The sequence below is a fragment of the Actinophytocola sp. genome (assembly GCF_035942955.1).
Taxonomy (GTDB): domain Bacteria; phylum Actinomycetota; class Actinomycetes; order Mycobacteriales; family Pseudonocardiaceae; genus DASYTH01.
In genome coordinates, this window is record NZ_DASZCQ010000221.1 from 1 (window position 1) to 55,868 (window position 55,868).

General features: G+C 71.3%; 56 protein-coding genes and 1 pseudogene (1 of these 57 running past the window's edge). 28 read left to right on the forward strand and 29 right to left on the reverse strand.

The features are described 5' to 3' along the window. Positions 1–283: 283 nt before the first annotated feature. From VGX25_RS22535 to VGX25_RS22545, 3 genes are all read right to left on the reverse strand, one after another. Positions 284–1,210, reverse strand: a complete 927-nt coding sequence (locus VGX25_RS22535) for an LLM class F420-dependent oxidoreductase (RefSeq protein ID WP_326919859.1) — start codon at positions 1,208–1,210, stop codon at positions 284–286. Between the two features lie 355 nt (positions 1,211–1,565). Then, the gene (locus tag VGX25_RS22540; RefSeq protein ID WP_326919860.1) at positions 1,566–3,659 is read right to left on the reverse strand and encodes a S9 family peptidase; all 2,094 of its coding nucleotides are present in this window, start codon (positions 3,657–3,659) and stop codon (positions 1,566–1,568) included. A 19-nt stretch (positions 3,660–3,678) separates the two neighbouring features. Beyond that, positions 3,679–4,140 (reverse strand): MarR family winged helix-turn-helix transcriptional regulator, encoded by a 462-nt coding sequence (locus VGX25_RS22545; RefSeq protein ID WP_326919861.1) that lies wholly within the window; start codon positions 4,138–4,140, stop codon positions 3,679–3,681. 57 nt (positions 4,141–4,197) lie between these two features. On the opposite strand from VGX25_RS22545, the gene VGX25_RS22550 reads away from it, so the two are divergent. Then, positions 4,198–4,569: a cupin domain-containing protein gene (locus tag VGX25_RS22550; RefSeq protein WP_326919862.1), complete on the forward strand. Its 372-nt coding sequence runs from the start codon at positions 4,198–4,200 to the stop codon at positions 4,567–4,569. A 69-nt stretch (positions 4,570–4,638) separates the two neighbouring features. Continuing rightward, on the forward strand, positions 4,639–5,568 hold the full coding sequence (locus tag VGX25_RS22555; protein WP_326919863.1) for a S1C family serine protease: 930 nt from the start codon (positions 4,639–4,641) through the stop codon (positions 5,566–5,568). A 40-nt stretch (positions 5,569–5,608) separates the two neighbouring features. Here VGX25_RS22555 and VGX25_RS22560 read toward each other — a convergent pair whose 3' ends face one another. Both VGX25_RS22560 and VGX25_RS22565 read right to left on the reverse strand, forming a co-directional pair. Next, positions 5,609–5,797: a hypothetical protein gene (locus VGX25_RS22560; protein ID WP_326919864.1), complete on the reverse strand. Its 189-nt coding sequence runs from the start codon at positions 5,795–5,797 to the stop codon at positions 5,609–5,611. Beyond that, complete coding sequence (locus VGX25_RS22565) at positions 5,787–6,203, reverse strand: hypothetical protein (RefSeq protein WP_326919865.1); 417 nt, start codon at positions 6,201–6,203, stop codon at positions 5,787–5,789. Before VGX25_RS22565 ends, VGX25_RS22560 begins: the two co-directional genes overlap by 11 nt. Here VGX25_RS22565 and VGX25_RS22570 point away from each other — a divergent pair. After that, positions 6,202–6,642 (forward strand): pyridoxamine 5'-phosphate oxidase family protein, encoded by a 441-nt coding sequence (locus VGX25_RS22570; protein WP_326919866.1) that lies wholly within the window; start codon positions 6,202–6,204, stop codon positions 6,640–6,642. The two genes, VGX25_RS22565 and VGX25_RS22570, sit on opposite strands and share 2 nt — an antisense overlap. A gap of 171 nt (positions 6,643–6,813) precedes the next feature. On the opposite strand, the pseudogene VGX25_RS22575 reads toward VGX25_RS22570, so the two are convergent. The 6 genes and pseudogenes from VGX25_RS22575 to VGX25_RS22600 form a co-directional block, all read right to left on the reverse strand. After that, positions 6,814–9,243: pseudogene (locus VGX25_RS22575) on the reverse strand (tetratricopeptide repeat protein); the annotation flags it as partial. 76 nt (positions 9,244–9,319) lie between these two features. After that, entirely contained in the window at positions 9,320–9,688 is a 369-nt protein-coding gene (locus VGX25_RS22580) for a hypothetical protein (RefSeq protein ID WP_326919867.1), read from the reverse strand. After that, positions 9,685–14,187, reverse strand: a complete 4,503-nt coding sequence (locus VGX25_RS22585; RefSeq protein ID WP_326919868.1) for a DUF6531 domain-containing protein — start codon at positions 14,185–14,187, stop codon at positions 9,685–9,687. The genes VGX25_RS22580 and VGX25_RS22585 overlap by 4 nt, the downstream gene beginning before the upstream one ends. Positions 14,188–14,313: 126 nt before the next feature. Continuing rightward, complete coding sequence (locus VGX25_RS22590) at positions 14,314–14,625, reverse strand: type VII secretion target (RefSeq protein ID WP_326919869.1); 312 nt, start codon at positions 14,623–14,625, stop codon at positions 14,314–14,316. 13 nt (positions 14,626–14,638) lie between these two features. Beyond that, complete coding sequence (locus tag VGX25_RS22595; RefSeq protein WP_326919870.1) at positions 14,639–15,163, reverse strand: YbaB/EbfC family nucleoid-associated protein; 525 nt, start codon at positions 15,161–15,163, stop codon at positions 14,639–14,641. 55 nt (positions 15,164–15,218) lie between these two features. After that, the gene (locus VGX25_RS22600) at positions 15,219–15,998 is read right to left on the reverse strand and encodes an ABC transporter permease (RefSeq protein WP_326919871.1); all 780 of its coding nucleotides are present in this window, start codon (positions 15,996–15,998) and stop codon (positions 15,219–15,221) included. Positions 15,999–16,029: 31 nt separating this feature from the next. Here VGX25_RS22600 and VGX25_RS22605 point away from each other — a divergent pair, with 31 nt between their 5' ends. After that, positions 16,030–16,470 carry a hypothetical protein gene (locus tag VGX25_RS22605; protein ID WP_326919872.1) on the forward strand — a complete coding sequence of 147 codons (441 nt, stop codon included), beginning with the start codon at positions 16,030–16,032 and terminating at the stop codon, positions 16,468–16,470. Here the strand turns inward: VGX25_RS22605 and VGX25_RS22610 are convergent. Then, positions 16,442–17,938, reverse strand: coding sequence for a CoA-acylating methylmalonate-semialdehyde dehydrogenase (locus VGX25_RS22610; RefSeq protein ID WP_326919873.1), 1,497 nt, complete (start codon positions 17,936–17,938; stop codon positions 16,442–16,444). The genes VGX25_RS22605 and VGX25_RS22610 overlap by 29 nt on opposite strands. 3 nt (positions 17,939–17,941) lie before the next feature. Beyond that, positions 17,942–19,237: an aspartate aminotransferase family protein gene (locus VGX25_RS22615; RefSeq protein WP_326919874.1), complete on the reverse strand. Its 1,296-nt coding sequence runs from the start codon at positions 19,235–19,237 to the stop codon at positions 17,942–17,944. A gap of 81 nt (positions 19,238–19,318) precedes the next feature. Between VGX25_RS22615 and VGX25_RS22620 the strand changes: the two genes are divergently transcribed. Together VGX25_RS22620 and VGX25_RS22625 are read left to right on the forward strand one after the other, a co-directional pair. Continuing rightward, on the forward strand, positions 19,319–20,968 hold the full coding sequence (locus VGX25_RS22620; RefSeq protein WP_326919875.1) for a PucR family transcriptional regulator: 1,650 nt from the start codon (positions 19,319–19,321) through the stop codon (positions 20,966–20,968). Between the two features lie 53 nt (positions 20,969–21,021). After that, positions 21,022–21,477, forward strand: coding sequence for an SSI family serine proteinase inhibitor (locus tag VGX25_RS22625; protein ID WP_326919876.1), 456 nt, complete (start codon positions 21,022–21,024; stop codon positions 21,475–21,477). On the opposite strand, the gene VGX25_RS22630 is transcribed toward VGX25_RS22625, so the two are convergent. Further along, positions 21,434–22,066, reverse strand: coding sequence for a hypothetical protein (locus VGX25_RS22630; RefSeq protein ID WP_326919877.1), 633 nt, complete (start codon positions 22,064–22,066; stop codon positions 21,434–21,436). The two genes, VGX25_RS22625 and VGX25_RS22630, sit on opposite strands and share 44 nt — an antisense overlap. Before the next feature lie 270 nt (positions 22,067–22,336). On the opposite strand from VGX25_RS22630, the gene VGX25_RS22635 reads away from it, so the two are divergent. Genes VGX25_RS22635 through VGX25_RS22650 form a run of 4 tightly spaced genes read left to right on the forward strand, consistent with a single transcriptional unit; the run spans position 22,337 to position 27,152 of the window. Then, positions 22,337–23,887: an NCS1 family nucleobase:cation symporter-1 gene (locus tag VGX25_RS22635; RefSeq protein WP_326919878.1), complete on the forward strand. Its 1,551-nt coding sequence runs from the start codon at positions 22,337–22,339 to the stop codon at positions 23,885–23,887. Between the two features lie 21 nt (positions 23,888–23,908). Then, on the forward strand, positions 23,909–24,751 hold the full coding sequence (locus tag VGX25_RS22640; RefSeq protein ID WP_326919879.1) for a nitrilase-related carbon-nitrogen hydrolase: 843 nt from the start codon (positions 23,909–23,911) through the stop codon (positions 24,749–24,751). Between the two features lie 4 nt (positions 24,752–24,755). After that, positions 24,756–26,141, forward strand: a complete 1,386-nt coding sequence (hydA, locus tag VGX25_RS22645; protein WP_326919880.1) for a dihydropyrimidinase — start codon at positions 24,756–24,758, stop codon at positions 26,139–26,141. A 15-nt stretch (positions 26,142–26,156) separates the two neighbouring features. After that, complete coding sequence (locus VGX25_RS22650; RefSeq protein WP_326919881.1) at positions 26,157–27,152, forward strand: TIGR03842 family LLM class F420-dependent oxidoreductase; 996 nt, start codon at positions 26,157–26,159, stop codon at positions 27,150–27,152. A 10-nt stretch (positions 27,153–27,162) separates the two neighbouring features. On the opposite strand, the gene VGX25_RS22655 is transcribed toward VGX25_RS22650, so the two are convergent. Further along, on the reverse strand, positions 27,163–27,981 hold the full coding sequence (locus tag VGX25_RS22655; protein WP_326919882.1) for a PPK2 family polyphosphate kinase: 819 nt from the start codon (positions 27,979–27,981) through the stop codon (positions 27,163–27,165). A 140-nt stretch (positions 27,982–28,121) separates the two neighbouring features. Here VGX25_RS22655 and rocD point away from each other — a divergent pair, with 140 nt between their 5' ends. Further along, positions 28,122–29,372, forward strand: coding sequence for an ornithine--oxo-acid transaminase (gene rocD, locus VGX25_RS22660; protein WP_326919883.1), 1,251 nt, complete (start codon positions 28,122–28,124; stop codon positions 29,370–29,372). Between the two features lie 108 nt (positions 29,373–29,480). After that, complete coding sequence (locus VGX25_RS22665) at positions 29,481–29,663, forward strand: antitoxin (protein ID WP_326919884.1); 183 nt, start codon at positions 29,481–29,483, stop codon at positions 29,661–29,663. 61 nt (positions 29,664–29,724) lie between these two features. Here the strand turns inward: VGX25_RS22665 and VGX25_RS22670 are convergent, their stop codons facing one another. Both VGX25_RS22670 and VGX25_RS22675 read right to left on the reverse strand, forming a co-directional pair. Continuing rightward, the gene (locus tag VGX25_RS22670) at positions 29,725–30,948 is read right to left on the reverse strand and encodes a cytochrome P450 (RefSeq protein WP_326919885.1); all 1,224 of its coding nucleotides are present in this window, start codon (positions 30,946–30,948) and stop codon (positions 29,725–29,727) included. 19 nt (positions 30,949–30,967) lie between these two features. Next, a complete protein-coding gene (locus tag VGX25_RS22675; RefSeq protein WP_326919886.1) occupies positions 30,968–31,363 on the reverse strand; it encodes a hypothetical protein in 396 nt (131 codons plus the stop codon). Positions 31,364–31,419: 56 nt separating this feature from the next. Between VGX25_RS22675 and VGX25_RS22680 the strand changes: the two genes are divergently transcribed. Beyond that, positions 31,420–32,031: a TetR/AcrR family transcriptional regulator gene (locus tag VGX25_RS22680; protein WP_326919887.1), complete on the forward strand. Its 612-nt coding sequence runs from the start codon at positions 31,420–31,422 to the stop codon at positions 32,029–32,031. Positions 32,032–32,197: 166 nt separating this feature from the next. Here VGX25_RS22680 and hemW read toward each other — a convergent pair whose 3' ends face one another. Further along, entirely contained in the window at positions 32,198–33,427 is a 1,230-nt protein-coding gene (gene hemW / locus VGX25_RS22685) for a radical SAM family heme chaperone HemW (protein ID WP_326919888.1), read from the reverse strand. A gap of 84 nt (positions 33,428–33,511) precedes the next feature. Between hemW and VGX25_RS22690 the strand changes: the two genes are divergently transcribed. From VGX25_RS22690 to VGX25_RS22745, 12 genes are all read left to right on the forward strand, one after another. Next, the gene (locus VGX25_RS22690) at positions 33,512–33,601 is read left to right on the forward strand and encodes a putative leader peptide (RefSeq protein ID WP_326919889.1); all 90 of its coding nucleotides are present in this window, start codon (positions 33,512–33,514) and stop codon (positions 33,599–33,601) included. A gap of 112 nt (positions 33,602–33,713) precedes the next feature. Beyond that, a complete protein-coding gene (locus tag VGX25_RS22695) occupies positions 33,714–35,420 on the forward strand; it encodes a nitrite/sulfite reductase (RefSeq protein ID WP_326919890.1) in 1,707 nt (568 codons plus the stop codon). Between the two features lie 157 nt (positions 35,421–35,577). After that, entirely contained in the window at positions 35,578–35,745 is a 168-nt protein-coding gene (locus VGX25_RS22700; protein ID WP_326919891.1) for an Insertion element protein, read from the forward strand. Continuing rightward, positions 35,742–36,443, forward strand: coding sequence for a phosphoadenylyl-sulfate reductase (locus VGX25_RS22705; protein ID WP_326919892.1), 702 nt, complete (start codon positions 35,742–35,744; stop codon positions 36,441–36,443). Before VGX25_RS22700 ends, VGX25_RS22705 begins: the two co-directional genes overlap by 4 nt. Continuing rightward, positions 36,440–37,342 carry a sulfate adenylyltransferase subunit CysD gene (cysD, locus tag VGX25_RS22710; RefSeq protein WP_326919893.1) on the forward strand — a complete coding sequence of 301 codons (903 nt, stop codon included), beginning with the start codon at positions 36,440–36,442 and terminating at the stop codon, positions 37,340–37,342. Before VGX25_RS22705 ends, cysD begins: the two co-directional genes overlap by 4 nt. After that, complete coding sequence (locus VGX25_RS22715; protein ID WP_326919894.1) at positions 37,342–38,625, forward strand: sulfate adenylyltransferase subunit 1; 1,284 nt, start codon at positions 37,342–37,344, stop codon at positions 38,623–38,625. The genes cysD and VGX25_RS22715 overlap by 1 nt, the downstream gene beginning before the upstream one ends. Positions 38,626–38,638: 13 nt before the next feature. Beyond that, complete coding sequence (locus VGX25_RS22720) at positions 38,639–39,700, forward strand: ABC transporter substrate-binding protein (protein ID WP_326919895.1); 1,062 nt, start codon at positions 38,639–38,641, stop codon at positions 39,698–39,700. A 20-nt stretch (positions 39,701–39,720) separates the two neighbouring features. After that, positions 39,721–40,518, forward strand: a complete 798-nt coding sequence (locus tag VGX25_RS22725; RefSeq protein ID WP_326919896.1) for an ABC transporter ATP-binding protein — start codon at positions 39,721–39,723, stop codon at positions 40,516–40,518. Further along, on the forward strand, positions 40,505–41,413 hold the full coding sequence (locus VGX25_RS22730) for an ABC transporter permease (RefSeq protein ID WP_326919897.1): 909 nt from the start codon (positions 40,505–40,507) through the stop codon (positions 41,411–41,413). The genes VGX25_RS22725 and VGX25_RS22730 overlap by 14 nt, the downstream gene beginning before the upstream one ends. Continuing rightward, positions 41,413–42,168, forward strand: a complete 756-nt coding sequence (locus tag VGX25_RS22735; RefSeq protein ID WP_326919898.1) for a sirohydrochlorin chelatase — start codon at positions 41,413–41,415, stop codon at positions 42,166–42,168. The genes VGX25_RS22730 and VGX25_RS22735 overlap by 1 nt, the downstream gene beginning before the upstream one ends. Before the next feature lie 162 nt (positions 42,169–42,330). Next, positions 42,331–42,783: a DUF4396 domain-containing protein gene (locus VGX25_RS22740; RefSeq protein ID WP_326919899.1), complete on the forward strand. Its 453-nt coding sequence runs from the start codon at positions 42,331–42,333 to the stop codon at positions 42,781–42,783. Between the two features lie 9 nt (positions 42,784–42,792). After that, positions 42,793–43,560: an enoyl-CoA hydratase family protein gene (locus VGX25_RS22745; RefSeq protein ID WP_326919900.1), complete on the forward strand. Its 768-nt coding sequence runs from the start codon at positions 42,793–42,795 to the stop codon at positions 43,558–43,560. Here VGX25_RS22745 and VGX25_RS22750 read toward each other — a convergent pair. Then, positions 43,557–43,994: a ribonuclease domain-containing protein gene (locus tag VGX25_RS22750; protein WP_326919901.1), complete on the reverse strand. Its 438-nt coding sequence runs from the start codon at positions 43,992–43,994 to the stop codon at positions 43,557–43,559. The two genes, VGX25_RS22745 and VGX25_RS22750, sit on opposite strands and share 4 nt — an antisense overlap. A gap of 6 nt (positions 43,995–44,000) precedes the next feature. Beyond that, positions 44,001–44,201, reverse strand: coding sequence for a hypothetical protein (locus tag VGX25_RS22755; RefSeq protein ID WP_326919902.1), 201 nt, complete (start codon positions 44,199–44,201; stop codon positions 44,001–44,003). Positions 44,202–44,267: 66 nt separating this feature from the next. Between VGX25_RS22755 and VGX25_RS22760 the strand changes: the two genes are divergently transcribed. After that, positions 44,268–45,245, forward strand: coding sequence for a zinc-binding dehydrogenase (locus VGX25_RS22760; RefSeq protein ID WP_326919903.1), 978 nt, complete (start codon positions 44,268–44,270; stop codon positions 45,243–45,245). On the opposite strand, the gene VGX25_RS22765 is transcribed toward VGX25_RS22760, so the two are convergent. The 5 genes from VGX25_RS22765 to VGX25_RS22785 form a co-directional block, all read right to left on the reverse strand. Beyond that, positions 45,242–45,607, reverse strand: a complete 366-nt coding sequence (locus VGX25_RS22765; protein ID WP_326919904.1) for an MmcQ/YjbR family DNA-binding protein — start codon at positions 45,605–45,607, stop codon at positions 45,242–45,244. The two genes, VGX25_RS22760 and VGX25_RS22765, sit on opposite strands and share 4 nt — an antisense overlap. Before the next feature lies 1 nt (position 45,608). Next, positions 45,609–46,175 (reverse strand): Uma2 family endonuclease, encoded by a 567-nt coding sequence (locus VGX25_RS22770; protein ID WP_326919905.1) that lies wholly within the window; start codon positions 46,173–46,175, stop codon positions 45,609–45,611. A gap of 85 nt (positions 46,176–46,260) precedes the next feature. Continuing rightward, positions 46,261–48,114: a translation elongation factor 4 gene (lepA, locus tag VGX25_RS22775; RefSeq protein WP_326919906.1), complete on the reverse strand. Its 1,854-nt coding sequence runs from the start codon at positions 48,112–48,114 to the stop codon at positions 46,261–46,263. 52 nt (positions 48,115–48,166) lie between these two features. After that, a complete protein-coding gene (locus VGX25_RS22780; protein ID WP_326919907.1) occupies positions 48,167–49,003 on the reverse strand; it encodes a cytochrome c biogenesis CcdA family protein in 837 nt (278 codons plus the stop codon). Then, positions 49,003–49,575, reverse strand: a complete 573-nt coding sequence (locus VGX25_RS22785; RefSeq protein WP_326919908.1) for a redoxin domain-containing protein — start codon at positions 49,573–49,575, stop codon at positions 49,003–49,005. The genes VGX25_RS22780 and VGX25_RS22785 overlap by 1 nt, the downstream gene beginning before the upstream one ends. 109 nt (positions 49,576–49,684) lie before the next feature. Here VGX25_RS22785 and VGX25_RS22790 point away from each other — a divergent pair, with 109 nt between their 5' ends. Further along, on the forward strand, positions 49,685–51,193 hold the full coding sequence (locus VGX25_RS22790) for an ATP-binding protein (RefSeq protein ID WP_326919909.1): 1,509 nt from the start codon (positions 49,685–49,687) through the stop codon (positions 51,191–51,193). On the opposite strand, the gene VGX25_RS35745 is transcribed toward VGX25_RS22790, so the two are convergent. Genes VGX25_RS35745 through VGX25_RS22815 form a run of 4 tightly spaced genes read right to left on the reverse strand, consistent with a single transcriptional unit; the run spans position 51,177 to position 55,583 of the window. Then, complete coding sequence (locus tag VGX25_RS35745) at positions 51,177–51,803, reverse strand: transglutaminase-like domain-containing protein (protein WP_414635920.1); 627 nt, start codon at positions 51,801–51,803, stop codon at positions 51,177–51,179. The genes VGX25_RS22790 and VGX25_RS35745 overlap by 17 nt on opposite strands. A gap of 11 nt (positions 51,804–51,814) precedes the next feature. After that, complete coding sequence (locus VGX25_RS22805; RefSeq protein WP_326919910.1) at positions 51,815–54,010, reverse strand: xanthine dehydrogenase family protein molybdopterin-binding subunit; 2,196 nt, start codon at positions 54,008–54,010, stop codon at positions 51,815–51,817. Beyond that, entirely contained in the window at positions 54,007–54,984 is a 978-nt protein-coding gene (locus VGX25_RS22810; protein ID WP_326919911.1) for a xanthine dehydrogenase family protein subunit M, read from the reverse strand. The genes VGX25_RS22805 and VGX25_RS22810 overlap by 4 nt, the downstream gene beginning before the upstream one ends. After that, entirely contained in the window at positions 54,984–55,583 is a 600-nt protein-coding gene (locus VGX25_RS22815) for a (2Fe-2S)-binding protein (RefSeq protein WP_326919912.1), read from the reverse strand. The genes VGX25_RS22810 and VGX25_RS22815 overlap by 1 nt, the downstream gene beginning before the upstream one ends. A 154-nt stretch (positions 55,584–55,737) precedes the next feature. On the opposite strand from VGX25_RS22815, the gene VGX25_RS22820 reads away from it, so the two are divergent. Continuing rightward, positions 55,738–55,868 carry the 5' end (the start) of a metalloregulator ArsR/SmtB family transcription factor gene (locus VGX25_RS22820; protein WP_326919913.1) on the forward strand. The gene runs 199 nt beyond the window's last position, so 131 of the gene's 330 nt are visible here — the first part of the coding sequence; the start codon lies at positions 55,738–55,740; its stop codon lies off the right edge, out of view.

A 55,868-nucleotide genomic window follows, 5' to 3' on the forward strand; every position in this document is an offset into this window, starting at 1 on the left:
GAGCGGGCCCGCTCCGGTCGACCGCGCCGTCGGCCAGCGCCCGCACGGCCACCTCGACGAGCTCGCGCACCTCGCGAGCGCCGGCCACCCCGCCGGCAAGCGGCGCGCGGGCCGCGGTGTCCGGGCGCACGTTCGCCGAGGTGTGCATGGTGTTTCCCTTCGCCAGAACCTCGCCCCCGGAGGCGGGCGGCCCCTCGATGTGCACAATACGGCGTTTCCGTCGCCCCGATCGGGTGACCCGACGGAAAGCAACGTGCCGTTCATGCGGGAGTAGGGAAGGCGTCTACCGGGTGGGAGCCAGCGCCCGGACCAGGTGCAGCGGGTCGTCCCCGGTGGGCAGCAGCGCGATCGCCGGGGTGTCCAGGCCGGCCTCGAGGTAGGCCGCCACCCGCTCCCGGCAGTACGCCACGCTGCCGTGCACGATCAGCTCGTCGACCACCTCGTCCGGGATGGCCGCGTTGGCGCCGGCCCGGTCGCCGGCCGCCCAGGCCTCGTGCATCGGCCGCAGCGCCTCGCCGCGGCCCAGCCATTCGTGGAACGCCGCGTACACCGGAACCGTGAGGTAGCTGGAGATCAGCAGCCGGCCAAGCCCGCGGGCGGCCTCGGCGTCCTCGGTCGGGCAGACGAAGATCCGCGCCGCCAGCTCGCGGTCCGGGCCCAGCTCGGCGCGGACCTTGGGCACGTCGCTCGGCGCCAGCCAGTTCGTGATCGCCCCGTCGGCCTCGCGCGCGGCCAGCCGGAGCATGCCGGGGCGCAGCGCGGCGATCATGATCTGCGGCGGCGGCTGCGGCGGGCGCTCGAGGCGGAACCGGCTGACCGAGAACGTCTCGTACTCGCGGGTGACCTTCTCCCCGGCCAGCGCGGACCGCAGGAACCGCACGGTGTCCCTGGTCCGGGCGTACGGCTGGCTGAACGGCACGCCGTTCCACCCCTGCACGATCGTCGGCGTCGAGGTGCCGACGCCGAGCACGAACCGGCCGGGCGCGATCTCGGCGATGGCGGCCGCGCTCATCGCCAGCAGCCCGGCGCCGCGGGTGTACACCGGCACGATCGCGGTGCCCAGCCGCAGCTCCGGCGCCCACTCGGCGACCAGGGCCAGCGGGGTGAACGCGTCGGTGCCGGCGGTCTCGGCCGACCACGCGTCGGTGTAGCCAAGCGACGGCAGCTCCCGCACCAGCTCGCGGTGCGCGGGCAGCGGAACCCCGGTCAACGGCAAGGTGATGCCCCACCGTGTTCGATCGCGCTCGCTCGCAAGCTCGCTCGCGCGGTGATCGGCCTCTGACCCGATGTCTTCCCTCCTGCGCTGCTCGGTCACTCGCTGGCGCTCGCTCCCTGCGCTGCTCGTCGGTCCAGACATCGGCGGCCGATCACGCTTGTGGACTTCGTTTGCAGGGCTGCTCATTGACCCACCCCCAGTCGGTCTTGTCCGCGGCTTTGCGCGCGCCGAAATCGCTCCGGCAGGGCTTCTTTCCGCCATGCCTCGCCAATTGCCGTCTGCAGCCCTGCCACCGCGATTCCGGGCCTCCGGCCCTGGCGCGCTCGGTGGTCGCCTTGCGTGCCGCGCGTCACGTTCCGGCCACCTTGAGTACCTCCTTGAGCCAGCGCAGCTGCATGAGCATGAAGTTCTCCGATACCTCGTCGTCGAGCGGGGTCATGTGGGTGACGCCGGGCAGTGGGACCAGCGCGTGCGGGCGGCCGGCGGCGACCAGCGCGGACGACAGCCGCAGCGAGTGGGCCACCACGACGTTGTCGTCGGCCAGCCCGTGGATGATCAGCAGCGGCCGGGTCAGGTTCGGCGCGTCGTCGATCAGCGAGTTGCGTCGGTACACCTCGGGTCGCTCGTCCGGGTGCCCCAGATACCGCTCCGTGTAATGGGTGTCGTAGAGCCGCCAGTCGGTGACCGGGGCGCCGGCGATCGCCGCGTGGAACACGTCCGGCCGGCGCAGCACGGCAAGCGCGGACAGGTAGCCGCCGTACGACCAGCCCCGAATGGCCACTTTGGACAGATCAAGCTCGGGATGCTCCGCGGCCACCGCGTGCAGCGCGTCCACCTGGTCGGCCAGCGTGACCCCGGCGAGGTCGAACGCGATCTCCCGGTCCCATGCCGGACCCCGGCCGGGCGTGCCCCGCCCGTCGGCGATCAGCACCGCGAAGCCCTGGTCGGCCAGCCACTGGCCCTGCACGAAGGCGCTGCGGCTGGCCAGCACCCGCTGCGCGTGCGGCCCGCCGTACGGGTCGAGCAGCACCGGCAGCGGGCCGTCGCCGGGCCGGTGGCCGGTGGGCAGCAGCAGCGCCGCCCGCAGCCGGCGCTCGCCGACGGTGAGCAGCCTCAAATTCGGCTCGATCGGCGGGTTCACGGCGTACGACGTCACCTCGGCCACCTGCTCGCCGCCGCGCAGCACGCGCACCTGCTGGCCGGCCCGGTCCAGCGTCCACGAGGTGAGCACCGTGACGTCCCCGCTCCTGGTCGCGCTGTGCACGCCGTCCTCTGTGGACAGACGAAGCGGCGTGTCGTCCCCGACCCGGTACACGTGCACCTGGGTCGGGTCCTGTTCGGACGCGGTGATGAGCACGTCCGCGCCCACGTGCGGCACCGACCGCACCTGCAGGCCCGGGTCGGTCAGCTCCTTGTCGTCCACCACCAACCGGTACGCACCGTCCCGATTGGACACCCGGACCAGCCGGCCGTCGGAGGTCCAGGCCGGGACCCCGGCGACGATGTCCACCCAGTGCTCGTCGGTCTCCTCGCACAGCAGCTCGGTGCCGCCGGTGTCCGGGTCGACCGAGCGGATCTGCATCCGGCGCTGGTCGCGGGACTGCAGCGCGATCAGCGGCGGGCCGCCGGCCGACCAGTGCACGGTGGCCAGGTAGGGCAGCTCCCGGCCGTCCCAGTCGACCTCGACCCTGGTCCCGTCAAGGCCGATGACGGCCAGCCCGACGATGACGTTGTCGGTCCCGGCCGCGGGGTAGGACACGGTGTTGGGCTCCGCGTCCGGGTTGGCCGGATCGGCGATGTGCCACTTCCGCACGCCACGCCGGTCGGTGTGCGCGACGAGCAGCCGGGTTCCGTCCGGCGACCACCAGTACCCGCGCGAGCGGCCCATCTCCTCGGCGGCGATGAACTCGGCGAGCCCACACGCCCGGTCCGGCCCGTCCGGCTCGGCCAGCGCGCGGTCGCCGCTGCCGTCCACCGCCACCACCCGCAACGCGTCCCCGGCCACATAGGCCACGTGGCTGCCGGTCGGGTCGGGCCGCGGGTCCACCACCGGGCCCGCGGCGTCCAGCTCGCGCACCTCGCCGGTCACCGCGTCGGCCACGAACAGGTGGCCGGACAGGGCGAACGCGGCGATCCGGACCTCCTCGTCGGTGGCGACGCCGAGCACTCCCCCGCCCTGCTCCCGCGCCCGCTCCCGCCGGGCCCGCTCCTCGGGCGGCAGCTCCTCGGCGCCGTGCAGCAGCTCGGCCGGGTCGGCCAGCCGGGTCTCCGCGCCGGTGTCGAGGTCGAGCCGCCACAGGATGTGCTGGCGATCCTCGCCCGAGCCCGAGCGAAGGAACAGCAGCCGGGACCCGTCCGGGGCAATCCGGAACTCGCGCGGCGACCCGAGCGTGAACCGCTGGGTTCGTGCCTGCAGCCGGAGAAAGGAGGTCTCGTTGTCCACGGATCGCCACCCTACGGCTTCACAGGTACAGCGCGCGGAACCGCGGGTCGGCGGCCTGGTCCTCCCCCACCATCGCCAGCAGCAGCGTCCGCAGGGTGGCCACGGCGTCGGGTCCGTGCTCGCGGATCATGCGGCGCTCGTACCGCTGGTGGAACCGGCGGGCCGCGGCCAGCGCCGCCCGGCCGCGCTCGGACAGGTGCAGCGTCCGGGCCCGGCCGTCCCGCGGGTCCGGCCTGCGCTCGACGTAGCCGCGGCGCTCCATGTCGTCGACGATCTGGCCGGCGCCCTGCTTGCTGATCTCCAACCGCTCGGCCAGCTCGCTGACCGTCAGCGGCGCGGCGTCCAGCGCCCGGAACACGTACCCGTCCGACCGGCCCTGGTCGGTGAAGCCCTGCTCGGCGAGCGTCGCCCGAAGCTGTCGCACGAACTCCTGGTAGGCCTGCGCCAGCAGGATGCCGAAGTCCAGCCTTGTCGCGGTCATACCGGACATGATAGACAAGCCGCGTTGAACAAGCCTACTTGTCTATCTGGAGGGATCATGACCGTCATCCGGGCCGCGGACGCGCCGCGCTTCTCCCTGCCGGGCGTGGAGTTCACCGGGCTGGCCGCGCCGAGCCGAGGCTCGGCCGACATCTGCACCTGGCGCCTCACCGTGGCGCCGAGCCGGGACCGGCCCGAGCCGCACACCCTCGACAAGGACGAGGTGTTCATGGTGATCTCCGGCTCGGTCCGGGTCACCCCGGACGGGCCCGAGCTCGGCACGGGCGATGCCATGGTCGTGCCGGCCGGCAGCCCCATCGCGCTGGTCAACACCGGCGACACCGCGGCCGAGCTGTACGTCGCCATCCGCGCCGGCTTCGTCGGCACCATGGCCGACGGCACCACGGTGCGCCCGCCCTGGGCGCAATGACAGGGACTTCTTGGCAAGGCCTATGCGGGCTCACAGGCTGCTCTCACCCGCGGGCGCGACCGTGAGGGCATGACCGAGACTCCACAACACCACAGCCAGCCTCAGCCGACCGGCGCCGTCCCGCCCTACCCGAGCTGGACGCCGCCACCGCCCCAGGTTCCCCCGCCGAAGGCGCCCAAGGCGGGACGCCGGATCAGCCGCGGCGTCCTCGTCGTCGCGGCGGCCGCCACGCTCGCGGCCGGCGGGCTCGGCGGCACCGTCGGGGCGCTGGTGGCCGGATCGGACACCCCCGCGGCATCCGCCCAGAACGGCGCCGGCGCGCAGCCGGTGTCGGCCACGACCCCGACCGATCTCAGCGGCGTCGTGGCGAAGGTGCTGCCGAGCGTGGTCCAGGTCAACGTGAGCTCCGGCAGCCAGGAGGGCATCGGCTCCGGCGTGATCATCAGCTCGGACGGCCGGATCCTGACCAACAACCACGTCGTGTCCGGCGCCGACCAGGTGACCGTCACGCTGTCCGACGGCCGGACCGTCGACGCCACCGTGGTCACCACCGACCCGAGCAGCGACCTGGCACTGCTGCAGGCACAGGGCGTCAGCGGCCTGACCGCCGCGACGCTCGGCGACTCGAGCACGGTGAAGGTCGGCGACGAGGTGATCGCGATCGGCTCGCCCGGCGGCCTGCGGGGCACCGTTACCACCGGGATCGTCAGCGCGCTCAACCGCGAGGTCACGGTGTCCGGCGAGCAGGGCGAGCGCAGCCCGCTCCCGTTCGGCAACAGCAGGAACGGCTCGGCCGTGACGTACCACGCGATCCAGACCGACGCCTCGATCAACCAGGGCAACTCGGGCGGCCCGCTGTTCGACGCCGCCGGCCGGGTGATCGGCATCAACTCCGCGATGTACTCCCCGGTCTCCGGCCCGGACGGGGCGGCCGGCAGCGTCGGGATCGGCTTCGCGATCCCGATCAACGACGCCAAGGAGGTGATCAACGCCCGGTGAGGGGCTGCTCGGTGTGAGGACCGTCCCGCCGGGGCGGTCCTCATGGCGTGTCGGCCAGCTCCGCCCGGATCCGGCCGGCGCGCTCCGCCTCGCCGATCGCCGCGGCCACCCGGGTGAGCAGCCAGGCGGTCCGCCGCACCCGCCGACGCAGCCTGATCGCCGCGGTCAGCAGCAACCCGGCGGCCAGCGTCAACACCAGGCCGGCGGCCAGCAGCGCGCTACCGGACACGGTGCAGCCGCACGTCGGCCTCGACCCCGGACGCGGCCAGGTTCTCCCGCACCCGGCCGACCACCGCGCGGTGGATGACGTCGCGCAGCAGCCGCGGGGTGAGCACCGACAGCGGCCGCGCCACCCAGGTCTCCCGGTGCGCCAGCTCGAACAGGTTCAGCAGCTCCACCGAGATGATGTGCCGATCATGGTTGCCGAACACCCGGGACAGGTCCGGCGGCAACGCCGCCACCCGCGCTGCCACCCGCTCGGCCCGTTCCGCCAGCCGCCCCATCTCGGCCCGCAGCCGCATGATCACGACCAACCCGACCCCGACCCCCAGCACCCCGACAACGACCAGCACCACCGCGAGGGTCTCCATGGGCAGCCATTGTCCCAGCGGGATGTCCGCTAGCGTGGACCGCATGTCGCTGGCGATGACGGTCGAGGAACGCCAGGCCTTCCTGGCCCAGGTGCACGTCGCGGTCCTGGCGGTCGCCGGGGCGGACGGCCGCGCCCCGCTGGCCGTCCCGATCTGGTACGACTACCAACCCGGCGGCGAGGTCACCCTGATCACCGAACGGGACAGCCGCAAGACCGAGCTGATCCGCCGCGCCGGTCGCATCACCCTCTGCGTCCAGGGCACCGCACTGCCCTACCAGTACGCCTCAGCCGAAGGCCCGATCACCACCATCGACGACACCGTCACCATCGACCAACGCTGGTCCCTCGCCAACCGCTACCTCGGCCCCGAAGGCGCCGACGCCTACATCGAGAACACGGCCGGCGCCACCGAACGCATGGTCCGCATCCACATGCGCCCCGAACACTGGCTCACCCGCGACTACACCAAGCTCTCCCCCTAACCGCGCCCGCACCTCCTCAGCACGCGGATCACCGAACCTATCAAAAATCTCTAGTGCCTTATGCCAGCACGTCATGGCACGTTCCATGTCCCCGACGTGTTGCAGTGATCTACCCAAGGTGTCCAGGGTTCCGGCTGTGCTCGGCGGATAGGCGTGGTCGGGCGCCATGCTCAGTGCTTGTTCGCAGAGGGCGATTGCCTCAGGGTGTGCGCCCATTGCCTGCCGAGCGCGCGCGATCTGTCCTAGCGCATATGGTTCGCCCGCCCAGTCACCGGCCTGCCGACGGATGTTCAGACTGCGTTCGAGGTGGTAGAGGGCCTGCTCGTAATGGCCCTGGCCAATATGCGCGCTGCCGAGGTTGCCCTCGATCACACCTTCGAAGCGTCCGCGCTGTGCGCCTGAGCTGAGCGGTAGAGCTGGTCGGAGATAGTCGATTGCTTCGGCATAACGCCCTCGCGCAATGCAACAACGACCGAGATCATTAAGCGCAAGGGCCTCAATGTACGGCTCGCCTAGAGCCTGGGCCAGCTCCAACGCTTCCTGGCCCGTAGCGACGGCGTCCGCCCACTGGCGAACCTCGTGCTGCACCTCGGCGACATTCACGAGGGCGCGGCACTCGCAGTAGCGGTTGCCGCTGCGACGGGCAACGGCCAATCCAAGCTCGCCGAGGTCAAGCGCAGCGTTCCACTCCCCTCGCCACTTCCGGACCATCGAACTGGTATGACATATGAGAATGGCGGGCTCGGGGAGTTGATGGTTGGCGGCGTGATGAGCGGCAGCGAGCAGGTTCTCTTGCTCGGTCTCCAGCCACGTCCAGGCATCCGCAATATCGGAAAAGGTGATCGGTGGATCTGCGTGAGTGTTGACGATGAGTAACAACTGATCGTCGGTATCCGCTGGGAAAAAGGCTCGATAGGCGGCCGCGCTATGGTGCGCGTACCACTCAAGCAAGGTTCGGCGGCCCCGGTCGCGGTCCTGGCTGGGGTCGTGGTGTTCGGCGCGGTCGGTGGCGTATGCGCGTAGCAGGTCGTGCAAGCGGTAGCGATTCCGGGCAATAGGCTCGAGGAGGTGGGCGTCGGTAAGCGCCTCGAGCAGCAGCCGCGTTTCGGGCAAATCGAGGTCGGCGACCGCAGCGGCGGCGTAAAGACTGATCTCGGGACCGGGATGGAGCCCCAGACGTCGGAACAGCCGCGCCTGGCTGGGATTCAGCCGCTGGTAGGACCAGTTGAACACGGCGCACACAGACGTTGGCTCATCTCCTGGTGTGCTCAACGCGTCGAGCCCGGCACCCAACTCGGCGACCACATCGGCAATTGAGTGCCGTAGCCGGCTGGCGGCGATGCGCAACGCCAAGGGGAGGCGGGCACAGATCCGGATCAGTTCCATGACCGCATGCGGCTCGGCGGCGACCTGATCGTCTCCCACGATCCCGCGCACCAGATCCAGCGCCTCGGCGGAGCTGAATAGGTCCAGGGCCAGGCGGGCGGCGGCTTCGCTGACCACGAGCCCGGTCAGGCTGGCGCGGCTGGTGATCAGCACAAGGCAGCCAGGGCTTCCGGGCAGCAGAGGCCGAACCGTCTGCGCGGCATTGGCGTTGTCCAGCACGATCAGCACCTGCCGCTCGGCCAGCAAAGACCGGTACAGCGCCGACTGCGCCTCGAGGCCGATGGGAATCTGTTGTGGTGGACAGCCCAATGTGCGCAGGAAGCTATCGAGAACCTCGGCCGGGGTGGCCGGTTGTCCTGGGCCGTAGCCGCGGAGGTTGACGTACAGGGTGCCGTCGGGGAATTGGTGCTGTACCCGATGTGCCCAGTGCACGGCCAAGGTTGTCTTGCCGACGCCGGCGGTGCCGTCGATGGCTGTGATCACTACGGCCTGGTTGGCATTGTCGTTGGTGAGCAAGGCATCCAGTGCGTCTAGGTGCTCGGTGCGGCTCGTGAAATCCCGGATGGCGAGGGGCAGTTGGCGGGGCACCGGCAGTTCGTCGAACCGGTGTGGAGTGGACGGCGGGTAGGGGTGGTCGGGCAGGGTGATCCAAGCCATTGTGGACGTTTCCTTCACGGTGACGCGCACGGGCCGGTAGGTGGCGGCGTCGCCGGCGGGGCTGTGGCGGACCACTTCGTCGAAGAACCAGCCGGAGGTGATCATTGCGAGCACACCTGGGGATTCGGCCAGCGCGGATTTCAGCGGGGCGGCGTCGAGTAGGCGGAAGGCCAGGTTGACCGCCGTGGCGGTGACGCCGTACGCGTCGTAGGTGACTTCGCCGGCGTGCAGGGCCATCCGCAGCCGGATCCGCGCCGCGTCGGCATGGGTGGTGTTGTGCTCGCGCAACGCCTTCACCAGAGCGAGCGGCACCTCGTCCACGAACGGCGCCTTGGGCGTCTCGGCGGGGGCCAGGACGAAGACGCCGTCGCCCCGGTCCTCATGATCGCAGGCATCCCAGGACACCCCGGCGTGCTCGAAGGCCTGTCGGAGCACCCGGTACAGGCCGGCCCGTACCGCGACCTGGTGCGCGCTGGTCCGGCGGTCGTCACCGAACCCTTCGACGTCGACGACGACGATCGTGCGATGCACCGCCGGGCCCGGCCACTCCCTCCACATGCAACCCAATGTCACACCGTTCGCGGGTGAACGACCGCCCTACATACCAATCTGTCGACGATATGGCCGCGATCTGTCAGCCCTTGCGGACCCGGAACCATTGCGGCAGGCCGGGAGAACCCCACATGGCGTCCAGGTGGTCGAGCAGGCCGAAGAGGTTGTCGTCGCGGAGGCTCCGCAGCGTGGGCGACGCGTCGGCGGGGTCGTCGAAGTCGTAGTGATCCGATATGCCGATTCCGGTCGACGACGAGTACCGGTGGCAGTTGCCGCACCACACGTACGAGAAGCTGATCGGGCGACCGAGCCGGCTGCCCTCGTAGATGTACTTGCGCACGGCGGTCGCGCCGCACGCCGGGCAGGTCCGCTCGGCCGGGTCCGTGATCGGGGGGGCCGACGACGCGAGCGCGTCGACCTGCTCCCTGGAGTATTCCCGCCACCGGCTCATAGCCCCAGCGCCCTCGCTCTCCGGTTGAACTGCGCGAGCATGCGCTGACCGAACTCCTCGGCCTGCGCCTCCGTTCCGGGATGCCCCCAGACCTGCCGCGAGCGAATGTGGTAGATCTCGTGGTATATGGTCGAAACCGCCTGATCGCGCGAGGCCAGTCCGAGGTCGGAGATCTCGATGAGCGGCCGGCCGTTCGGCCCGAGGAACGGTGTTCCGTCGCCGTATGCCGGGGACCGGCCGTACGCCGGCAAACCGTTCGGCCCGATGATCTCAGGCACGTGGACGACGTCGTAGTCGCGAATGCTCATGTCCGCGTGGCCGAGATCGAACCGCAGTTGCCTGATCCGGCACGGGGTGAGCCCCAGCGGGTCCATCCAGGTCAGCGCGTTGACCACGTAGGCGTGCGGGTTGAACGAGCCGGCGAGGCCGAGCGGGTCGGTGCTCTCGTACCGGGACGACTCGGCGTCGTAGTAGCGGTGGACGTTGTAGTTGTCGCCGGTCTCGGGATCGCGGTACTGGCCGGGGAAGCGCAGCGGGCAGTACGGTCCGTCGCCGGCCGGGCCGAGCCCGACGCCCCACACCGTGGTCCGCGCGTGCCAGGCCAGATCCCCGTCCGGGTCGACCATCTCGACCGGCGTGCCGACGACGTCGGTGATCAGCGCGTAGAACTGGTGATCCACCCACTCCTGCGGAGCGTCGCGGAGTGGGACGCGCTCGGTCTGGGTGAGCGGGCGGAACCCGCCGGGCTCCCAGGTCCACGTGGTCGTCGTCCCAGCGGAATGGGTCTGCTCCGACAGGACCATGCCGTCCCAGCGGAAGTCGATCCGCTCCACCACCCCGTCGCCCGGCCCGGCGTGTCGCTCCTTGGCGATCCGGCGGCCGAGCGGGTCGTAGCGGTAGTGCCACCGGGCACCGTCGGGGGCGGTCACCTCGACCAGGCGGTCGTCGGCGCTCCACCGGTACCGCCAGGTCACCGTCTTGCCCGAGAGGGTCCTGCGCCACCGGCGGATCGTGCGGCCCTGCCCGTCGTGCTCGTAGTGGGTGGCACCGGCGCGGCGGATCAGGGTTCCGGTGTACTCGCGCTCGCCCTGCGCCGCCGCCTCCGATACCGCGGCGGGCAACGGCCAGGCGGCGCCGGTCACGTTGCCGGCCGGGTCGTAGGCGTACCGCTCGGTCCAGCCGGCGCCGTACACGCCGAGGATCCGCCCGGCCGGATCGAGCTCGAACCGGCGCGCGCCGGCCAGCGCGTCCTGGATGCCGACCAGATAACCGTCCCCGCGGTACCGGTAGGCGCGCTGCTGGACCGTGCGGGTCCGCCCGGCTTGCGGCGGGCCGTACAGGTCCGGAGCGGTGATCCGCTGGGTGATCAGCCGGTGGTTGGCGTCCCAACCCTGGGTCAGCACGGCGCCGGCGCCCAGGCCGCGCCGAACCTCCCGGCCGGCCGCGTCGTAGCCGAACCGCATGGTGTGGCCGGCGGTGTGCAGCGCGACCGGATGGTCGTCGGCGTCGTACTCCCAGCGCGACTCCGCGCCCGACGGCGTGGTGACCCGGGTCCGGCGGCCCGCCGCGTCGTAGGTCGACGACACCGTGTGCCCGTTGATCGACTCGGCGACGATCCGGCCGAGCGGGTCGCGCCGAATGATCACCTCGGCGTGCGGGTTGGTGGCGCGGACGAGCCGGCCCATCGGGTCGTGGGCGAAGGTGGTCACCGCGTCGTCCGACGTGTGCTGCTCGGTCACCTGACCCAGCGGGTCCCGGACGAACCGGATGCGCTCGCCTGCGCCGTTGACGCGCTGGAGCAGCCGGCCGGCGGGGTCGTGGGAGTAGGTGGTCGTGCGGCCGTTGAAGTCGGTCTCGGAGACCGGCCGGCCGGCGGGATCGTAGGCGTAGCGCCACACGAGACCCTGGGGGTTGGTGACGGAGACCAGCCGCAGCTGCGTGTCGTAGCCGAACTCGTAGCGGGCGCCGTCCGGGTGGACGCGCACGGCGGGCAGGTCGAAGCTGGTGTACTCGGTGCGCGTGACCTGACCGGTCGGATCCACGTGCTCGACCTGATTGCCCTCGCCGTCGTAGCGCCACCGGTCGGTGGAGCCGTCCGGCAGGCTACGGGAGATCAGCCTGCCCTCGACCGTCCACCCCAACCTGGTCACACCGCCGAGCGGGTCGACGATCTCGGCGACGCGTCCCATCACGTCGCGGACGTACCGCGTGGTGACGCCGCCGGGGTTGGTGACCGCCGTGGGGAGCCCGGCGGCGTCGGTGGTCACGCGGCGGGTCCTGCCGAGCGGATCGGTGATCGACGCCAGGTGCCCGTGGGGTGTGTAGGCGTAGAACGTGGTCGCGCCGGCCGGGTCGGTCTCCGAGATCACGTTGCCGCGCCCGTCGTACTCGCGCCGCCACACGCCGCCGTCCGGATCGGTGATCGTGACCGGCTGCCGGAGCTCGTTGTACGTCGCGGTGGCCCGGCCGCCGTCCGGTCGGACGAGCGTGATCAGGTTTCCGTCGTCGTCATAGGTGTAGCGGGTGGTGTGGCCGAGCGGGTCGGTGCGGGACAGCGGCCGGTCGTGGCGGTCCCACTCGATGGTCGTGGTGTTGCCGAGCGGGTCGACCTCGCGGATCACCTGGCCCGATTCGTTGAGGTGGAAGCGGGTTTGGTGGCCGAGGGAGTCGGTGAAGATCGTCAGCCGGTCCCGGTATTCGAACGCGCCGGCCAGGAACCCGCCCGAGCCGTCGTTGCGCACGCAGCGGCCGAGGTCGTCGTAGGTGTAGGAGTACCACTGGCCGTTGCGGTCCTCCCACCGGACGATGCGCCCCGCGGTGTCGTAGTCGAACCGCAGCGCCCGGCCGGAGGAGTTGATCATCTCGCGGAGCCGGCCGGCCTCGTCGTAGCGGTACCGCAGCAGGAGCACGTCGCCGGCGCCGCCGGAACCGAGCAGGCGCATGGCGGTCACCCGGCCGCCGGTGCTGTCGAATCCGATCCGGTAGCCGCCGGAGTGGCGCACCTCGGCCGGCACGCCGTCGGCGCCGCGCAGCACGTCGATCCGGTTGCCGTTGCGGTCGCTGATCGCGGCCAGCGGCGCCACCGGGGCGGCGTCGGTGAAGTGCAGCGTCTGGCCGGTCTCGGGCTTGGTGATCCGGTAGCCGCCGGAGGTGCGGCGCAGCGGCCACCTGGCGCCCTCCACCGGGAGCACGGCCTCGTCGCCGGTGGGACGCGGGTAGACCAGGATCATGCCCTCGTCGGCCACGAACACCACGCCGGCCGCGTCGAGCTCGAGCCGCTGGTCCACTGTGGACGCCCAGGAGCGGCCGAACGACCGGCCGGCGCGGTAGGAGGAGACATGGGTGCGGGTCAGCCGCAGCGGAAGCACGCCGTCCAGCTGCACGTCGGCCTGGTGCAGCACCATCTCGCCGGACGCCACGTCGATCGGGTCGTTCGTGCACCGCCGCCCGTCCACCGGCGCCGAGGTGTCCCGGGGATTGTCCGGGCGGCTGGACGACCTGGTCCCGCCCGGCGACGTCGACCCGTCGCCGGCTCGCGTGCCGTTCGGCGTCGTGCTGGCGTCGGGACTGGAAGTGGTGTCGGGGCTTCGGGTGCCGGCGGGGGCGTCGGGGGACGTCGTGCCGGACGGGCCGGTCGTGCCGGACGGCGAGGTGGTGCCGTCGGGGCCGCGGACGGTGGGGGCGTCGTCGGCGTGCCGCGCGGCCGAGGTCGGCGCGTCGGGTGCCGAGCCGTCGGCCCGGCGCATCAGCTTGGACAGCTTGCCGATGATCTCGTCCAGCTTGTCGATGATCTTCCGGATCCGCGGGCTCACGTTGCCGATCGTCTTGACCAGCTTGCGCACCACATCGGCAACCTTGTTGACCACCTTGGAGATCGCCGCCGTCGCCTGCGCCACCACCGCGGGCGTCGCAAGGCCGAACGACGCCGCCACCTCCAGCGCCCACGCGATCAACCGGCCGACCAGCTCGCCGACCATATCCCGGATGAACTCCCGGACGAACGCGACGACCTCGCCCATGATCATCACACCGACCGAGATCCCGTCGGCCAGCGTGCCCGCCCCGGCCAACGCGTCCGCGGCCTCGGCGGCGTGCCCGCGGTAGGCGTCCGCGGCGGTCCCGGTCCAGCCGGACGTGCCGCTGCCGGCCTCGGTCATGAACTCCTGCGCGACCCCGTTGACCTCGGCGGCGACGTTGCCCCACGTCTCGGAGAACGACCGGATCACCGGCGGGTCACCGGCGAACCAGTCCAACGCCTCCTTCAACGGTCGCACATGCTCGATCAACCACGACACCCCGTACGAGGCCAGCGTGCCCAACGGGTCGATCACCATCGACAGGACCTCGAGCCCGGCGCCGAGCACCCCGAGCCCGGCCTCCACCCAGTCCCCGTTGGACACGCCGTGTGCGAGGTCCACACAGGACTCGGCGATCCCGATCCCGGTGACCGCGGTCGTCGTCTCCCGCGGCGCCGCCACAAGCGGGTTGGCGTCAGGCATCTACGGCATCCCCTCGTTCATCACGACAACTTCGGGAGCACATCGCGGCAACATGGTGGGCAAGCTGGACCGCGGGTGCGACCGTCGCCGGGTTCGTGCGGCGGCCGCGCGGGATCCGCAGCGTGATCAGAGCTGCTCCGCGATCCCGCGGTACTGGCCGGCTTCCGCGGTGTCGGTGGTGGTGTAGCTCCGCGCGGTGTCCCGGACCTTGCGGGCGGTGTCGGCCAGCGCGTCGACGCCCTGCCGCAGGGTGCGCACCCCCAACTCCTCGAAGGGCTGCAGCAGCATGGCGAACGGCTGGCACACCACGCCGTAGGCGGAGTCGTTCATGGTCACCTGACGCGCCGCGTCCGCCGCGGTGCGCAACCGTTCGGTGTAGGAGTCGACCTTGCCGGCGTGGGCGTCCAGCTCGCCGGTGAGCACCTCGTAGCCGTCCATCTCGCGCGCCCCCTCACTTGTCGAAGATCGAGCCGTCGCCGAAGTCCTCGTCGCCGTTGTCCGGCGCCCGGGTGGTTCTGGGCGGCGCGGGACGCGGCGGCGGCAACCGGTCGTCGTCTTCGACGTCGCCGAACACCATCCGTTCCTTGCCCGGCGCCACTTCCTCATCCGGCGGCGGCGGAAAGCTCTCCTGCGCCTTGGCCAGAATGTGCTGCGCCGCCGGATCGTCCTCGCCCACCGTGTCGGCCAGAATCTCGGCCAGCCGCTCCGGATAGCGCGACTGGGCCTTTCGGATCGCCGCCATCACGTTGGCCGCGATCTGGGCCGGCTCCATCGACCGCACCCCGTCGGTCATCGCGATGTCGGTGGGCAACCCGTTGTGCCCCACCGTCACCCGCACCGCGCCGTCGGCCACCGACTCGGTGATGCTGACCAGCTCGACCTGCTCGGCCATCCGCTGAAAGCGCGCCGCCTTCTCGGTCGCGTTGCGCTCCCAATCGTCGATCATGCGCATGGCGTCGGGCACCGAATCGGTCATCTTGCTCCCCAAATAGCGCGGATCAGGACCCTGCACGGACAGACGATACGAGCAGTCACCGCCCGGCGCGGGCAATTCGGCCGACTTCGCCCCGATCCATCCGGCCAATCATTTCGGCCGCCACCAGCTCCACGGTCAGCAGCACCGCGACCGCCTCCGCCGCCAGCAACGCGATCAGCACCAGCAGCTGCGTGATCCCGGCCTGGATCGGATCCCCGCCGCCGAGCAGCACCCCCACGAACGCACCCGGCAGGGTCACCAAACCCACCGTCCTGGTCTGATCCAGCACCGGGATCAGCGCCTGCCCCGCCGACCCCCGGCAGATCTCCAACGCCGCCGCCCGCGGCATGAACCCCAGCGCCAGCGCCGCCTCGTACTCCCCGTGCCGCGCCCGCAACTCGTCCAGCGCCCGGACCCCGGCCAGCGACGTCGCGGTCATCGCCCCGCCGATCAGGATCCCGGCCACCGGAATCAGCACCACCGGCCGCGTCGCTACGGTTCCGGTGCTCAGCAACAACGCCAGCACGGGTGCCACCCCGCACCCGATCGGCGCCGCGGCCCGCCACGCCGACCGCAACCCGCCGATCCGCCGCGCCGAGGTGATCGCCGCGACCGTGAACATCATCAGCACGAACAGCCCGGTCCACCACGCCGACCGCAACACCGCCGCGATGAGCAGGGACACCGCCGCCAGCTGCACCGCGGCGCGCACCGCGGCCACCACCACCGACCGCCCGGCCCCCACCCGCCCCACCCACACGACCACCGCCCCGACCGCCGTGAGCAGCACCAGCACGGCGACCAGCACGGGCCCCACGGAGATCGGCTCGTCCATGCCCGCATCCTGCCGTGCTCCCCCGCCGGCCGTGCGGCGCCGACGCGCCGCGTTCGACGGAAACGCCGCGGCCGAGCCCGGCCGCATCCTTCCGCTCCTGGCCGCCGACGCCGGCCTGGCCGAGCGGGCCCGCAACGCCTCAGGAGTGCCCGAACCAGTCCACCTGGCCGTCGCGCTCGGCCGGGCCCGGGCCGTCGCGCTGCTGGCCTCGCTCGGCTTCCCGATCGACGAGGACCGGTGCGGGTGGGGGCCGCCGCCGCGCACCGCCGCCCTGACCGGCCAGCTCGACATCGTGCGGCTCCTCGTCGAGCTCGGCGCCGACCCCACCGCCGAGGCGCCCGACGGCGCCGACCCGCCCGCCGAGCCCGTCCCGCACGACCGCACACCCCTTGGCTGGGCCCGATATCACCACCACGAAGAGGTGATCGCCTACCTCGCCGGTCTCAGTCGTGGCGCGGGAAGCCCAGGTTGACGCCGCCGTGCGAGGGGTCGAGCCAGCGGCTGGTGACGACCTTGGTGCGGGTGAAGAAGTGGATGCCGTCCGGGCCGTAGGCGTGGGTGTCGCCGAACAGGGAGTCCTTCCAGCCGCCGAAGGAGTAGTAGCCGACCGGGACCGGGATGGGGACGTTGACGCCGACCATGCCGACCTCGATCTCGTTCTGGTACCTGCGGGCGGCGCCGCCGTCGTTGGTGAAGATGGCGGTGCCGTTGCCCCAGGGGTTGGCGTTGACCAGATCGACGGCGGCCTCGTAGGTGGGCACGCGGACCACGGACAGGACCGGGCCGAAGATCTCGTCGGTGTAGATGGACATCTCCGGGCGGACGTGGTCGAAGAGGGTGGGGCCGAGCCAGAAGCCGTCGGGTGAGCCGTCGATCGGAACGTCCCGGCCGTCCACCGCCAGGGTGGCGCCCGCGGCGAGCCCGGCGTCCACATAGGACGTGACGCGGTCGCGGTGGGCGGCGGTGACCAGCGGGCCCATGTCGCAGCCGCGGCGGCCGTCGCCGACGTGCAGGCGGGACATCCGCTCGCCGATCTTGTCGACCAGCGGGTCGCCGGCGTCGCCGACCGCGACGACGACGGAGATCGCCATGCAGCGTTCGCCCGCCGAGCCGAAGCCGGCGGACACGGCGGCGTCGGCGGCCAGATCGAGGTCGGCGTCGGGCAGCACGACCATGTGGTTCTTGGCGCCGCCGAGGGCCTGCACGCGCTTGCCGTTCCGGGTGCCGGTCTCGTAGACGTACCGGGCGATCGGGGTGGAGCCGACGAACGAGATCGCCCGCACGGTCGGGTGGGTGAGCAACCCGTCGACCGCGACCTTGTCGCCGTGCAGCACGTTGAGCACGCCGTCGGGCAGGCCGGCCTCGGCCCACAGCTCGGCCACCCAGTTCGACGCCGACGGGTCCTTTTCGGACGGTTTGAGCACGACGGAGTTGCCGCAGGCGATCGCGTTGGGCACGAACCACAACGGCACCATGGCCGGGAAGTTGAACGGGGAGATCACCCCGACCACGCCGAGCGGCTGCCGGATCGAGTAGACGTCCACCCGCCGGGACACGTTCTCGCTGAACCCGCCCTTGAGCAGGTGCGGGATGCCGCAGGCGAACTCGACGGCCTCCAGCGCCCGCTGGATCTCACCGGCGGCGTCGTCGAGCACCTTGCCGTGCTCGGCGGTGATGATCTCGGCCAGCTCCTTCTTGCGCGCGTTGAGCAGCTCCCGGAACGCGAACAGCACGTTCGCCCTGGCCGCCAGCGACGTGTCCCGCCAACCGGGGAACGCCCGCGCCGCGGCCGAAACCGCGAGGTCCACTTCGGACTGCGCGGCGAAGTCGACGCGGCCGGTGACCGCCCCGGTTGCCGGGTCGAACACGTCGCCGGACCGCTCGGTCACCCCCACCCACGGCTTGCCGTCGATCCAGTGACTGATCCGCTTGATCTCCACCGCCTACTGACCTTCCGCCGTCGCGATCGCTCCGCCGAGCGCACCCAGAGCCTCGTCCACCTCGTCCTCGGTCACCGTCATCGGCGGCGCCAGCCGGATCACGTTGTTGTGCAGCCCGCCCTTGCCGACCAGCAGGCCGCGTGCCCTGGTCTCCTCGAGCACCGCCGTGGCCAGCCGGACGCTCGGCGTGGTTCCGCCCGGCTCCACCAGCTCGATGCCCACCATGAGGCCCTTGCCGCGCAGATCCCCGACGATCGGGTGGCGCCCGGCGATCTCCCGCAGCCCGGCCATCAGCCGGGCGCCCTGCTTGGCGGCGTTGGCCTGCAGGTCGTGATCGAGCACGTAGTCGAGCACCGCGCGGGCGCCGACCGTCGCCACGGGATTGCCGCCGAACGTGGAGATCGAGTTGGCGCCGAGGGCGTCCATCACGTCGCCGCGGGCCACCACCCCGCCGATGGCCAGGCCGTTGCCGAGGCCCTTGGCGAACGTCATCATGTCCGGCACGACGCCGTGCGCGCCGATGCCCCAGAAATGCTCGCCGGTGCGCCCCCAGCCGGTCTGCACCTCGTCGGAGATGAACAGGATCCCGTACTCGGCAAGGACTTCCGCGAACGCGCCGTACAACCCGTCCGGCGGGACGCAGAACCCGCCCACCCCCTGGATCGGCTCGGCGATCAGGCACGCCACGTCCCCCGAGGTCGTGGTCTGGATGACCTCGCGCAGGTCCTCGGTGCACGCCTTGATGTAGTCCGCGTCGGACAGTCCGGAGAACGGGCTGCGGTACCGGTAGCCGCCGTGCACGTAGCTGACCTTCACCGGGGACAGCGAGCTGGCCGACCAGCCGCGGTTGCCGGTGATCCCCACGGTGGCGAACGCGCGGCCGTGGTACGAGTTGCGCATGGCCAGCACCTGGTTGCTGCGCCTCCACTGGGTGGCCAGCATCAGCGCGGTCTCGTTGGCCTCGGTGCCCGAGTTGCACAGAAAGACCTTGGCGTCCGGGATCCCGGACAGCTCGGCGATCCGCTCGGCCAGCTCGACCTGGCTGCGGATCAGGTACAGCGTCGAGGTGTGCAGGATGCCGGTGTCGAGCTGCTTGCGGACGGCGTCGCTGATCTCGGCGACGTCGTAGCCGATCGCGTTGGTCAGGATGCCGGCGAAGAAGTCGAGGTAGGTCCTGCCGTTGGAGTCGGTGACGCGCCGGCCGTGGCCGTGCACGATCTCGATCGGGTCGGCGTAGTAGAGCGCCAGCCAGCTCGGCATGACGGCGCGGTGACGGTCGATCAGTGCGCGTTCGCCCATACGCCGAGTCTGGCCGGACCGCGCCGGCGCCGCCATGGACAACCTGTATCGCGGTCGCCCGCCGCGCCTTACAGTGTGCCCGTGTACCCGACCGTGGCCGACGCCCTTGCGCTGCCGGTGATCCGGCAGGGCCGGCCGAAGGTGGTGGCCGGGTCGACCGGGCTGGACCGGCGGGTGCGCTGGGTGCACGTCGCCGAGGTGGCCGACATCGCCCACCTGCTTCGCGGCGGCGAGCTGGTGCTGACCACGGGCATCGCGCTGCCCGACGACCCCGACGCGCTGCGCAGGTACATCGACGAGCTGGCCGAGACCGGGGTGGCCGGGCTCGTCGTCGAGCTGGTCCGGCACTGGAGCGAGGCGCTGCCGGCCGCGCTGGTGGCGGCCGCCGAGCGGCAGGGTATGCCGTTGGTCACGCTGTCGCGGGAGACCCGGTTCGTCGCGGTGACCGAGGCGGTCGTCGGGCTGATCGTCGACGCCCAGGTGGCCGAGCTGCGCGCGGCCGAGCAGGTGCACGAGACGTTCACCGCGCTCACCGTGGCCGGCGCCGAGCCCGCCGAGGTGCTGCGCGAGGTCGCCCGCGCGTCCGGGCTGCCGGTCGTGCTGGAGACGCTGTCGCACGACGTGCTGGCCTACGACACCGCGGGCATGGATCCCAGCGAGCTGCTTGCCGACTGGGCGCGGCGCTCGAGGGCGGTGACGGTCAGCGAGCGGACCAGCTACCACGCCGACGCCGGGTGGCTGGTCACCGTGGTCGGCGCGCGCGGCAACGACTGGGGGCGGCTGGTGCTGCTGTGCCCGGAGCCGCCGCAGCACCGGCAGCTGGTGATCATCGAGCGGGCCGCGTCCGCGCTGGCCGTGCACCGGCTCGTGGCCAGGGACCGGGAGGGCCTCGAGCGGCACGCGCACCGCACCCTGCTCACCGAGCTGCTCTCCTCGCCGACCACGCCGAGCGACCTCACCGCGCGGGCCGGCGCGCTCGGAGTTCCCTTGGAGCGCAGGCAACTCGTCGGCATGTCGGTGCGGCCGAGCACGGCGGCGCTGATCAAGCCGACCCGGCCGGCGCTGTCCATGGCCACCCAGGAGGTGCTGCGCGACCTCGCCGAGGCCACCGCCCTCGCCGCGCGCCGCGCCCGGGTGGCCGCGCTGGTCGGCGTCGTCGACGACACCAGCGTGCGCGCGCTGCTGTCGCTGACCCCGCAGGCCGATCCGGACACCGTGCTGCGCCGGCTGACCAAGGAGATCCACCAGGCCGCGACCGCGGCGCCGCGGGCCATGCCGGTCGTGGTCGCGGTCGGCAGCAACGTCGGCACCGTCTCCGACGCCCGGCGCAGCCTGATCGAGGCCGCCCAGGTCGCCCAGGCCGCGCTGCGCTCCCCCGGCGGGCACGCCGCGGCCAGGGCCTACCACCGGCTCGACGACGTGCGGTTGCGCGGCCTGCTGCACCTGCTCGCCGAGGACGACCGGGTGGCCGCCTTCGCCGACCGCGAGCTCGGCCCGCTGATCGCCCGCGACGCCAGCCACGGCAGCCGCCTTGTCGATGCGCTGCGCCACTTCTGCGAGCACGGCGGCAACAAGTCCGCGGCCGCCACCGCCGCCCACATGTCCCGCACCGCCTACTACCAGCAGCTCGCCCGGATCGAGCAGGTGCTCGGGGTGTCGCTCGACGACCCCGAGTCGGTGCTGTCCCTGCACGTGGCGCTGATCGCGCTGAGCGTGCGAACGGGAACCTGAAGTCCACCCGATCCGGTGGCCAGCTCGCCGGCTCGGCGGCCGATAACCCCGGCATGCGTAGATCTCTGCGCGCGGCCGCCGCGGTGGCCGCTGCGATCGCGCTGTGCGGCCCGGTCGCGCCGGCCGCGCAGGCGCGGCTGCTGCCGTCGGAGTCGTCCCTGGTGATCACCGCCTACGACCCCACGGACGAGACCTGGCCGGTGGTGGCCGAGATGACGCTGAAGTGCGCGCCCGAGGGCGGCAGCCACCCCGACGCCCGGGAGGCGTGCGCCACCCTCGACTGGGTGGACGGCGACTTCACCGCGCTGGAGCCGCTCCCCGTCGCCTGCGTGCTGATCTACCAACCGGTGATCGTCGAGGTCGGCGGCAACTGGCGGGACCGCGTGGTGTCCTTCGAAGCGGAGTACCCGAACCTCTGCGTGGCCGGCGCGGAAAGCGAAGGGATCTTCACGTTCCCCGAACCACCTACTGGTTCATGTACACCTGAATGTGCTCACCCTGCTGAGTGATCTCGCACTGCCGGGACTGCACGGTGCTCTCGTCGAGCCAGACCCCGCCGAAGGTGTCGACGTACATCCAGAACGAGTAGCGCGAGTCGCCGGGGCCCACCGGGTCGCACCGGCCCTCCACGTAGACCGGCATCATCGGCTGGTCCGGGGAGTCGCCGGCGGTGACCTCCGCGTGCGGGTGGATCGAGCAGGTGATCAGGCCCTCGCCGAGGTCCTCCGAGGAGCCGGAGACGCCGAACTGGACGGTGAGCCACCGGTTGGCCGGCAGCGTCGGGTTCTCGCCCTCGAGGTAGCAGGCCGGCGGCTCGTTGGAGTTGCTGCAGTAGCCGGCCATCGAGACGTTGCAGTTGTTGTTCCAGACCCAGCCGTCCATCACGAACTTGATGACGTCCTTGTTGATCGGGCTGTGGTCGCCGACCCAGAGGTTCTCCGGCAGCTCCTTCGGGTACACGATGCTCGCCTCGGCGACGTGGAAGCCCTCGTCGCCCTCGGCCGCGGCGGCTCCCACCGTCATCGCGGTGCCCACGGTCGCGTTGGCCGCCTCGATGACCCCGAGGGCCAGCTCGGCTCCAGCCAGCGGTGCGCCCATGACCAGTTCCTCCTTGCATACGGGTGCTCATGCCGGTGATCACGCTGCCAGCCAGGGGTTTCTGCTCACACGGCCGAGCATGTGACCATTCGGGCAACCGGCCGCGCACCGAGGGGCAGCCGCGCGCCCTTGCACTCGCCCGGCCGCGGCGCAACAGGCACAGTGTCAACCGAGTAGATCAACGGTGAACACTGTGACACTGCCCCACGGGGAGACCGACGCCCACGATGCCGGGATGGACCTCCAGCCTCTGGCCCGAGCGGAGTAGAGATGACGACCATCCCCGCGACCACCACGCACCCCGACGGCCGGGTCGAGCTGACCGACAGCTCGGCGGTCGAGGACAGCCAGTACTACAACACCGAGCTCGCTCCGGTCCCCACCGAGAAGCGGACCTGGACCACGTACAACTACTGCGCCCTGTGGGTCGGCATGGCGCACAACATCCCCAGCTACACGCTCGCCGCGAGCCTGATCGCCCTGGGCATGGACTGGGTGCAGGCGTTCCTCACGATCACCCTTGGGAACCTGCTCGTGCTGATCCCGATGCTGCTCAACAGCCACGCCGGCACCAAGTACGGGATCCCCTTCCCGGTGTTCGCTCGGGCGTTCTACGGCATCCGGGGCGCCAACGTCCCCGCGCTGCTGCGCGCGCTGATCGCCTGCGGCTGGTTCGGCATCCAGACCTGGATCGGCGGCGCCGGGGTGCACGTGATCGCGAGCAAGATCTTCGGCGACTGGTGGGCCAACGCGTCGCAGATCGCCGGCAAGCCGTGGACGCTGTGGGCCTCGTTCTTCCTGTTCTGGGTGATCGAGATCTGGATCATCTGGCGGGGCATGGAGACGCTGCGGCGGTTCGAGAACTGGGCCGCCCCGTTCGTGATCGCGGTCGCGGTGGTCCTGCTGGTCTGGATCCTGATCAAGGCAGGCGGGTTCGGCCCGATCCTGTCCCAGCCGTCGAAGCTGGGCTGGGGCAGCGGGTTCTGGACGGTGTTCTTCCCGTCGCTGATGGCGATGATCGCGTTCTGGTCGACGCTGTCGCTGAACATGCCGGACTTCACCCGGTTCGGCGCCGGGCAGCGGCAGCAGATGCTCGGCCAGACGCTCGGGCTGCCGACCACGATGTCGTTCTTCGCGATCCTGTCGATCATCATCACCTCGGGCACCCAGGTGATCTACGGCGAGCCGATCTGGGACCCCATCGCGCTGTCGAACCGGTTCGACAACACCCTGGTCGTCGCGCTGGCGCTGTTCACCGTGCTGGTGGCGACGGTGTCGGTGAACGTGGCGGCCAACGTGGTCAGCCCGTCCTACGACTTCTCCAACGTGGCGCCGAAGCTGATCAGCCGGCGGGGCGGCGCGCTGATCACCGGCGTGCTCGGCGTCGTGATCATGCCGTGGTACCTGCTGGAGAGCCCCGAGGTCTACATCTTCGCCTGGCTGCAAACCTACGGCGGACTGCTGGGTAGCGTCGCCGGTGTGCTCATCGCCGGCTACTGGCTGGTGCACCGGACCCAGCTGAACCTCGTCGATCTGTACCGGCGCGACGGGCGGTACTGGTACCTGGCCGGCTTCAGCTGGCAGGGGTTGGTCGCCACGGGCGTCGGGATGCTGCTCGCGGTCGGTGGCGTGTACTCCAACCCGGGCGCCGGGCCGTTCCCGGAGGACGGGCTGATCCCGTTCCTCAAGCCGCTCTACGACTACAGCTGGGCCATCGGCCTGGTGGCCAGCCTGATCACGTTCCTGGTGCTGACCGGGCCGAACGGCAACCGGCGCGAGCCGGCCGACCGGTCGGCCGCGGCGCCGGTGGCGACCCCGTAACACCGATTGGAGACAGACAGCGTGGCAGAGATCGTCAGGGCAGGCCTCGTCCAGCAGCGGTGGACCGGCGACAAGGAGTCGATGATCGCCAACGCGGTCGACGCGATCGGCCGCGCGGCGTCGCAGGGCGCCCAGGTCGTGTGCCTGCAGGAACTGTTCTACGGCCCGTACTTCTGCCAGGTGCAGGACGCGGACTACTACTCCTACACCGAGCAGATCCCCGACGGGCCGACCACCCAGCTGATGTGCGAGGTGGCCGACCAGCACGGCGTGGTGCTGATCGTGCCGATGTACGAGCAGGAGCAGCCGGGCATCTACTACAACACCGCGGCCGTGATCGACGCCGACGGCACCTACCTCGGCAAGCACCGCAAGAACCACATCCCGCAGGTGAAGGGCTTCTGGGAGAAGTTCTACTTCCGGCCCGGCAACCTCGGCTATCCGGTGTTCGACACCGCGGTCGGCCGCATCGGCGTGTACATCTGCTACGAGCGGCACTTCCCGGAGGGCTGGCGGGCGCTTGGCCTTGCCGGCGCCCGGATCGTGTTCAACCCGTCGGCCACCAGCCGCGGGCTGTCGGAGTACCTGTGGCGGCTCGAGCAGCCGGCGGCGGCCGTCGCCAACGAGTACTACGTCGGCACGATCAACCGGGTGGGCGTGGAACCGTTGGGCGACAACGACTTCTACGGCCAGTCCTACTTCGTCGACCCGCGCGGCCAGCTGGTCGGCGAGGCCGCGTCGGACACCGAGGAGGAGGTCGTGGTGCGCGACCTGGACATGGGCAAGCTGGCCGAGGTCCGGGACCTGTGGGCGTTCTACCGCGACCGCCGGCCGGACACCTACGACTCACTCACGAAGGCTTAACGCAATGCGCACGCTCATTCGCAACGGAACGGTCGTCAACGCCAGCGGCGCGGTTGCCGCCGACGTGCTGGTGGACGGCGAGACCATCGCCGAGGTCACCGCGCCCGGCGTGATCGACACGGCGGACACGGTCATCGAGGCGGCCGGGCGGTACGTGCTGCCCGGCGGCATCGACGTGCACACCCACATGGAGATGCCGTTCGGCGGCACGATGTCCAGCGACACCTTCACCACCGGCACCACGGCCGCTGCCTGGGGCGGCACCACGACGATCGTCGACTTCGCCGTGCAGGCCAAGGGAACCTCCCTGCTGTCCACCTTGGACAAGTGGCACGAGAAGGCGGACGGCCACTGCGCGATCGACTACGGCTTCCACATGATCATCTCCGACGTGAACGACACCACGCTGAAGGAGATGGAGTCCTGTGTGGACGCCGGGGTGAACAGCTTCAAGATGTTCATGGCCTATCCCGGCGTGCTGTACTCCACCGACGGCGAGATCCTGCGGGCCATGCAGAAGGCCACCCAGACCGGCGCGACCATCATGATGCACGCGGAGAACGGCATCGCGATCGACGAGCTGGTCGCCGAGGCGCTGGCCGCCGGCCGGACCGCACCGGTGGAGCACGGGATCACCCGGCCGCCCGAGCTGGAGGGCGAGGCCACGCACCGGGCCATCCAGCTGGCCAAGGTCACCGGCGCCCCGCTGTACATCGTGCACCTGTCCTCCCGGCACGCCCTTGCCGCCGTGGCCGAGGCGCGCGACACCGGGCAGAACGTGTTCGCCGAGACCTGCCCGCAGTACCTGTTCCTGTCGCTGGACGACCTGGCCCGGCCGGACTTCGACGGCGCCAAGTACGTCTGCTCTCCCCCGCTGCGGCCCAAGGACCACCAGGGCGACCTGTGGCGAGGCCTGCGCACCAACGACCTGTGCGTGGTGTCCACCGACCACTGCCCGTTCTGCTTCAAGGATCAGAAGGAGCTCGGGCGCGGCGACTTCTCCAAGATTCCCAACGGGATGCCGGGCGTCGAGCACCGGATGGACCTGCTGCACCAAGGGGTTCTGGCCGGCGAGATCTCGCTGGCCCGCTGGGTGGAGATCAGCTCAACCACGCCGGCGCGGATGTTCGGGCTCTACCCGCGCAAGGGCGTCATCGCCGCCGGCGCGGACGCCGACATCGTGGTGTACGACCCGGCGGCCACGCAGACCCTGTCGGCGGCCACGCATCACATGAACGTCGACTACTCCGCCTACGAGGGCTGGGAGATCACCGGCAAGGTGGAGACCGTGCTGTCCCGCGGCGCGATCGTGGTGGCCGACGGGACGTTCCACGGCCGCGAGGGTCACGGCCGGTTCCTCGCCCGCGAGCTGTCCCAGTATCTGATCTGAGCAGGAGTGTCCACGATGGACTTCGGGGTGGTACTGCAGACCGACCCACCGGCCAGCGACGTCATCCGGCTGATGGTCGACGCCGAGCGGCGGGGCTTCAGCTACGGCTGGACGTTCGACTCCGTGGTGCTGTGGCAGGAGCCGTTCGTCATCTACTCGCAGATCCTGGCCCAGACCTCGGCGATGACCGTCGGGCCGATGGTGACCAACCCGAGCACCCGCGACTGGTCGGTCACCGCGTCGCTGTTCGCCACGCTCAACGACATGTTCGGCAACCGCACGGTGTGCGGCATCGGGCGGGGCGACTCGGCGCGCCGGGTGATCGGGCAGAAGCCGGCGTCGCTTGCCGTGCTCGGCGAGGCGATGCACGTGATCCGCGAGCTGGCCGAGGGCCGGGAGGTGCGGCTGCACGGGGTGCCGGTGCGCATCCCGTGGGTGCGCGACGGCCGGCTGGAGATCTGGATGGCCGCCTACGGTCCCAAGGCGTTGAAGCTGGTCGGCGAGCAGGCCGACGGCTTCATCCTGCAGACCGCCGACCCGGCCATCGCCGAGTGGACCATCGGCGCGGTCCGCGCCGCCGCATCTGCCGCCGGCCGCGACCCCGGCGGCATCACCATGTGCGTGGCCGCCCCGGCCTACGTCGGCGACGACCTGCCGCACCAGCGCGACCAGCTCCGCTGGTTCGGCGGCATGGTCGGCAACCACGTCGCCGACCTGGTCGCGCGCTACGGCGAGTCCGGCCCCGTTCCGCGCGAGCTCACCGACTACATCCGCGGCCGCGAGGGCTACGACTACGCCCACCACGGCAAGGCCGGCAACCCGTCGACCGACTTCGTCCCCGACGAGATCGTCGACCGGTTCTGCCTGCTCGGCCCGGCCTCCGCCCACGTCGAACGCCTCGAAGAGCTCGCCTCCCTCGGCGTCGACCAGTTCGCCCTCTACCTCATGCACGACCAGCGGGAGGAGACCCTCGCCGCCTACGGAGACGAGGTGATCGGCAAGCTCACCTGACCCCGGGCGTTCAGGTGAGCCGGGCGAGCTCGGCCTTGACGTCGAACGTGGCGGCTGGTGGTTGCGGGTCGAGGTCCTTCAGGGTCTCGAGCAGCAGGTGCCCGACGGCCCAGTTGCGGTACCACTTGCGGTCGGCGGGGACGACGTACCAGGGCGCGTCCGGGGTGGAGCATCGGGTGAGGGCGTCGGCGTAGGCGGCCTGGTAGTCGGACCAGCGGGCGCGGGCGTCGAGGTCGGCCGGGTTGTACTTCCAGTGCTTGGCCGGGTTCTTGAGGCGGGCGACGAGGCGCTCGGCCTGCTCCTCGGCGGAGATGTGCAGGAAGCACTTGACGAGGGTGGTGCCGGCCGCGGTCAGCTCGGCCTCGAACTCGTTGATCTCGGCGTAGCGGCCCGCCCAGACCCGCCTGGGCACGAGGGAGTTGACCCGGGCGACGAGGACGTCCTCGTAGTGGGAGCGGTCGAAGACGCCGACCAGGCCGGGGCCGGGCAGTGCGCGGCGGACGCGCCACAGGAAGTGGTGGCGGCGCTCGGCGGGGGTGGGCTTCTTGAACGAGGCGATGCGCAGTCCCTGCGGGTTGACCAGGCCGCAGACGTGCTTGATGGTGCCGCCCTTGCCGGAGGTGTCCATGCCCTGCAGGACGAGCAGCACGCTGCGCGCCCCCTCGGCGAACAGCGCCTCCTGCAGGGCGGCCAGCCGCTCGCCGGTGGCCGCGAGATCCCTGGCCGCCGCGGCCTTCGAGCCCGGTCCGACCGGGCGGGCGTCGGGATCGAGGAGCGTGCCCGACGCCGGGAGCCGCAGCGCGTCCCGGACCGACCGCTTCTTCGCCATGCGCCGGAGCTTAACCGTCTGATCATTTCGGCCGCCAACGCAACGAACGATCGTGTACGGGGCCGATGGCGCAACGATGCGCCGGAGAAAGCAACGCCATGTCGATGAAAGCACCGTCAGGCTTCCCTTAACCTGAGGATATGACGCTGACTGCGGATCACAAGCGGCCTACCTCGGCGGACCAGCCGTGGTCCGCGGCCGAGCTCATCGCGCTCGACGAGCGGTGGAGCACGCACAACTACCACCCGCTGCCGGTCGTCATCGCCGAGGCCGAGGGCGCCTGGGTGACCGATGTGGACAGTCGGCGGTACCTCGACCTCCTTGCCGGCTACTCGGCGCTGAACTTCGGCCACCGGCACCCCGCGCTGATCGCCGCCGCGACCGAGCAGCTCAGCCGGCTGACGCTGACCAGCCGGGCGTTCCACCACGACCAGCTCGGGCTGTTCTGCCGCGAGCTCGCCCAACTCACCGGCACCGACTTGGTGCTGCCGATGAACTCGGGCGCCGAGGCCGTGGAGTCGGCGCTGAAGGTCGCGCGCAAGTGGGCCTACCGGGTCAAGGGCGTGCCGGACGGCACCGCGGAGATCGTGGTCGCCGGGTCCAACTTCCACGGTCGCACCACCACGATCATCTCGTTCTCCAACGATCCCTTGGCCCGCAACGACTTCGGTCCGTACACGCCGGGATTCGCGATGGCGCGGTACGGCGACATCCGGGCGCTCGAGAGCGTGATCACCGACCGCACGGCGGCGGTGCTGATCGAGCCCATCCAGGGCGAGGCGGGCGTGATCGTGCCGCCGGCCGGATACCTGCGCGACGTGCGCCGGATCTGCGACGAGTACAACGTCCTGCTGATCGCCGACGAGATCCAGTCCGGGCTGGCCCGCACCGGCACGCTGTTCGCGCTCGACCACGAGGGCGTCCGGGCCGACCTGTACACCCTCGGCAAGGCCCTCGGCGGCGGCATCCTGCCGGTGTCGGCGGTGGTCGGTAGCCGCGCGGTGCTCGGCGTGCTCAAACCCGGCGAGCACGGCTCGACGTTCGGCGGCAACCCGCTGGCCTGCGCGGTGGGCCGGGCCGTCGTCCGGCTGCTGGAGACCGGCGAGTACCAGGAGCGCTCCCGCGTCCTCGGCAAGCACCTGCACCGGCGGCTCGGCGAGCTCGTCGGCCGCGGCGTCGCCGAGGTCCGCGGCCGCGGCCTGTGGGCCGGGGTGGAGATCGCTCCCGGCGGCCCGACCGCCCGCCAGGTCAGCGAGTCCCTGATGGAGCGCGGCGTGCTGTGCAAGGAGACCCAGGACACCACGCTGCGCGTCGCTCCCCCGCTGGTGATCACCAAGGAGGAGCTCGACCACGGCATCGACGCCATCGCCGGCGTCCTCGTCGGACGGTGAGCCCTCACTCGTCCGGGTTAAATCTCCGACGAGGTGCGCTATCCCGCCGCGGTTGCGGGTAGCCCCCTGGCTCCGGCACACCGCGTGCCGGAGCAGGAGGGAGTCATCGTGGGTTTCGACCAGATGAAGGACAAGGCCCAGGAGGCGCTCGGCCGGCACGGCGACAAGGCCGAGCAGGGCGTCGACAAGGCACGTGAGCTCGCCGACGAGAAGACCGGCGGCAGGTACTCCGACCAGCTCGAGCAGGGCGCCGACCGGCTGAAGGACCGCATGGGCGAGCAGCGCCAGTAGCCGCGGCCCGGGTGTCGTGAGTCTTTTGTGGTGCCTAGGTCCACAAAGGACTCACGACACCTTAGACGGCGACCGGGAGCGTGGCCGGGCCGCGCAGGTTGATCCGGCCGTTCCAGCGTACCGGACCGTCGAGCGCAAGCGACGGGAATCGTTGCACGAGGCGGCCGATCGCCACCCGTCCCTCCAGCCGGGCCAGCGCGGCGCCGAGGCAGTGGTGCGGGCCGGCGCCGAACGACACGTGGTGCCGGGCGTCGGCACGGTCCACACGCAACTGATCCGCGTCCGGGCCGAAGAACCGGTCGTCCCGGTTGGCGGCGGCAAGGCCGGCGATCACGAACACGCCCGCCGGAATCTCCTTGCCCCGCACCCGGTACGGCTCGAGGGTGATCCGCCGGGACTGCTGCACCGGGCTGTCGTAGCGGAGGAACTCCTCCACCGCGTTGCCGATGAGATCGGGTTGCGCGCGCAGCAGCTCGAGCTGGTCCGGGTGACGCAGCAGCGCGAGCACGCCGTTGGCGATCAGGTTGACGGTGGTCTCGTGCCCGGCGATGTACAGCAGCCCGACCTGGGCCACCAGCTCGTCGTCGCTGAGCACCTGACCCTCGTGCTCCGCCGCGATCAGCGCGGACAGCAGGTCGTCGGCGGGCGAGCCGCGCTTCCACGCGATCAGGTCCCGGATGATCGCGGACAGCTCCTGGCTGGCCGCGAAGATCGCCCGGATGGTCTCCTCGTCGGTGACCACCTCCAGCGAGCGGACCAGGGTGCCGGACAGCTCGCGGATCCGGACATGGTCGGTCGGCGGCATGCCGAGCATCTGGGAGATCACCGCGAACGGCAGCGGAAAAGCCAGCTCCTCGACCAGATCCACACGCCCGGTGGCGGCGATGCGGTCCAGCGCCTCGTCGACCAGCGCGACCACCGTGGGCTCGAGCGCGGCGACCGAACGCGGCGTGAAGACCTTGGCCACCAGGGAGCGCAGCCGGGTGTGGTCGGGCGGGTCGCGGTCGAGCATGGAGGTGTTGAGGATGGTCAGCTCCTGGTTGCCGCTCATCGCCTGGTACTGGTCCCGGATCGGCCCCGGCGCCAGGTTGCGGTCCTCGACGGACAGTCCGGAGCGGAGCAGCGCCGACACGTCCTCGTGCCTGGTCATGATCCAGAACCCGAACGGGTGCTCGTGCACCGAGTCGGCGTCCCGCAGCCGCTTGTACTGCGGGTACGGGTCGTCGGTGAACCCGGGCTCGAACGGGTCGAGCAGCAGCTCACCGGGCTGGATGGATTGGGACATCTCGGTTTCCTCCCCTACCTCAGGCGGGACAGCGCAGCTCGTGCCGGATCCCGGTGGCGGCGCGCAGGGTGCGCCGGTGGTGCTCGTGCAGCGCGGTCAGGGCCGGGTGCTCGGCGTGCGCGTCCAGCAGCAGCCGGGCGGCCGGCATGGTGTCGGACAGGCCGCGCCAGACGTCGGCCACGGCCGCGGGCAGATCGTCCGGCCCGACCTCGAGCACCGTGTCGAGCCGGGCGTCGAACGCGCGGTACCACCGCGCCTGCACATCTCGCAGGAACTCCCCGAAGTCGCCGAACTCGGCGTCGACAGCGGCGGCCAGCCGGGCCGGGACCTCCGGCCGGCCGGTGCGCGCGATGCCGGCCAGGACGGCGTGTACGAGCCGATAACGCCGGTGTGCACGGTTCCAGGAGTCGGACATCGGCGTCACCTACTCGGCGTTGGAAACATACACTATGTATGTTCTATACTCCGCGCATGTCCACCGTCAAGAGCCGGCGCGAGCAGTACTCGCAGGCGACCAGGGCGGCGCTGCTGGACGCGGCCGCCCGGCGGTTCGCCGAGCACGGGTTCGCCGGCACCGCGCTGGAGGATGTCGCCGCCGACATCAACGCCACGCGCGGCGCGGTCTACCACCACTTCGCCAACAAGACCGCCCTGTTCGAGGCCGTGTTCGACCAACTGGAGAGCCAGGTCGTCGAGCGCTCCGCGGCCGCGGCGGCCGAGGCCGACAACCCGTGGGCGGCCGCCTTCGCCGCGCTCGACACGTTCCTCGACGACTGCTGCGACCCGGCCTACGGAAAGATCGTCTGGCAGGAAGCCCCCCTCGCCCTCGGCTGGCACCGCTGGCGGGAGTGCGAGGAGAAGTTCGCCTACGGCCTCGTCGAGAACCTGGTCGGCGCGCTCATGGAGGCCGGCTACATCGAGCGCCAACCCCTTGAGACCACCACCCGCATCACCTTCGGCATGCTCATGGCCACCGGTCTGGCCCTCTCGGAGGCCGCCGTCGAGGACAAACCCCGCCTCAAGGCCGAGTACGCCGCCGCAATCGGCCGACTGATGTACGGCCTGCGGGTCCAGGCGAGCTGATCGGCTGCGGGAACTACGACTCGGTGGCCGGAGAGTACGACTCGCCGGCCGGCTAGGGACGGCGTGTGACACGGCGTCCCTCTAGGGAAGAAATGTCCCACGGTTGGTTGCCGATGTGGAGCTTGGCGGGTCGGGTCGAATGATCGCCGTGGAGAAACGACGATCCCTAGACGAGCCGGCGGATGACGGCGTCGGCGAGGAGGCGGCCGCGGCGGGTGAGGACGCAGCGGCCGAACTTGCCGTTGACGCCGGCCATGGCGGCCGGCTCGAGCAGGCCTTCCGCGGCGGCAAGCCGGGCCTGCTCCCGGCCGGGCTCGTCCAGGAAGTCCACGGCCAGCCCGTCGACCAGGCGCAGCTCGAGCATCACCCGCTCCACCTGACGGTCCCGTGTGGACAGCCGCTCCCGGCCGGCGGCCGGTGACCGCCCCTCGGCGAGCAGGGCCGCGTAGCGCGCCGGGTGCTTGACGTTCCACCAGCGCACCCCGCCGACGTGGCTGTGCGCCCCCGGCCCGGCGCCCCACCAGTCGCCGCCGCGCCAGTAGCCAAGGTTGTGCCGGCACCACGCGTCCGGCCCGGTGGCCCAGTTGGACACCTCGTACCAGTGCAGCCCGTACCCGGCAAGCGCGGTGTCGATCAGCTCGTAGCGCTCGGCGAGCACATCGTCGTCGGGGGCGGGCAGCTCGCCGCGCCGGATCCGCCGGGCCAGCGCGGTGCCGTCCTCCACGATCAGGGCGTAGGCGGAGACGTGATCGACCCCGGCGGCGAGCACCGCGTCGAGCGAGTCCTCCAGGTCCGAACGCCGCTCCCCCGGCGTTCCGTAGATCAGGTCGAGGTTGACGTGCTCGAACCCGGCGTCCCGGGCCTCGCGCGCGGCGGCGACCGGCCGGCCGGGCGTGTGCGTGCGGTCAAGCACGGCCAGCACGTGCGGCGCCGCCGACTGCATGCCGAGCGACACCCGGGTGTAGCCGGCGGCGCGGAGGCCGGCGAAGAACTCGGCCGAGGTCGACTCCGGGTTGCACTCCGCGGTCACCTCGGCCCCGCCGGCCAGCCCGAACGCGTCGCGCACCGCGTCCAGCACCGCGCTCAGCCCGGCCGCGCCGAGCAGCGACGGGGTGCCGCCGCCGACGAACACCGTGTCCGCGGTGGGGGGCGTGCCGAACACGCCGGCGGCCAGGTCCAGCTCGCGGCGCAGCCCGTCCAGCCAGGACGCCGGGGAGGCCGACGAGCCGAGCTCGCCGGCCGTGTAGGTGTTGAAGTCGCAGTAGCCGCACCGGGTGGCGCAGAACGGAACGTGCACGTAGACCCCGAACGAGCGACGCCCGAGCCCCGCCAGCGCGGACGGCGGGAGCGCGCCGTCAGCCGGAGCCGGCTCGCCCTCGGGGAGTACGGAAGCCACTCCCACAGTTTCCCGCACGTCAACCTCATCTCACGATGCGGATCGCGGTGGACCACAGCGTGGGCGGATGGCAGTCTCGAAGACATGTTCGCCGCGACCGAGGTGCACCTGGTGGCGCGTCGCCACGTGGACTTCCGTCGCGTCTCCAGCGCGATGTGCCGGCCGGCCGGGTAACCCGCCGCCGCACAAGTGCCCAAAGCCGGCGACGGGACGCGCCGGCCGACGTCCCCCACCGGGACCTCGCAGCGGTGCGTGTCGATCGCCCAGACACCCGGAGGGACCCCCGGTGGCAGCTCCCACCACACCACCGCGAAAGGCCCCCGCCGCCGCGCCCAAACGGGCCCACGCCCGGCGGGGCGAAGGCCAGTGGGCGCTGGGCTACCGCGAGCCGCTCAACCCCAACGAGCGCAGCAAGAAGGACGACAATCCGCTCAACGTGCGCGCGCGGATCGAGAACATCTACGCCCACACCGGTTTCCACGGCATCGATCCGGCCGATCTGCGCGGCCGGTTCCGCTGGTACGGCCTGTACACCCAGCGCAAGCCGGGCATCGACGGCGGCCGCACCGCGACGCTCGAGCCCGAGGAGCTGGACGACGAGTTCTTCATGCTCCGCGTCCGCATCGACGGGGGCGCGCTGACCACCGAGCAGCTCACCGTCATCGGCGAGGTGTCGCAGACCTACGCCAGGGACACCGCGGACATCACCGACCGGCAGAACATCCAGTATCACTGGATCCGGATCGAGGACATGCCGGCGGTATGGGCGAAGCTCGAGGGCGCCGGCCTGACCACCATGGAGGCCTGCGGGGACTCGCCGCGGGTGATTCTCGGCTCCCCCGTCGCGGGGATCGCGGCGGACGAGATCATCGACGGCACCCCGGCCATCGAGGAGATCAAGCGCCGCTACATCGGTGACCCGGCCTTCGCCAACCTGCCGCGCAAGTTCAAGTCCGCGATCTCCGGGCAGCCGGATGTCGCGCACGAGGTGCACGACGTCGCGTTCGTCGGCGTCGAGCATCCCGAGTACGGGCCGGGCTTCGACCTGTGGGTCGGCGGCGGCCTGTCCACCAACCCGATGATCGGCCAGCGGCTGGACGCCTGGGTGCCGATCGACGAGGTGCCCGAGGTGTGGGCCGGCGTGATCAGCGTGTTCCGCGACTACGGCTACCGCAGGCTGCGGCACCGGGCCCGGATCAAGTTCCTGGTCAAGGACTGGGGCGCGGAGCGGTTCCGTGAGGTGCTCGAGAACGAGTACCTCAAGCGCAAGCTGATCGACGGCCCGGCGCCTCGGGTGCCGGAGCGGCCGGTCGATCACATCGGCGTGCACCCGCAGCGGGACGGCAACTTCTACGTCGGGGCGGCGCCGATCGCCGGCCGGGTGTCCGGCTCGACCCTGGTGGCGGTGGCCAAGGCGGCCGAGCGGGTGGGCTCCAACCGGATCCGCCTGACCCCGCTGCAGAAGCTGCTGGTGCTGGACGTGCCGCGGGCCGAGGTGCCCGGCCTGCGCGCCGAGCTGGCCAAGCTCGGCCTGCCGACCGAGCCGTCGCCGTGGCGGCGCGGTGTGATGGCCTGCACCGGCATCGAGTTCTGCAAGCTGGCCATCGTCGAGACCAAGGCGCGGGCGGCCGAGCTGGTCGCCTCGCTCGAGGAGCGGCTGGCCGACCTCACCGCCGGCATCGACGCCCCGATCAGCGTGCACGTCAACGGGTGCCCGAACTCGTGCGCCCGGATCCAGACCGCGGACATCGGGCTCAAGGGCCAGATCGTCACCGACGCGTCCGGCAACCAGGTGGAGGGTTTCCAGGTGCACCTCGGCGGCGGGCTCGGCCTTGACGCCGGCTTCGGCCGCAAGCTGCGCGGCCACAAGGTGACCGGCGCCGAGCTGCCCGGCTACGTGGAGCGGGTGGTGCGGCACTACGTCGCGCAGCGCGAGCCGGGCGAACGGTTCGCGCAGTGGGTCGCACGGGCCGAGGAGGCGGACCTGCAATGAGCGGAGCTTGCGGAGCGAACCAACTAATACTTCTGCGTCTTGGAGGAACGAGAAGACACAGGCTTGGCGGAGCTTGCGGAGCGAACCATTCGACACTCCTGCGACTTCGAGGAACGAGGCGACAGGGTCACCATCACCGAGCTTGCGAGGTGATGACATGAGCACCCAGCGTGCGACCCCGTTCTACTGCCCTTACTGCGGAGAGGAAGACCTGCGCCCGGTGGAGGAGCCGCACGCCGCCTGGCTGTGCGCTGGCTGCCGGCGGGTGTTCACGGTGAAGTTCGTCGGGCTCAACCTGCCCACGCACGCGGAGGTGAAGGGGTGACCACCGCCACCAGGTCCGAGCGGTTCAGGCAGCTTGCCGAGGCCGCGTCGGTCGAGCTGGCCGATGCGTCCGCATTGGACGCTCTGGAGTGGACGGCCCGGACGTTCGGCGAGTCCTGGATCGTCGCGTCCAACATGCAGGACGCCGTGCTGATCGACCTGGCGGTCAAGGTGAAGCCGGACGTCGACGTGCTGTTCCTGGAGACCGGCTACCACTTCGCGGAGACCATCGGCACCCGCGACGCGGTCGACCTGGTCTACCCGCAGGTGCGCATCATCAACGCCGAGGCCGAGCAGTCGGTCGCCGACCAGGAGGCGGAGTTCGGCCTGCTGAACCGGACCGACCCGAACCGGTGCTGCCACCTGCGCAAGGTGATCCCGCTGCGGCGCACGCTGGCCGGCTACGACGCCTGGGTCACCGGAGTGCGCCGGGTGGACGCGCCGACGAGGGCGAACACGCCGATCGTGCAGTGGGACGAGCGCAACGGGCTTGTGAAGATCAACCCGATCGCGGCGTGGAGCGACGAGGAGTTCAACGGCTACATCGCCGAGCACGGGATCCTGGAGAACCCGTTGGTGCAGGCCGGTTATCCGTCCATCGGCTGCGCGCCGTGCACCGCGAAGCCGCTGCCGGGCGCCGACGCCCGCAGCGGCCGGTGGGCCGGCCTTGCCAAGACCGAATGCGGGTTGCACGGATGACGACGACGGCGCTGGACAGCCTGGACCGCCTCGAGTCCGAGGCGGTCCACATCTTCCGCGAGGTGGCCGGGGAGTTCGACCGGCCGGTGATCCTGTTCTCCGGCGGCAAGGACTCCACGGTGCTGCTGCACCTTGCGGTGAAGGCGTTCTGGCCGGCGCCGGTTCCGTTCCCGCTGCTGCATGTGGACACCGGGCACAACTTCCCCGAGGTGCTGGACTTCCGGGACCGCACGGTGGAGCGGTACGGGTTGCGGCTGCTGGTCGCGCGGGTGCAGGAGTGGATCGACGACGGCCGGCTGACCGAGCGGCCGGACGGCACTCGCAACCCGCTGCAGACGGTGCCGCTGCTGGACACGATCAACGAGCACCGGTTCGACGCGGTGTTCGGCGGCGGCCGGCGCGACGAGGAGCGGGCTCGGGCCAAGGAGCGGATCTTCAGCCTGCGCAACGCGTTCGGCCAGTGGGAGCCGCGGCGGCAGCGTCCCGAACTGTGGAACCTCTACAACGGACGGCACCGCCCGGGTGAGCATGTGCGGGTGTTCCCGCTGTCGAACTGGACCGAGTTGGACGTGTGGCGCTACATCGCCCGCGAGAAGGTCGAGCTCCCGTCGATCTACTTCGCGCACCGGCGCGCGGTGTTCGAGCGGGACGGCATGTTGTTGACGTCCGGGCCGTGGGGTGGGCCACGGCCCGGCGAACCCGTCCGGGAGCTGACGGTGCGGTACCGCACGGTGGGCGACGGCTCCTGCACGGGGGCGGTGGAGTCCGACGCGGCCGGCATCGACGACGTGATCGCCGAGGTCGCCGCGTCGCGACTCACCGAGCGCGGCGCCACCAGGGCCGACGACCGGCTGTCCGAGGCGGCGATGGAGGATCGCAAGCGGGAGGGCTACTTCTGATGAGTGACCTTCTCAGGCTGGCGACCGCGGGCAGTGTGGACGACGGGAAGTCCACCCTGGTCGGCCGCCTGCTGTACGACACCAAGTCGGTGCTCGCCGACCAGCTCGACGCCGTGCACCGAGCCAGTGTCGACAAGGGATTGTCCACTCCGGACCTGTCGTTGCTGGTCGACGGGCTGCGGTCGGAGCGGGAGCAGGGCATCACGATCGACGTGGCCTACCGGTACTTCGCCACCCCGCGCCGGTCGTTCGTGCTGGCCGACACCCCCGGTCACGTGCAGTACACCCGCAACACCGTGACCGGGGCGTCCACCGCGCAGCTGGCGGTGCTGCTGGTGGACGCGCGCAAGGGCGTGGTGGAGCAGACCCGCCGGCACGCCGCGGTGCTCGCCCTGCTCGGCGTGCCGCGGCTGGTGATCGCGGTCAACAAGATCGACCTGGTGGACTACGACGAGGCCACCTTCGAGGTGATCGCCAAGGACTTCACCGACCACGCCACCGCGCTTGGCTACCCGCTCGGCTCGGTACTGGCGATCCCGGTGTCCGCGCTGGTCGGCGACAACGTGGTGGAGAGAAGCCCGCGCACCCCGTGGTATGCCGGGCCCACGCTGCTCGAGCACCTGGAGACCGTCCCGGTGGAGCCGGACCCGCACGACGCGCCGTTCCGGTTCCCGGTCCAGTACGTGATCCGCCCCCGCACCCCGGAGTATCCCGACTATCGCGGCTACGCCGGGCAGATCGCGTCCGGCACGATCGCCCCCGGCGACGAGGTCGTCGTGCTGCCCGCGGGGATCGCCACCACAGTCACCCGGATCGACACCCCGGACGGCCCGCTCGCCGAGGCGGCCGCGGGCCGGTCGGTGACCCTGCTGCTGGCCGACGACGTCGACATCTCCCGCGGGGACCTGATCGCGACCGCCGCCACGCCGCCGCGCGTGGTCGACCAGCTCGACGCCACGCTGGCCTGGCTGGCCGACAAACCGTTGCGGCACAACGCCCGGCTGCTGGTCAAGCACGGCGCCCGCACCGTGCAGGCGATCGCCACCACGCTGGTCTCCAGGTTCGACGAGCAGCGGCTGTCCACTGTGGCCAACCCGGAGAACCTGCAGCTCAACGAGATCGGCCGGGTGCTGCTGCGCACGGCCGAGCCGCTGCCGGTCGACGACTACGGCGCCAACCGGCGCACCGGCGCGTTCCTGGTCATCGACCCGTCCGACGGCACCACCCTGGCGGCCGGCCTGGTCGGCGCGCCGCAACCGTTGCTCGCCCCCGCACCCGCCTGACCCCGGAGGACCCGTGCAGACCCGACGCATCCTGACCGCCGCGGTTGCCGCCGCCGTGCTGGCGACGCTCGGCGCCTGCTCCCGGGTTGACCGGGGCGGCGACGACACCGCGCCGGCGGTGGACAAGGGTCCGGCGGCCGAGCTGCGGCTGGGCTACTTCCCCAACGTCACCCACGCGGCCGCGCTGATCGGGCTGGAGAAGGGGCTGTTCGCCAAGGAGCTCGGCGGCACCAGGCTCACGCCGACGAAGTTCAACGCCGGTCCCGAGGAGGTCAACGCGCTGCTCGGCGGGTCGCTCGACGCCGGGTTCATCGGCTCGGGTCCGGCGATCAACGCCTACGCCAAGTCCAACGGCGAGGCCGTGCGGCTGATCGCCGGGGCCACCGCGGGCGGCGCGCAGCTCGTCGTCCGGTCGGACATCGGCACACCGCAGGACCTGGTCGGCAAGACCGTGGTGACCCCGCAGCTGGGCAACACCCAGGATGTGTCGCTGAAGAAGTGGCTCAAGGACAAGGGGTTGGCCGGCGAGGTCCAGGTCACCAACCTGGAGAACGCGCAGACCCTCGACGCGTTCAAGAAGGGCGACGTGCAGGCGGCCTGGCTGCCGGAGCCCTGGTCGTCGCGGCTGGTGCTGGAGGCCGGCGCCAAGGTGCTGGTGGACGAGAAACAGCTGTGGCCCAACGGCAAGTTCCCGACCACCGTGCTGATCGTGCGCACCCAGTACCTGCGCGACCACCCGCAGACCGTGCAGTCGTTGCTGCGCGGGCTGGTGAACGCGATCGACCTGGCCGGCAGCGCCAGGTCCGACGCCCAGGCGGCGGTGAACAAGCAGCTCAAGGAGCTCACCGGCAAGGAGCTCGGCAAGCCGGTCATCGAACGGGCGTGGGCCAACATCGAGCTGACCCTCGACCCGATCGCCGGCACGTTCCCGCAGCTGGCCAGGGACGCGGTCACCGCGGGCGTGACCAAGGAGGCGGCCGACGTCGCCGGGTACGCCGACCTGGCCGCGCTCAACACCGTGCTGCGACAGCTCGGAAAGTCCGAAGTGGACCCGTCCGGTCTGGACAAGAAGTAGGTAGCGAGGAGGCAGACGACATGACCGCCGCGCTTGAGACTTATGCCGAACCGGTTGTCACCGAGCATGCCGTGCGGCTGGCCGGGGTGGGCAAGACCTTCGGGCACGGGCGCCGCGCGGTCGTCGCGCTGGAGGAGGTCGATCTCGAGGTCGCGCCCGGCGAGTTCGTCTGCCTCGTCGGCGCGTCCGGCTGCGGCAAGACCACCGTGCTGAACCTGGTGGCGGGCCTGGACAAACCGACCGAGGGCGTCATCGAGCTGAACACCGCGCGGCCGGCGGTGATGTTCCAGGAGGCCGCCCTGATGCCGTGGCTGACCGCGGCCCGCAACGTCGAGCTCGCGCTGCGCCTTGCCGGGGTGCCGCGATCGGCGCGCCGCGCCCGCACCGAGGAGCTGCTCTCGCTGGTCCGGCTGGAGGGTGTCGGTGACAAGCGGCCGCACGAGCTGTCCGGCGGGATGCGCCAGCGGGTCGCGCTGGCCCGCGCGCTGGCGTCGGCCCTTCATCAGTCCACATCGGACAGCACGCCGCTGCTGCTGATGGACGAGCCGTTCTCGGCCCTCGACGCGATCACGCGGGACGTGCTGCAGGCCGAGCTGCTGCGGATCTGGCGGGCGACCGGCACCGCGGTCCTGTTCGTCACCCACGACGTCCGCGAGGCGATCCGGCTTGGACAGCGGGTGGTGCTGATGTCGTCGCGGCCGGGGCGGGTCGTCGAGCAGTGGGACGTCGACGGGCTGACCGGGCCGGAGGAGCTGACCGCGGTCGAGGCGGTCAACGCCCGGCTGCGTGAGGTGATCAGCACCCATGCCGCGGCCTGACAGCATTCTGCGCGAGGTGAAACCCGAACCCGAGACCGATGCCGCGGTCGGCGCCGGCCTCGATGCCCTGGACATCCCGGCCGCACATGCCCGCACCGGCCGCGCCCGGGTGCGCGGCTTCGCCCGCCGCGCGCTGCCGCCGCTGGTGGCCATCGCCCTGCTGATCGTGGTGTGGCAGGTGCTGTGGGCGCTGGCCATCTGGCCCGAGTACCAGCTGCCGGCGCCGCGGGACGTCTGGGCGCAGATCGCCGAGCGCATCCCCAACGGCGAGATCGCCGGGTTCCTCTGGGTCTCGGTGCACCGCGCGGTGATCGGGTTTCTGATCGCGCTGGCCGTGGCCGTGCCGCTGGGGCTGCTCATCGCCAACGTGAAGGTGTTCCGCCGCGGGATCGGGCCACTGGTCTCCGGGCTGCAGAGCCTGCCGTCGGTGGCCTGGGTGCCCGCGGCGATCCTCTGGTTCGGGCTCACCGACCCGGCCGTCTACTTCGTCGTGCTGCTCGGCGCCGTCCCGTCGATCGCCAACGGCCTTGTGGCCGGCATCGACCAGATCCCGCCGATCCTGCCGCGGGTGGGCAAGGTGCTCGGCGCCGGCCGGGTCGCCGGCGTGCGGCACATCCTGCTGCCCGCCGCGCTGCCCGGTTTCCTGGCCGGGCTCAAGCAGGGCTGGGCGTTCTCCTGGCGCTCGCTCATGGCCGCCGAGCTGATCGCGCAGTCCCCGCAGCTGGGCGCCGGGCTGGGTCAGTTCCTGCACAACGGAAGCTCGCTCAACGACATGTCCATGGTCATGGCCGCCATCCTGCTCATCTTCTTCGTCGGGGTCGGGATCGAGCTGCTGGTGTTCCGCCCGCTCGAGCGCGCCGTGCTGCACGCCCGCGGGCTGGCCGGAGCGCTGTGATGGCGCCTCCTCCGCTCGTCGCCGTCGCGCACGGCAGCCGCGATCCCCGCTCGGCGCGGGCGATCGCCGGGCTGCTGGACGTGGTGCGCGCCAAGCATTCCGAGCTCGACGTGCGCGCGGCGTTCCTCGATCTTTCCGCGCCGCGGCTGCTCGACGTGCTGTCCGCGCTGCACGCCGAGGGCCACCGCGAGGTCGTCGTCGCGCCGCTGCTGCTGGGCAACGCCTACCACGCCCGGGTGGACGTGCCGGCGATGGTCGCCGAGGCGACCACCCGGTTGCCGCGGCTGTCGGTGTCGGTCGCCGACGTGCTCGGACCCGACGCCCGGCTGGAAACCGTTGCGCTGCACCGGCTGCGCGCCGCCACCGGGCCGCGAGACGACGGGGCGCTCGGCGTGGTGCTCGCCGCGGCCGGCTCCTCGCACCGGCCGGCCAACACCGCGGTGTCCGCTGTGGCCAGACGGTGGGCGGCGAGGCACGGCTGGGCCGGCGCGATCGCGGCATTCGCGGCGGCCGCCGAGCCGGACGTGGCGACCGCGATCCGGCGCCTGCGGGCCCGCGGAGCCCGCCGGATAGCGGTCGGCTCGTGGTTCCTCGCGCCCGGCCTGCTGCCCGACCGGATCGCCGCCAAGGCCCGCGCCGCCGACCCGGACGTGGTGATCGCCGAGCCGCTCGGCGCCGCGCCCGCACTGGCCGAGCTCGTCCTCGACCGCTACCACGAGGCCCGCATCAGCGTGAGCACGCTGCAGTACGCATAGTGCCCTCGCCGTGGTCGCGCAGCAGCCGCGCGGCCCGCTCTGCCCACCGCCGGCGCCGGCGAAGGCGAGCGCGCTGAGCGGCAAGGTAACTCCGCCCTTGTGTGACCCGGACCACCCTCGCTTCGGATTGTGCACATACCCTACGGGGGTATAGTTAGGGCCATGAACGGACCTTGGCGAACCGCGGCCAACGCGACCCTGCACTGCCTCACCGGCTGTGCGATCGGCGAGGTGCTCGGCATGGTGATCGGCACCTCCCTGGGTTGGTCGACGTGGCCCACCGTGATCCTGTCGATCGCGCTGGCGTTCCTGTTCGGCTACTCGCTGACGATCCGGCCGGTGCTGCGGGCCGGCGTGGCGTTCGGCGCCGCGCTGTCCGTCGCCCTCGCCGCGGACACCCTGTCGATCACCGTGATGGAGATCGTCGACAACGCGATCATCGTGGCCATTCCCGGCGCCATGGAGGCCGGCGTCGGCAACTGGCTGTTCTGGGTAAGCCTGGCCATCGCGTTCGCCGTCGCGTTCGTGGTGACCTGGCCGGTCAACAAGTGGCTCATCGGCCGTGGCAAGGGTCACGCCGTCGTGCACAAGTACCACCACGAGCACAGTCAGTAGGGTGCCCTCATGGCTTCCGAGCTCGTGCACTACACGGTGGACGGCGGCGTCGCGACGATCACGCTGGACTCGCCGGGCAACCGCAACGCGCTGTCCCGGCAGCTGCGCCGCGAGCTGCACGATCACCTGACCGCCGCGGCGGGTGACCCGGCGGTCCGGGTGGTCGTGCTCGCGCACACCGGCCCGGTGTTCTGCGCCGGCATGGACCTCAAGGAGGCCGGCGGCGCGTCGGCGGCCGATCAGGGCGTCAACGAGTTCCCGGCGATCCTCGAGCAGATCTGGTCCGGCCCCAAGCCGGTGATCGCCAAGCTGGCCGGCCCCGCCCGCGCGGGTGGTGTCGGCCTGGTGGCGGCGGCCGACATCGCGGTGGCCGCCGAGGAGGTCACCTTCGCGTTCACCGAGGTGCGTCTCGGCGTCGTCCCCGCGGTGATCTCGGTGACCGTGCTCCCCCGGCTGCTTCCCCGCGCGGCGCACGAGCTGTTCCTGACCGGCGAGAAGTTCGACGCCCGGCGGGCCGTGGCGATCGGCCTGCTCAACTCCGCCGTGCCCGCCGACCGGCTCGACGCCGAGGTCGCCCGCTACGCCGGCATGCTCGCGCTCGGCGGGCCGAACGCCCTGGCCGCGACCAAGCAGCTGCTGCGCCGCGAGCGGTCGGCCAGCCTCGCCGAGGACCTGGCGGCAATGACCGACCTGTCGGCGGGCTTCTTCGCCAGCGCCGAGGGGCAGGAGGGCATCCTCGCCTTCGCCCAGAAACGCACACCGAACTGGGTTCCCTAGCGCGCCGGATCGACGACCACGAACGTGTGGTAGTGGTCGTGGGTGTAGTAGAGCTCGTGGTTGGCTCCGGTGATCAGCCGTCGCTCGCCGCGGTCGGCGCTGCCCGGAGTGCGCACGGTGTACTCGCGGTAGTAGCCGGATTCCTTGCTGGGTAACCGTTTCTCCCGGTTGGCGAAGACGTCGCCGTCGGCCGACGGGAAGGGAAACGGACCGCCCTCCCGGACCAGCCGCAGCGTGGCGGCAGCCTCCGGCGGCAGCGCGGACAGCGGGCGCACCGGCATGCCCGACTCGGCGCCCGGCACCGTCGAGACCACCGACACCGGCGGGCCCGCGGCCGGTCCCTGCGCCAAAACCTGCTCGCGGACCAGCCAGCCCACGACGACCAGGACGACCAGCCCCACAAGGGCGGCGGTGATCCGCCTACCGGATCCCACCCTCGATCACCGGGAGCCGAGCGGCGGCTCGTCCTCGCTGGAGGGGCCGAACCGGGCCGAGGCGTAGTCCACGATCCGGTCGATCAGCCACGCCACCAGCCCGCACACCGGCAGCAGTACGGCCATCACCACGGCAAACTGGAACGGAAACGGCAGCCCGAGCACCCACAACTCCACGCCGTTCCACCAATCCGCCAACCCCTGCACGACGTCGAGACTAGACCTCGGTCACTCTCGGCGGCGGAGAGTGGTTGGGGTCGATAGGTTTGCTGCATGTTCGCCGTGTACGCCGCAGAGCCGAACCCGGACGACCCGCTGGCCGCGCTGCGGGTGGGTGACCGGCCGGAGCCGGAGGTGCCCGACGGGTGGGTGGCCGTGCGGGTGCGGGCCGCGAGCCTGAACATGCACGACCTGTGGACGCTGCGCGGGGTCGGGATCAAGCCGGAGCAGTTCCCGATGATCCTCGGCTGCGACGGCGCCGGCGTGCTTCCCGACGGCACCGAGGTGGTGCTGCACTCGGTCATCGGCGACCCGGCGTGGAGCGGCGACGAGACGCTCGACCCGCGGCGCACCCTGCTGACCGAGAAGCACCAGGGCACGTTCGCCGACGTCGTGGTGGTGCCCGCCCGCAACGCGCTGCCCAAGCCGGCCGGGCTGACGTTCGCCGAGGCGGCCTGCATGGGCACGGCCTGGCTGACCGCGTACCGCATGCTGTTCGTCAAGTCCGGCCTGCGCCCCGGCCAGACCATGCTGGTCCAGGGCGCGTCCGGCGGCGTGTCCACCGCGCTGATCGAGCTTGGCCGGGCCGCCGGCATGCGGGTCTGGGTCACCGGGCGCACCGAGGACAAGCGCGCCCTCGCCGAGCGGCTCGGCGCGCACGCCACCTTCCCCTCGGGCGAGCGGCTGCCGGAGCGGGTGGACGCCGTGTTCGAGACCGTCGGCCGCGCCACCTGGGCCCACTCGATGCGGGCGCTCAAGCCCGGTGGCATCATCGTCGTCTCCGGCGCCACCAGCGGCCCCGACCCGAGCGCCGACCTGCAGCGGCTGTTCTTCCTGCAGCTGCGCGTCGTAGGCTCCACCATGGGCACCCGCGACGAGTTGGCCGACCTGCTGCGGTTCTGCGACCTCGCCGGCGTGCGGCCGCAGATCGGCGCCGAGCTTGCGATGGAGCGCGCCGAGGAGGGCTTCGGCCAGATGCTCGCCGGCGAGACCGCGGGCAAGATCGTCTTCAGCCGGGGCGAAACGGCCTAGCGGGCCGCGTCCAGCTCGGCGACCAGCCGCTTCGGCGCGACCACGCGGTAGGCGTCCTCGACGATCTCGGCGATCTCGTCCCAGTCGACCGGGACGTCGAGGTACACCCCGAGCCACCCCCGGTGCCCCACGTACGGTGGCCGGAAGAACCGCTCCGGCTCCGACCCGACCAGCGCCTCCTGCACTCCCGGCGGCGCCGCGCACCAGAACCCCAGCCGATCATCATGATGGTGGTTGGCATACATGACAAAGGTCTTCTTCCCCCGCACGAACCACGCCGGCTCCCCATGACTCAACCGTTCGGTCGTCTCCGGCAACGCCAGACACAACTTCCGCAGCGACTCCAGTGGATCGTTGCCCATGTCAGAACTCGTCACTATCCAGCAATGCGATCGGCACGATCCGCACCGGGAAAGGGCGCTCTGCTTGAAACGCGTCTTCGCCCTTGACCTCGGCAACATGCCGGTAATAACCGGAATCGTCCAGTTCGAACACGATCACGGCTGGTTGCTGCGGGTCGACCACCCAGTAGCTGGCGACGCCCATGCGCTCGTATGCGGCCTTCTTGTTGTTCAGGTCGTTGATCACGCTGCTTGGCGAGAACACTTCGACCGCCAGTACCGGTGCCACCGGAAGCAGCTTCTCGGTGAGATCCGCCTTGCGCGCAACCAGCACATCGGGCTGCAGTTCAGTGGAACGTGACGGCCGCACCGCGAAAGGTGCCGGCAACACGAGCAGATGCTTAGGGCAGGCCTCTTCCAGGGCGATGGCCAGCTTGAACAAGGTTCTCTGGTGCCGCTTTCCCGGCGCCGGGCTCACGAGGAGCATCCCGTCGATGAGCTCGTACCGGTTGCCGTCATCCGGCATGGCCTCCAGGTCGTCCACGGTGAATGGGCGGCCATGTGGGATGCCGGTGGTCATGGCTGTCATGGTGCCCTCCTTTCGGTCGTGGACCAACTCCAGCAGACTTCGCCGGACGGCGCGAACGGCTGTCCACAGGTCGGTGCCCTGTGGACTACTTCTTGCTCTTAGCCTTGTCGGATGAGTCGTCGGTGGACAGGGCGGCGACGAAGGCTTCCTGGGGGACCTCGACGCGGCCCACCATCTTCATGCGCTTCTTGCCTTCCTTCTGCTTCTCAAGGAGCTTGCGCTTGCGGGTGATGTCGCCGCCGTAGCACTTGGCAAGGACGTCCTTGCGCAGGGCGCGGATCGTCTCGCGGGCGATGACGCGGGAACCGACGGCGGCCTGGATGGGGACCTCGAACTGCTGGCGGGGAATCAGCTGGCGGAGCTTGGCGGCCATCCGGGTGCCGTAGCCGTACGCGGCGTCGCGGTGGACGATCGCGCTGAACGCGTCGACCGGCTCGCTCTGCAGCAGGATGTCGACCTTCACCAGATCGGCGGTCTGCTCCCCCGCCTCCTCGTAGTCCAGCGACGCGTACCCGCGGGTGCGCGACTTCAGCGCGTCGAAGAAGTCGTAGATAATCTCGGCCAGCGGCAGGGTGTAGCGCAGCTCCACCCGATCGGTGGACAGATAGTCCATCCCACCGAGCTGGCCGCGGCGGCTCTGGCACAGCTCCATGATCGAGCCGATGTAGTCCGACGGGGCGATCACCGTGGTCTTCACGATCGGCTCGTACACCTCGGCGATCTTGCCGCCGGTCGGCCAGTCCGAGGGGTTGGTCACGGTGTGCTCGGTCCCGTCCTCCATCACCACGCGGTAGACCACGTTGGGGGCGGTCGAGATGAGGTCCAGCCCGGCCTCGCGCTCCAGCCGCTCGCGCACGATCTCCAGGTGCAGCAGGCCGAGGAAGCCGCACCGGAAGCCGAACCCGAGCGCCGAGGAGGTCTCCGGCTCGTAGCTCAGCGCGGCGTCGTTGAGCCGCAGCTTGTCGAGGGCCTCGCGCAGGTCCGGGTAGTCCGAACCGTCCACAGGGTACAGTCCGGAGTAGACCATCGGGCGCGGCTCGCGGTAACCGGCCAGCGGCTCGGTGGCGCCCTTGCGCTCGGACGTCACGGTGTCACCCACTCGGGACTGCCGGACGTCCTTCACCCCGGTGATCAGGTAGCCGACCTCGCCGACGCCCAACCCGGCGCTCGGCTTCGGCTCCGGCGAGATGATCCCCACCTCGAGCAGCTCGTGCGTGGCGCCGGTGGACATCATCCGGATCCGTTCCCGCGGGGTGATCCGGCCGTCCACCACGCGGATGTAGGTGACCACTCCGCGGTACGTGTCGTACACCGAGTCGAAGATCATCGCCCTGGCCGGCGCGGACGCGTCCCCGGTCGGCGGCGGCACCAGGCGCACCACCTCGTTGAGCAGCTCGCGCACGCCCTTGCCGGTCTTGGCCGACACCCGCAGCACGTCGGTCGGCTCGCAGCCGATGATGTGCGCCAGCTCGGCGGCGTACTTGTCCGGGTCGGCGGCCGGCAGGTCGATCTTGTTGAGCACCGGGATGATCGTGAGGTCCTTGTCCAGCGCGAGGTAGAGGTTGGCCAGCGTCTGCGCCTCGATCCCCTGCGCCGCGTCGACCAGCAGGATCGCCCCCTCGCACGCCTCGAGCGCGCGCGACACCTCGTAGGTGAAGTCGACGTGCCCCGGCGTGTCGATCATGTGCAGCACGTGGTCGCGGCCGCCGACCCGCCAGGGCAGCCGGACGTTCTGCGCCTTGATCGTGATGCCGCGCTCGCGCTCGATGTCCATCCGGTCGAGGTACTGCGCGCGCATGTCGCGCTCCTCGACCACGCCGGTGAGCTGCAGCATCCGGTCGGCCAGCGTCGACTTGCCGTGGTCGATGTGGGCGATGATGCAGAAGTTGCGGATCAGCTCAGGGGCCGTGAACGTCGTGTCGGCGAACGTGGGGCTCACTCATGGTCCTTCTAGGGATCAGCGGGTACCGTCCCATCGTCCCATGAGCGCCTCAGGCCCGGACGCGTCGCCGCACCAGCACGGCCCCGCCGACCAGCGCGGCCAGGGCGATGACCAGCGGGACCGGCCCGATCGCGTCGAGCCGGTCGGACAGCGCGGCCTGGATCCGCGCGGCGCCGTCGATCACGGGATCCTCGGCGGAGCCCTGGGCGTGGTAGAGGCGCAGCTCGTAGCTGCCGTAGTAGCCGACGTAGGCGCCGGTGACCACGAGCAGGGCGCCGCCGATCCGGCCGAGGTACGGGAACAGGCGGCGGATTCCGGCGGCCACCGCGGTGCTGGCCAGCGCGGCCGCGACGGCCAGCACACCCACCACCAGACCCATGCCGAGCGCGTAGGCCACGAACGCCGACAGCCCGGAGCGAAGGTCACCGCCGCGCAGCGCGACGCCGGCCACCGCCAGAAACGGGGCGATCGTGCAGGACAGCGACGCGACCGCGAACGCCACGCCGTAGCCGAGCATCGAGGTCACCCGGGTGGTCGGCGCGCCCCGCTTGAGCTTGGGCAGGAAGACCAGCGGCTCCCTGCCGGCCAGCAGCAGGATGCCCACGATCACCATGGCCAGCCCGACCACGATCGTGACGATCGGCAGGTATCTCTGCGCCACGCCGGCGATCGGCAGGCTGAGCAGGCCGAAGACGCCGAACACGGCCACGAAGCCGGCGGTCATCAGCGCGCTGGCGGCCAGCGCCCGCCCGACCCGGGTGGCCCGCGAGCCGTCCTCGCCGCCGCTCACCACCAGCGCCAGGTAGCCGGGCAGCATCGCGAAGCCGCACGGGTTCACGGTCGCGAGCATGCCGGCCACCAGCGCGACCGTGAGCTCCCCGGTCATCAGCCGGCCAGCGCCCGGACCTTGTCGCGCAGGTCGTCCCGGTACAGCTGCTTGGTCACGGTCTCGATCGTCCCGTCGGCCTTGACGAAGGCGTACGCGGGCTGCTCGACGACGCCGAACCGCTTCCACACCGCGAGGTCGGTGTCGGCGAGGTGCGGGAACGAGCCGAGCCCGAACCGGTCGACGAACTCGCGCATGGCGGGCACCTCGTCGCGCGCGGCCACCCCGACGAACTGCACGGAGCCCGCGGTCTCCTGCGCCGCCGCCGCGATCTGCGGGGCCTCGCCCTGACACCTCGGGCACCACGGCGCCCAGAACCACAGCACGGCCGCCTTGCCGGCCAGGCTCTGGCCGGAGAAGTCCTTGCCGTCCACGGTCTTCGCGGTGAACCTCAGCTGCTCGGCAACGGGCGCCGCGACCGGCGCCGTCACCGATCCCGACGCGGCCCCCGGCAGCGTGACGGCGGTCGAGCGGAGCACCGGAGGTGGGCTCCCCGCTTCGTTTGCGGCGCCGCATCCGGCGAGCGCAACCCCCGCGCACACCACCGCCACCGCCAGCCGGACCCGTGCCATGGATCTTCCTCCTCGCCGTCGGACCCCTTCGACCCCCGATCCTTCACCAGCCGGTAAGGCCCGGACCTTACGGAGCCGTGAAATCGACGGTTGTGCCATTCTCGAGAGGGTGACCGAACCCGTCGTCGACGCCGCGACCGCCCGGACGTTGGCCAGGTCGCTGCGTGACGTGCTGCAGGCCGCCGAACGGGTGCTCGGGCAGGACGGCGACACGCCGCTGCTGCGCATGATCACCGAGCACATCGGCTGCCCGATCAACCAGATCCCGAACGTGGCTGAGCGCTGGGACGGCTGGGAGCACGCCAACCTGCAGCTCGGCGTGGACGCCTACCTGGCGGAACGCTCCCCCGGCGCCACGTGGTTCGGCATCAGCGGCGGGGTGCCACGCATGCACACCGACCTGATGGACATGCTGGCCATGACCGGAGCCGGCCGGTTCGACCTTGCCGCGGTGGACTACACCACGGTGGCGGTCGGGCCGGACCGCAGTATGGAGGCCGTGCAGTTCGGGCTGGTCCGGACCACGGCGCCGGACGGGACCCCGGTCGTGCTCGCGGTGCGCGGCCCGGCCGAGCACGGGCCGCCGATCTGCCTGCTGCAGGTGCTGGCGGCCGAGCGGGACACCGCGAGCGCCGTGCGGGAGCGGGTCGTGCGGCTGATGCGCAGGCACGACGTGTTCCGCGGCCAGATCCTCACGTTCGGGTTCAGCGAGTATCGCGCGAACTACAGCGCGGTGTTCGACGGGCTGGTGGCCTTCCAGCCGCGACCCACGCTGGGCGCCGACCAGGTGGTCCTGCCGGACGGCGTGCTGCAGACGATCGAGCGGCACGTGGTGCTCGCCGGATCCCGGGCGACCGCGCTGCGGGCCGCCGGGCAGCACCTCAAGCGCGGGCTGCTGCTGCACGGGCCGCCCGGCACCGGCAAGACCCACACGGTGCGCTACCTGCTGAGCCGGCTGGCCGGCAGCACCGTGATCATCATGTCCGGCCCGGCGCTGCGCTTCATCGGCCCCGCCACGGCGCTCGCGAGGAGACTCGAGCCGTCGGTGCTGGTCGTCGAGGACGTCGACCTGATCGCCCAGGACCGGTCCTACTCCCCGGACGGTCACCCGCTGCTGTTCCAGTTGCTCAATGAGATCGACGGGGTCGGGGCCGACACCGACACCACGTTCCTGCTCACCACCAACCGGGTGGAGATCCTCGAGCACGCGCTGACCGACCGGCCGGGCCGGGTGGACCTCGCCGTCGAGATCCCGCGGCCGGACGCCGACGGGCGGGAGCGGCTGCTGCGGCTCTACACCCGGGACGTGCCGCTGGATGTGCCCGACCCGGGCCCGCTGATCGAGGCCACTGCGGGCGTCACGGCCTCGTTCATCCGGGAATGGGCGCGCCGCGCGGTGCTGCTCTCGCTGGACAGGGGCGGCGAGGTCCGGCTCGACGAGCCGACCCTGCGGGCCGCCCTGGACGAGCTGCTCGACGAGCGCAGCGCGCTGACCCGAACCATCCTCGGCGGGCCACAGCCGGACGCCCCGGTCGGCCCGCTGCCCTACCCGCCAAGCCACCCCACCGGCTTCGCCACCCCGCCCGGTCCCGGCTTCACCATCAGGCCAGGCGGGTGACCTCGACCGAGACCTCGATGGCCGACGCCGCGCCGCCGGTGTAGGTGCCCTTGAGCGGCGAGACGTCGGCGTAGTCGCGGGCCATGGCCACCCGGATGTACCGCGGGCCGATCTCCACGTCGCTGGTCGGGTCGAAACCCCACCAGCCGCCGGTCCAGGCCTCGATCCAGGCGTGGCTCTCGCCGCGGACGGTCTCCCCGACCTGGCCGTCGGCCCTGGTGTGCAGGTATCCCGACACGTACCGGGACGGAACGCCGATCGCGCGCAGCATCGCCAGCGTCAGGTGCGCGTAGTCCTGGCAGACGCCCTCGCGCGCCTCCAGGTCGAGCGGGAACGGCCGCTCCTGACCGGACAGTGAGAACGTGATGCCCTGGTCGACCAGCGCCCGGTCGAGCGCCTCGGACGGCGCGGTCAGGTCGGCGGGCCTGGCCGTCGCGAGCGACTCGTGCAGCCGCCGGTACGCCGGCCGGATCGTACCGTCCGGGGCGAGCATCTCGTCGTAGGCCCCGGCATGCGGGCGGTTCGGATCGAGATAGCCGTCGAACAGCTCACCGAGCCGTCGATCGGCCGGCCTTTGTCCACGTACCCGAGCGCTCCATCCGCGCACAATCGCATGAGGATTCAGTCGAGCAGCTTCTCCAGGGTGATCGGCAGGTCTCGGACCCGTTTGCCGGTCGCGTTGTGCACCGCCCCGGCGATCGCCGCGGTCACTCCCACAATTCCCAGTTCGCCGATCCCCCTGGCGCCCAGCGGGCTGAGCGTGCTGTCCGGGTAGTCGAGGAAGTGCACGTCGATCGGCGGGATGTCGGCGTTCACCGGCACCAGGTACGAGGCCAGGTTGGCGTTGGCGATCCGGCCGCTCGGCTCCATCCGCATGCCCTCGGTCAGCGCCGAGCCGATGCCCATGATCACGGCGCCGGTGATCTGGCTGCGCGCGGCCTTGGCGTTGACGATCGTGCCGGCGTCGATCACCGACACCCACCGGGACACCCGCGGCTCCCCGGTGAGCCGGTGCACCCGGACCTCGCAGAAGTGCGCGCCGAACGAGCGGTAGGCCACCGTGCCGTTCTCGTTGCGCGGCGAAGTCGCGGTGGCCTCCACCGCGGGGACGTCGCATGTGGTCAGCAGCGAGCCGAAGCTCATCCGCACCCCGCCGGACACCACGTCGCCGCTGTCGTAGCGCACCGCGGCGGGGTCCATGCCGTGGAACGGGGAGCGCTCGTGCGTGGCGGCGAACTCCAGCAGCGCGGCGATGGCGGCATCGGCGGCGAGTTGCACGGCCGGGCCGTTGGTCGACGTCGAGCTGGACCCGCCGGCGTTGGCCGCGGCCGGTGTGGCCGAGTCGCCTATCTGCGGCTGCACCCGGTGCACCGGGATGCCGAGCCGGGCCGCGCCGAGGATCGAGAACACCGTCGACTGCCCGGTGCCCAGATCGGCCCCGGTGCCGGCGACCGTGGCCGTGCCGTCGGCGTTGAGCCGGACCTTGATGCTCGCCGACGACCTGGACGCGTTGAACGTGCAGGTGGCCATGCCCATGCCGACCAGGGCGTCCCCGTCGGTGACCGCCCGCGGCGTGGGGTTGCGCCGCGACCAGCCGAACCGCTCGGCCCCGAGCCGGTAGCACTCGTCGAGGTGCTTGCTCGACCAGGGCCTGCGGTTGTCGGGCTTGACGGTGGCGTAGTTGCGCAGCCGGATCTCCAGCGGGTCGATGCCGAGCTCGAAGGCCAGCTCGTCGAGGGCGCTCTCCTGGGCGAAGGCGCCATTGGTGTCCGACGGCGCCCGCATGATCGTGGTGACCGGCACGTCCAGGGTGACGATCTTCCGGCCGACGTGGATGTTGGGCGCGGCGTAGACGTTCAGCGAGGTGTTGGCCGGCGACTCGCGGAACCCGTTCGACGCCGACTTGCTCGAGATGCCCTCGTGCTTGATCGCGATCAGCGTGCCGTCCCTGCGCGCTCCGAGCGCGATGGTCTGGCTGGTCGGCGGGCGGTGGCCGACGATCGTGAACACCTGCTCGCGGGTGAGCACCGTCTTGACCGGACGGTGTAGCGCCCTTGCGGCCGCCGCGGCCAGCGGCATCTGCGCCCACATTCCCCACTTGTTGCCGAACCCGCCACCCACGTGCGGGTTGATCACGTGGATGCTCGCCTTGTCCACACCGAGGGTGGTCGCCAGCCGGTCCACCACCAGCCGCACCCCCTGGCTCACCGTGTAGATCGTCAGGTAGTCGCCGGCCCATGCGGCGACCGTGGCGTGCGGCTCCATCGCGGCATGGTTCTCCGGCAGCGAGGTGTACGTCGCGGTGACGGTGACCTCGCTGGCGGCCAAGGCCTCGTCGATGGTGCGGAATTCCGGGGCCAGGATGTCCACCGCCGGCGCCCCGGTCGGCGGCGGTGTCGCGTTCGGCAGCTCGTCCACAAAGGACGTCCGGGCCGGTAGCGGGTCGTACCTCGTGTCGATCAGCGCGGCGGCGTCCCTGGCCTGCTCGAACGTCTCGGCCACGACGAGCCCGATCGCCTGGCCGTAGTACCGCACCTCGGTTGTCTGCAGTGGAGGGTGGACCTCGTCGTTCTGCTCGCTGGGATAGGTGAACAGCGGCAGCGGGTTGAACGGCGTGTAGACCGCGAGCACGCCCGGGGCCCGCAGCGCGGCGTCGGTGCCCATGCCGGCGATCGTGCCGCGGGCGATGGTGCTGGTGACCAGGTAGCCGTGGGCGAGCTGGTCGACGTTGTGGTCGGCGGCGTACCTCGCGGCGCCGGTGACCTTGATCCGTCCGTCCACGCGGTCGACGGGCTGGCCGATCGGTGAGCCGCTCATCGCGCACCCGCAAGGCCGAGCAGCGCACGGACGATCGTCCGCTGCACCAGCGTCACCTTGAAGCCGTTGTGCGCCAAGGGTTGTGCGCCCTCGGCGGCCAGCGCGGCGGCCTCGGTGAAGTCCCGCTCGGTGGCCGGCCGGCCGCGCAGCGCGGCCTCCACCGCGGGCAGCCGCCAGGGTCTGGTGCCCACCCCGCCGACGGCGATCCGAACATTGTGGACGGTGGAGCCGCGCAGATCCATGGCGACCGCGGCCGAGGTGAGCGCGAACTCGAACGAGCTGCGGTCGCGGATCTTCACGTAGCTGGAGCGGCGCGCCCAGGGCAGCCGCGGCACCAGCACCTCGGTGATCAGCTCGCCCGGCCGCAGGTCGTTCTCCACGTGCGGGGTGGTGCCGGGCAGCCGGTAGAACTCGGCCAGGTCGACCACGCGCTCGCCGTCCCGGCCGCGCAGCCGGATCCTCGCGTCCAGCGCCACCAGCGCCACGGCGAGGTCGCTTGCGTGCGTCGCCACGCAGGCCGGGCTCGTCCCGAGGATCGCGTGCGACCGGTTCTCACCGGTCCGAGCCGGGCAGCCGCTGCCCGGCGCCCGCTTGTTGCACGGCGTCGTGACGTCCCGGAAGTAGCCGCACCTGGTGCGCTGCAACAGGTTACCGCCGATGCTGGCCATGTTGCGCACCTGCCCGGATGCGCTGAGCAGCAGCGCCTGGACGATCACCGGGTACTCGGCGCCGACGTCGGCGTCCGCCGCCACGTCGGCCATCCGCTCCATCGCACCGAGCCGCAGACCCGACTGGTCGAGGCGGATCCCGCGCAGGTTCAGGGCGTTGATGTCGATGACCTGCCGCGGCGTCAGCACGTCGAGCTTCATCAGGTCGACCAGCGTGGTGCCGCCCGCCAGATACGCCGAGTCCACTGTGGCCAGCCGGATGGCCTGGTTGACGTGGTTGGCGGCCGCGAAGTCGAAGGCGCGCATCAGATCACCCTCCCGCGCTCCCGGGCCTGCCTGATCGCCTCGACGATGTGGGAGTATGCGCCGCAGCGGCAGATGTTGCCGGACATGGCCTCGCGAACCTCCTCGTCGGTCCGCGCCCGTCCCTCGCGGAGCACGGCGACCGCGGACATGATCTGGCCGGAGGTGCAGAACCCGCACTGGTAGCCGTCCTGCTCGATGAAGGCCTGCTGCACGGGATTCAGCTCGCCGCCGGGTGGGGCGAGGCCCTCGATCGTGGTGATCTCCTTGCCGTCGACCGAGGCCGTGAGCGTCAGGCAGGACACCACGCGCCGGCCGTCAACGTGCACCGTGCAGGCGCCGCACTGGCCGCGGTCGCAGCCCTTCTTGGTTCCGGTCAGGTTCATCCGCTCGCGCAGCGTGTCCAGCAGCGTGAGGCGGGGATCGATGTGCATGCGGGTTCGCTCGCCGTTGACCGTCAGGGTGACCTCGACCAGACCGCGACCGGCCGGCTCGGTGGCCTCGGCCACGGTCTGGATCGCGGGCGCGGCGAGCACCGTGCCGCCGGCGGCCAGCGCCGCCCGGCCGAAGAGGTGTCGTCTGGTGAGACCGTTGGACGCCATGGCCTAGATAAGCACCCAGAGATCGGAGCAGTCAATACTCCATCTATTGAAGCAAACGGTTTCCTGTCGCAGCGGCCCACGCCCGCCGCTTGATAGATCCGATGTCTATCCGTCGCGTTGTGGGCTTATATTCCGTCCTAGTTATATTTGGCGGGTGGCGACGACCTTTGCCGTGCTGGCCGAGCCGACGCGGCGGCGGATCCTCGACCTGCTGCGGGACGAGCCGCGGTCGGTCGGCGATCTGGTCTCCGAGCTCGGCCTGACCCAGCCCGGAACGTCCAAGCA

Bases quoted from the DNA above. Each gene is read 5' to 3' on its own strand.
- VGX25_RS22545 (WP_326919861.1), bottom strand. From the start codon at position 4,140: ATGACCGCGACAAGGCTGGACTTCGGCATCCTGCTGGCGCAGGCCTAC.
- VGX25_RS22550 (WP_326919862.1), top strand. From the start codon at position 4,198: ATGACCGTCATCCGGGCCGCGGACGCGCCGCGCTTCTCCCTGCCGGGC.
- VGX25_RS22555 (WP_326919863.1), top strand. From the start codon at position 4,639: ATGACCGAGACTCCACAACACCACAGCCAGCCTCAGCCGACCGGCGCC.
- VGX25_RS22570 (WP_326919866.1), top strand. From the start codon at position 6,202: ATGTCGCTGGCGATGACGGTCGAGGAACGCCAGGCCTTCCTGGCCCAG.
- VGX25_RS22565 (WP_326919865.1), bottom strand. From the start codon at position 6,203: ATGCGGTCCACGCTAGCGGACATCCCGCTGGGACAATGGCTGCCCATG.
- VGX25_RS22580 (WP_326919867.1), bottom strand. From the start codon at position 9,688: ATGAGCCGGTGGCGGGAATACTCCAGGGAGCAGGTCGACGCGCTCGCG.
- VGX25_RS22585 (WP_326919868.1), bottom strand. From the start codon at position 14,187: ATGCCTGACGCCAACCCGCTTGTGGCGGCGCCGCGGGAGACGACGACC.
- VGX25_RS22590 (WP_326919869.1), bottom strand. From the start codon at position 14,625: ATGGACGGCTACGAGGTGCTCACCGGCGAGCTGGACGCCCACGCCGGC.
- VGX25_RS22595 (WP_326919870.1), bottom strand. From the start codon at position 15,163: ATGACCGATTCGGTGCCCGACGCCATGCGCATGATCGACGATTGGGAG.
- VGX25_RS22600 (WP_326919871.1), bottom strand. From the start codon at position 15,998: ATGGACGAGCCGATCTCCGTGGGGCCCGTGCTGGTCGCCGTGCTGGTG.
- VGX25_RS22615 (WP_326919874.1), bottom strand. From the start codon at position 19,237: ATGGGCGAACGCGCACTGATCGACCGTCACCGCGCCGTCATGCCGAGC.
- VGX25_RS22625 (WP_326919876.1), top strand. From the start codon at position 21,022: ATGCGTAGATCTCTGCGCGCGGCCGCCGCGGTGGCCGCTGCGATCGCG.
- VGX25_RS22630 (WP_326919877.1), bottom strand. From the start codon at position 22,066: ATGGGCGCACCGCTGGCTGGAGCCGAGCTGGCCCTCGGGGTCATCGAG.
- VGX25_RS22635 (WP_326919878.1), top strand. From the start codon at position 22,337: ATGACGACCATCCCCGCGACCACCACGCACCCCGACGGCCGGGTCGAG.
- hydA (WP_326919880.1), top strand. From the start codon at position 24,756: ATGCGCACGCTCATTCGCAACGGAACGGTCGTCAACGCCAGCGGCGCG.
- VGX25_RS22650 (WP_326919881.1), top strand. From the start codon at position 26,157: ATGGACTTCGGGGTGGTACTGCAGACCGACCCACCGGCCAGCGACGTC.
- VGX25_RS22655 (WP_326919882.1), bottom strand. From the start codon at position 27,981: ATGGCGAAGAAGCGGTCGGTCCGGGACGCGCTGCGGCTCCCGGCGTCG.
- rocD (WP_326919883.1), top strand. From the start codon at position 28,122: ATGACGCTGACTGCGGATCACAAGCGGCCTACCTCGGCGGACCAGCCG.
- VGX25_RS22670 (WP_326919885.1), bottom strand. From the start codon at position 30,948: ATGTCCCAATCCATCCAGCCCGGTGAGCTGCTGCTCGACCCGTTCGAG.
- VGX25_RS22675 (WP_326919886.1), bottom strand. From the start codon at position 31,363: ATGTCCGACTCCTGGAACCGTGCACACCGGCGTTATCGGCTCGTACAC.
- VGX25_RS22680 (WP_326919887.1), top strand. From the start codon at position 31,420: ATGTCCACCGTCAAGAGCCGGCGCGAGCAGTACTCGCAGGCGACCAGG.
- VGX25_RS22690 (WP_326919889.1), top strand. From the start codon at position 33,512: ATGTTCGCCGCGACCGAGGTGCACCTGGTGGCGCGTCGCCACGTGGAC.
- VGX25_RS22700 (WP_326919891.1), top strand. From the start codon at position 35,578: ATGAGCACCCAGCGTGCGACCCCGTTCTACTGCCCTTACTGCGGAGAG.
- cysD (WP_326919893.1), top strand. From the start codon at position 36,440: ATGACGACGACGGCGCTGGACAGCCTGGACCGCCTCGAGTCCGAGGCG.
- VGX25_RS22715 (WP_326919894.1), top strand. From the start codon at position 37,342: ATGAGTGACCTTCTCAGGCTGGCGACCGCGGGCAGTGTGGACGACGGG.
- VGX25_RS22725 (WP_326919896.1), top strand. From the start codon at position 39,721: ATGACCGCCGCGCTTGAGACTTATGCCGAACCGGTTGTCACCGAGCAT.
- VGX25_RS22730 (WP_326919897.1), top strand. From the start codon at position 40,505: ATGCCGCGGCCTGACAGCATTCTGCGCGAGGTGAAACCCGAACCCGAG.
- VGX25_RS22735 (WP_326919898.1), top strand. From the start codon at position 41,413: ATGGCGCCTCCTCCGCTCGTCGCCGTCGCGCACGGCAGCCGCGATCCC.
- VGX25_RS22740 (WP_326919899.1), top strand. From the start codon at position 42,331: ATGAACGGACCTTGGCGAACCGCGGCCAACGCGACCCTGCACTGCCTC.
- VGX25_RS22745 (WP_326919900.1), top strand. From the start codon at position 42,793: ATGGCTTCCGAGCTCGTGCACTACACGGTGGACGGCGGCGTCGCGACG.
- VGX25_RS22760 (WP_326919903.1), top strand. From the start codon at position 44,268: ATGTTCGCCGTGTACGCCGCAGAGCCGAACCCGGACGACCCGCTGGCC.
- VGX25_RS22765 (WP_326919904.1), bottom strand. From the start codon at position 45,607: ATGGGCAACGATCCACTGGAGTCGCTGCGGAAGTTGTGTCTGGCGTTG.
- VGX25_RS22770 (WP_326919905.1), bottom strand. From the start codon at position 46,175: ATGACAGCCATGACCACCGGCATCCCACATGGCCGCCCATTCACCGTG.
- VGX25_RS22780 (WP_326919907.1), bottom strand. From the start codon at position 49,003: ATGACCGGGGAGCTCACGGTCGCGCTGGTGGCCGGCATGCTCGCGACC.
- VGX25_RS22785 (WP_326919908.1), bottom strand. From the start codon at position 49,575: ATGGCACGGGTCCGGCTGGCGGTGGCGGTGGTGTGCGCGGGGGTTGCG.
- VGX25_RS22805 (WP_326919910.1), bottom strand. From the start codon at position 54,010: ATGAGCGGCTCACCGATCGGCCAGCCCGTCGACCGCGTGGACGGACGG.
- VGX25_RS22810 (WP_326919911.1), bottom strand. From the start codon at position 54,984: ATGCGCGCCTTCGACTTCGCGGCCGCCAACCACGTCAACCAGGCCATC.
- VGX25_RS22815 (WP_326919912.1), bottom strand. From the start codon at position 55,583: ATGGCGTCCAACGGTCTCACCAGACGACACCTCTTCGGCCGGGCGGCG.